The 57,671-nt window shown below is 65.2% G+C and carries 47 protein-coding genes (2 of these 47 running past the window's edge); 26 read left to right on the top strand and 21 right to left on the bottom strand.

Annotation, left to right across the window (positions count from 1 at the left end; all coding sequences use genetic code 11):
- Positions 1-1,338: the 3' portion of a BCCT family transporter gene (locus ACFZAI_RS03855; RefSeq protein WP_391565667.1), read on the top strand. 249 nt of this gene lie to the left of the window's left edge; the window shows 1,338 of its 1,587 coding nt (coding positions 250-1,587); the start codon falls outside the window, past its left edge; the stop codon is at positions 1,336-1,338.
- A gap of 27 nt (positions 1,339-1,365) precedes the next feature.
- Here ACFZAI_RS03855 and lolB read toward each other — a convergent pair whose 3' ends face one another.
- Positions 1,366-1,947: a lipoprotein insertase outer membrane protein LolB gene (lolB, locus tag ACFZAI_RS03850; protein WP_391565666.1), complete on the bottom strand. Its 582-nt coding sequence runs from the start codon at positions 1,945-1,947 to the stop codon at positions 1,366-1,368.
- A 17-nt stretch (positions 1,948-1,964) separates the two neighbouring features.
- Positions 1,965-3,851 (bottom strand): tetratricopeptide repeat protein, encoded by a 1,887-nt coding sequence (locus ACFZAI_RS03845; protein ID WP_391565665.1) that lies wholly within the window; start codon positions 3,849-3,851, stop codon positions 1,965-1,967.
- Between ACFZAI_RS03845 and mutM the strand changes: the two genes are divergently transcribed.
- The 4 genes from mutM (at position 3,850) to ACFZAI_RS03825 (ending at position 7,789) form a co-directional block, all read left to right on the top strand.
- Entirely contained in the window at positions 3,850-4,677 is an 828-nt protein-coding gene (gene mutM / locus ACFZAI_RS03840; RefSeq protein WP_391565664.1) for a bifunctional DNA-formamidopyrimidine glycosylase/DNA-(apurinic or apyrimidinic site) lyase, read from the top strand. The two genes, ACFZAI_RS03845 and mutM, sit on opposite strands and share 2 nt — an antisense overlap.
- A gap of 138 nt (positions 4,678-4,815) precedes the next feature.
- A complete protein-coding gene (locus tag ACFZAI_RS03835; RefSeq protein WP_391565663.1) occupies positions 4,816-5,769 on the top strand; it encodes an MBL fold metallo-hydrolase in 954 nt (317 codons plus the stop codon).
- Between the two features lie 123 nt (positions 5,770-5,892).
- Entirely contained in the window at positions 5,893-7,572 is a 1,680-nt protein-coding gene (locus tag ACFZAI_RS03830) for an FAD-dependent oxidoreductase (RefSeq protein ID WP_391565662.1), read from the top strand.
- Between the two features lie 19 nt (positions 7,573-7,591).
- Complete coding sequence (locus ACFZAI_RS03825; RefSeq protein WP_391565661.1) at positions 7,592-7,789, top strand: DUF2783 domain-containing protein; 198 nt, start codon at positions 7,592-7,594, stop codon at positions 7,787-7,789.
- Between the two features lies 1 nt (position 7,790).
- On the opposite strand, the gene ACFZAI_RS03820 is transcribed toward ACFZAI_RS03825, so the two are convergent.
- A complete protein-coding gene (locus tag ACFZAI_RS03820) occupies positions 7,791-8,699 on the bottom strand; it encodes a LysR family transcriptional regulator (protein WP_391565660.1) in 909 nt (302 codons plus the stop codon).
- A gap of 164 nt (positions 8,700-8,863) precedes the next feature.
- Between ACFZAI_RS03820 and hmgA the strand changes: the two genes are divergently transcribed.
- Entirely contained in the window at positions 8,864-10,162 is a 1,299-nt protein-coding gene (gene hmgA, locus ACFZAI_RS03815; protein WP_391565659.1) for a homogentisate 1,2-dioxygenase, read from the top strand.
- A gap of 119 nt (positions 10,163-10,281) precedes the next feature.
- The gene (gene fahA / locus ACFZAI_RS03810) at positions 10,282-11,601 is read left to right on the top strand and encodes a fumarylacetoacetase (RefSeq protein WP_391565658.1); all 1,320 of its coding nucleotides are present in this window, start codon (positions 10,282-10,284) and stop codon (positions 11,599-11,601) included.
- Between the two features lie 432 nt (positions 11,602-12,033).
- On the opposite strand, the gene ACFZAI_RS03805 is transcribed toward fahA, so the two are convergent.
- Positions 12,034-13,938 (bottom strand): LTA synthase family protein, encoded by a 1,905-nt coding sequence (locus ACFZAI_RS03805; protein ID WP_391565657.1) that lies wholly within the window; start codon positions 13,936-13,938, stop codon positions 12,034-12,036.
- A gap of 304 nt (positions 13,939-14,242) precedes the next feature.
- On the bottom strand, positions 14,243-14,971 hold the full coding sequence (locus ACFZAI_RS03800; RefSeq protein WP_391565656.1) for a FadR/GntR family transcriptional regulator: 729 nt from the start codon (positions 14,969-14,971) through the stop codon (positions 14,243-14,245).
- A gap of 175 nt (positions 14,972-15,146) precedes the next feature.
- Here ACFZAI_RS03800 and ACFZAI_RS03795 point away from each other — a divergent pair, with 175 nt between their 5' ends.
- From ACFZAI_RS03795 to ACFZAI_RS03775, 5 genes are all read left to right on the top strand, one after another.
- Complete coding sequence (locus tag ACFZAI_RS03795) at positions 15,147-15,992, top strand: NAD-dependent epimerase/dehydratase family protein (RefSeq protein WP_391565655.1); 846 nt, start codon at positions 15,147-15,149, stop codon at positions 15,990-15,992.
- Positions 15,993-16,000: 8 nt separating this feature from the next.
- Entirely contained in the window at positions 16,001-16,879 is an 879-nt protein-coding gene (locus ACFZAI_RS03790) for an SMP-30/gluconolactonase/LRE family protein (RefSeq protein ID WP_391565654.1), read from the top strand.
- Between the two features lie 116 nt (positions 16,880-16,995).
- Complete coding sequence (locus ACFZAI_RS03785; protein WP_391565653.1) at positions 16,996-17,973, top strand: TRAP transporter substrate-binding protein; 978 nt, start codon at positions 16,996-16,998, stop codon at positions 17,971-17,973.
- A 7-nt stretch (positions 17,974-17,980) separates the two neighbouring features.
- The gene (locus ACFZAI_RS03780; RefSeq protein ID WP_391565652.1) at positions 17,981-18,544 is read left to right on the top strand and encodes a TRAP transporter small permease; all 564 of its coding nucleotides are present in this window, start codon (positions 17,981-17,983) and stop codon (positions 18,542-18,544) included.
- Positions 18,535-19,818 (top strand): TRAP transporter large permease, encoded by a 1,284-nt coding sequence (locus ACFZAI_RS03775; protein ID WP_391565651.1) that lies wholly within the window; start codon positions 18,535-18,537, stop codon positions 19,816-19,818. The genes ACFZAI_RS03780 and ACFZAI_RS03775 overlap by 10 nt, the downstream gene beginning before the upstream one ends.
- Here ACFZAI_RS03775 and ACFZAI_RS03770 read toward each other — a convergent pair.
- The 5 genes from ACFZAI_RS03770 to ACFZAI_RS03750 form a co-directional block, all read right to left on the bottom strand.
- Positions 19,770-20,561 (bottom strand): phosphatase PAP2 family protein, encoded by a 792-nt coding sequence (locus tag ACFZAI_RS03770; RefSeq protein ID WP_391565650.1) that lies wholly within the window; start codon positions 20,559-20,561, stop codon positions 19,770-19,772. The genes ACFZAI_RS03775 and ACFZAI_RS03770 overlap by 49 nt on opposite strands.
- Before the next feature lie 65 nt (positions 20,562-20,626).
- Positions 20,627-21,973: an ATP-binding protein gene (locus ACFZAI_RS03765; RefSeq protein ID WP_391565649.1), complete on the bottom strand. Its 1,347-nt coding sequence runs from the start codon at positions 21,971-21,973 to the stop codon at positions 20,627-20,629.
- On the bottom strand, positions 21,970-22,683 hold the full coding sequence (locus ACFZAI_RS03760; RefSeq protein WP_391566262.1) for a response regulator transcription factor: 714 nt from the start codon (positions 22,681-22,683) through the stop codon (positions 21,970-21,972). The genes ACFZAI_RS03765 and ACFZAI_RS03760 overlap by 4 nt, the downstream gene beginning before the upstream one ends.
- Positions 22,684-22,735: 52 nt before the next feature.
- On the bottom strand, positions 22,736-24,151 hold the full coding sequence (locus tag ACFZAI_RS03755; protein WP_391565648.1) for an FAD-binding oxidoreductase: 1,416 nt from the start codon (positions 24,149-24,151) through the stop codon (positions 22,736-22,738).
- Between the two features lie 96 nt (positions 24,152-24,247).
- Complete coding sequence (locus tag ACFZAI_RS03750) at positions 24,248-24,877, bottom strand: BPTD_3102 family carboxylase-like protein (RefSeq protein WP_391565647.1); 630 nt, start codon at positions 24,875-24,877, stop codon at positions 24,248-24,250.
- 323 nt (positions 24,878-25,200) lie between these two features.
- Between ACFZAI_RS03750 and ACFZAI_RS03745 the strand changes: the two genes are divergently transcribed.
- Both ACFZAI_RS03745 and pgi read left to right on the top strand, forming a co-directional pair.
- On the top strand, positions 25,201-26,595 hold the full coding sequence (locus ACFZAI_RS03745) for a phosphomannomutase/phosphoglucomutase (protein WP_391565646.1): 1,395 nt from the start codon (positions 25,201-25,203) through the stop codon (positions 26,593-26,595).
- A gap of 7 nt (positions 26,596-26,602) precedes the next feature.
- A complete protein-coding gene (gene pgi / locus ACFZAI_RS03740; protein ID WP_391565645.1) occupies positions 26,603-28,156 on the top strand; it encodes a glucose-6-phosphate isomerase in 1,554 nt (517 codons plus the stop codon).
- A gap of 66 nt (positions 28,157-28,222) precedes the next feature.
- Here the strand turns inward: pgi and ACFZAI_RS03735 are convergent, their stop codons facing one another.
- The 10 genes from ACFZAI_RS03735 to coq7 form a co-directional block, all read right to left on the bottom strand.
- Complete coding sequence (locus ACFZAI_RS03735; protein WP_391565644.1) at positions 28,223-29,353, bottom strand: glycosyltransferase family 4 protein; 1,131 nt, start codon at positions 29,351-29,353, stop codon at positions 28,223-28,225.
- Positions 29,350-30,507 (bottom strand): glycosyltransferase family 4 protein, encoded by a 1,158-nt coding sequence (locus tag ACFZAI_RS03730; RefSeq protein WP_391565643.1) that lies wholly within the window; start codon positions 30,505-30,507, stop codon positions 29,350-29,352. The genes ACFZAI_RS03735 and ACFZAI_RS03730 overlap by 4 nt, the downstream gene beginning before the upstream one ends.
- Entirely contained in the window at positions 30,504-31,619 is a 1,116-nt protein-coding gene (locus tag ACFZAI_RS03725) for a glycosyltransferase family 4 protein (protein WP_391565642.1), read from the bottom strand. Before ACFZAI_RS03725 ends, ACFZAI_RS03730 begins: the two co-directional genes overlap by 4 nt.
- Positions 31,620-31,622: 3 nt before the next feature.
- A complete protein-coding gene (asnB, locus tag ACFZAI_RS03720) occupies positions 31,623-33,554 on the bottom strand; it encodes an asparagine synthase (glutamine-hydrolyzing) (RefSeq protein ID WP_391565641.1) in 1,932 nt (643 codons plus the stop codon).
- A gap of 45 nt (positions 33,555-33,599) precedes the next feature.
- A complete protein-coding gene (locus ACFZAI_RS03715; RefSeq protein WP_391565640.1) occupies positions 33,600-34,742 on the bottom strand; it encodes a glycosyltransferase family 4 protein in 1,143 nt (380 codons plus the stop codon).
- The gene (murJ, locus tag ACFZAI_RS03710) at positions 34,743-36,092 is read right to left on the bottom strand and encodes a murein biosynthesis integral membrane protein MurJ (RefSeq protein WP_391565639.1); all 1,350 of its coding nucleotides are present in this window, start codon (positions 36,090-36,092) and stop codon (positions 34,743-34,745) included.
- A gap of 1 nt (position 36,093) precedes the next feature.
- Positions 36,094-37,119: an SDR family oxidoreductase gene (locus tag ACFZAI_RS03705; protein WP_391565638.1), complete on the bottom strand. Its 1,026-nt coding sequence runs from the start codon at positions 37,117-37,119 to the stop codon at positions 36,094-36,096.
- 10 nt (positions 37,120-37,129) lie between these two features.
- Positions 37,130-38,407 carry a Vi polysaccharide biosynthesis UDP-N-acetylglucosamine C-6 dehydrogenase TviB gene (gene tviB, locus ACFZAI_RS03700; protein ID WP_391565637.1) on the bottom strand — a complete coding sequence of 426 codons (1,278 nt, stop codon included), beginning with the start codon at positions 38,405-38,407 and terminating at the stop codon, positions 37,130-37,132.
- Between the two features lie 95 nt (positions 38,408-38,502).
- Positions 38,503-39,609 (bottom strand): glycosyltransferase, encoded by a 1,107-nt coding sequence (locus tag ACFZAI_RS03695; RefSeq protein ID WP_054423174.1) that lies wholly within the window; start codon positions 39,607-39,609, stop codon positions 38,503-38,505.
- 780 nt (positions 39,610-40,389) lie between these two features.
- The gene (gene coq7, locus ACFZAI_RS03690; RefSeq protein WP_391565636.1) at positions 40,390-41,067 is read right to left on the bottom strand and encodes a 2-polyprenyl-3-methyl-6-methoxy-1,4-benzoquinone monooxygenase; all 678 of its coding nucleotides are present in this window, start codon (positions 41,065-41,067) and stop codon (positions 40,390-40,392) included.
- A 123-nt stretch (positions 41,068-41,190) separates the two neighbouring features.
- Between coq7 and ACFZAI_RS03685 the strand changes: the two genes are divergently transcribed.
- The 4 genes from ACFZAI_RS03685 (at position 41,191) to ACFZAI_RS03670 (ending at position 45,710) form a co-directional block, all read left to right on the top strand.
- Positions 41,191-41,634: an OsmC family protein gene (locus ACFZAI_RS03685; protein ID WP_054423176.1), complete on the top strand. Its 444-nt coding sequence runs from the start codon at positions 41,191-41,193 to the stop codon at positions 41,632-41,634.
- An 8-nt stretch (positions 41,635-41,642) separates the two neighbouring features.
- Positions 41,643-42,614 (top strand): thymidylate synthase, encoded by a 972-nt coding sequence (locus tag ACFZAI_RS03680; protein WP_391565635.1) that lies wholly within the window; start codon positions 41,643-41,645, stop codon positions 42,612-42,614.
- A 421-nt stretch (positions 42,615-43,035) separates the two neighbouring features.
- Entirely contained in the window at positions 43,036-45,099 is a 2,064-nt protein-coding gene (locus ACFZAI_RS03675; RefSeq protein WP_391565634.1) for a putative bifunctional diguanylate cyclase/phosphodiesterase, read from the top strand.
- A 119-nt stretch (positions 45,100-45,218) separates the two neighbouring features.
- Positions 45,219-45,710, top strand: a complete 492-nt coding sequence (locus ACFZAI_RS03670; RefSeq protein WP_391565633.1) for a dihydrofolate reductase — start codon at positions 45,219-45,221, stop codon at positions 45,708-45,710.
- A 66-nt stretch (positions 45,711-45,776) separates the two neighbouring features.
- Here the strand turns inward: ACFZAI_RS03670 and ACFZAI_RS03665 are convergent, their stop codons facing one another.
- A complete protein-coding gene (locus tag ACFZAI_RS03665; protein ID WP_391565632.1) occupies positions 45,777-47,195 on the bottom strand; it encodes a PLP-dependent aminotransferase family protein in 1,419 nt (472 codons plus the stop codon).
- A 161-nt stretch (positions 47,196-47,356) separates the two neighbouring features.
- Between ACFZAI_RS03665 and ACFZAI_RS03660 the strand changes: the two genes are divergently transcribed.
- The 8 genes from ACFZAI_RS03660 to ACFZAI_RS03625 all read left to right on the top strand — a co-directional run.
- Positions 47,357-48,682: an aspartate aminotransferase family protein gene (locus ACFZAI_RS03660; RefSeq protein WP_391565631.1), complete on the top strand. Its 1,326-nt coding sequence runs from the start codon at positions 47,357-47,359 to the stop codon at positions 48,680-48,682.
- Positions 48,683-48,810: 128 nt separating this feature from the next.
- A complete protein-coding gene (locus ACFZAI_RS03655; RefSeq protein WP_391565630.1) occupies positions 48,811-50,304 on the top strand; it encodes a CoA-acylating methylmalonate-semialdehyde dehydrogenase in 1,494 nt (497 codons plus the stop codon).
- A gap of 137 nt (positions 50,305-50,441) precedes the next feature.
- Complete coding sequence (locus ACFZAI_RS03650; RefSeq protein WP_391565629.1) at positions 50,442-51,950, top strand: M81 family metallopeptidase; 1,509 nt, start codon at positions 50,442-50,444, stop codon at positions 51,948-51,950.
- 81 nt (positions 51,951-52,031) lie between these two features.
- Positions 52,032-53,597, top strand: coding sequence for an ABC transporter substrate-binding protein (locus ACFZAI_RS03645; protein ID WP_391565628.1), 1,566 nt, complete (start codon positions 52,032-52,034; stop codon positions 53,595-53,597).
- A gap of 27 nt (positions 53,598-53,624) precedes the next feature.
- On the top strand, positions 53,625-54,566 hold the full coding sequence (locus ACFZAI_RS03640) for an ABC transporter permease (protein ID WP_054423185.1): 942 nt from the start codon (positions 53,625-53,627) through the stop codon (positions 54,564-54,566).
- A gap of 9 nt (positions 54,567-54,575) precedes the next feature.
- Positions 54,576-55,481 (top strand): ABC transporter permease, encoded by a 906-nt coding sequence (locus tag ACFZAI_RS03635; protein ID WP_391565627.1) that lies wholly within the window; start codon positions 54,576-54,578, stop codon positions 55,479-55,481.
- Between the two features lie 5 nt (positions 55,482-55,486).
- A complete protein-coding gene (locus tag ACFZAI_RS03630; protein ID WP_391565626.1) occupies positions 55,487-57,184 on the top strand; it encodes an ABC transporter ATP-binding protein in 1,698 nt (565 codons plus the stop codon).
- A 46-nt stretch (positions 57,185-57,230) separates the two neighbouring features.
- Positions 57,231-57,671, top strand: partial view of an amidase gene (locus ACFZAI_RS03625; protein WP_391565625.1) — the start only. The gene runs 966 nt beyond the window's last position; 441 of the gene's 1,407 nt are visible here — the first part of the coding sequence; it begins with the start codon at positions 57,231-57,233; the stop codon falls past the right edge of the window.

The following is a 57,671-nucleotide window of genomic DNA, read 5'->3' as shown; positions in this document are numbered from 1 at the left end:
CTCGCGCTATCGCGCCACGGCGCGCTGCGCTTGGGCGATGACGACGAGTCCCCGGAATTCAGTTATCTATCTTGGGTGTCGATGCTGTTTTCTTCCGGCATCGGCATCGCGCTGGTGTACTACGGCGTGTACGAACCGCTGGACCATTTCCTGCTGCCGCCCACCGGCGCAGGCGGCACCACGCAAGCCGCACGCAACTCGCTGACGTTGACGTTTCTGCACTGGGGCATTCATGGCTGGACGCTGTACGCGCTGACCGCAACGGCACTGGCGTACTTCGCGTATCGGCGCCACCTGCCGCTTGCGCTGCGCTCGCCGTTGCAGGGCTTGTTGAACCGGCCGCTGCCCAGAAGCGTGGGGCATGCCGTGGACGGCTTTGGCGTGCTGGCCACCATCGTGTCCATGGTGACGAACCTGGGGCTGGGCGCACTGCTGCTGCACGCGGGGCTGACGTATCTGCTGGGCGTGCCCAATACGGCGGTCGTGCAGGCGCCCATCGTGATCATCATGATGGCCGTGGCCACGGGCGCGGCGGCGCTCGGCATCAAGCGCGGCATTGCCGTGCTGTCCAACATCAACACCTATCTGATGTGCCTGCTGCTGCTGTTCATCTTTCTGGCAGGCCCCACCCGCTTGCTGCTGGACGGGCTGGTGCAAAACCTGGGCGACTACCTGAACGCATTCCTGGGCAAAAGCTTCGACCTGTATCTGTATGACCTCAAGGCCGTGCGCTGGACCAGTTCCTGGACGATCTTCTACTGGGCGTGGTGGATCGGCTGGGCGCCGTTCGTGGGCATGTTCATCGCGCGCATCTCACGCGGGCGGCGCATTCGCGAATTGATCTTCGGCGTGATGCTGGTGCCGCTGGGCTTCACCTTGGCGTGGCTGTCCATCTTCGGCAACACCGCCATTGATCTGGTGATGAACCACGGCGCAGCCGCCCTGGGCGACGCCGCCATGACCAATCCGCCAATGGCGTTCTACACGCTGATGGAATATTTGCCGATGACGACACTCGTCGCCGCCGTGGGCGTCGTGATGTCGTTCATGCTGTTCCTGACGCCGGTGGACTCGGGCACGTTGATGATCGCCAACCTGTCGGCGCGCGACGCCGACGCCGGGCGCGACGCGCCCATCTGGCTGCGCATCTTCTGGGCGGCGCTGACGACAATGCTGGGAATTGGCCTGCTGCTGGCGGGAAACTTCAATGCCATGCAGACTGCGGTGGTGCTCTGCGGCTTGCCGTTTTCAGTGGTGCTGCTGTGCTACATGGCAAGCCTGTACCGGACGCTTGCGCGCGACAACCCCGAACCCCGCAGCCAGCCCGCCGTGCGCTGACGGCGGCCGGTCAGGGTTGATTCACGATCAGGGCTGGTTCACGACCAACCGCACCATGATGCGGCGGCCCGGTTCCTGGCGTTGCAGCACCAGCAGCTGCGGGCCTTTCGTGTCATAGCGCGACAGGTTGGCTTGCCAGCCTCCCTGTTCGAAGGCCGTGGGGCGGCCCAGATCATCACGCTTGATCTCGGTGGCTTCCGGGTCAGCCGGCAGCTTGCCGCGCAACCAGTCGCGCAAGCCCGATACCGGCATGCTGCTGCCCAGCGCGTCTTCCGCCAGCGCGTCAGGGTTATCGGCCGTCAGACGCGTGCCGTCGGCCTTGGTCAGGCTGGCCGAACCGGGCTGGCCTTCGACGCGAGCTTCGGTAGAACCCAAGGGGTTGGTCAGGTCCAGCACATAGCGCCGGCCATCGTCTGACCACGAAAACCCGCCCTGCACGGCGTTCTGCTTGCCGCTTTCTTCATTCACGGTAATCGCGAAGCGGCCGATGCGCGAAAACGCATCGGCGCTGGCGCCTTCAATCGGCTTGGGCGTGGTGGTGCAAGCGGCCAGGGCCATGGCCAACATCGCCATCAGCGCCCAGCGCAGCCAGGACGCCGCCCTCGTCATACGTTGCACCGCTGCCGTCACAGATTGACTCCCAGACGCTTGACGACGTCCCGGACGGTCTTGTTCTTGGGATCTTTCATGAGCGCGGCGCGCAGCAGTTCAGTGGCCTGATCGCGCTTGCCCTGGGACCACAGCACTTCGGCCAAGTGGGCGGCGATGTCGGCTTCCGGACGCACGCTGTAGGCGCGGCGCAGGTATTCCGCCGCGGACTCCGATTCGCCCATGCGGTACTTGACCCAGCCCATGCTGTCCAGAATGAACGGGTCATTGGGCGACAGTTCCAGCGCCTGGGTGATCAAGTCCAGCGCTTCGGGCAGGCGCTGGTTGTGGTCGGCCAGCGTGTAGCCCAGCGCGTTATAGGCATGCGCATGGTCCGGGTCCAGCGCGATGACCTGACGCAGCATGCGTTCAAGATCGGCCAGACGGTTCTGGCGTTCGTACAGCATCGCCAGTTCGTATTTGATTTCGACGGTGTCCGGCAGCGCCTGGTCGGCGGCTTCCAGCGTGGTCACGGCTTGCCCCACGCGGTCGGCGTCGCGCAGGATCTGCGCCTTGGTCAGCACGCCCAGCGTGCGTTCTTCTTCATCCTGCGGGCCTGCGGAGTCGATCATGGCCAGCGCGTCGTCGACGCGGCCGCTCTTGGCGCGCAGCGCCGCCTGACGCATGCGCACGGAATAGCGCAGGGTCGGGTCGTCGATACGGCCCAGCTCATTGATGGCTTCGTCGTACTGGCCCTGGTCTTCGGCAATACGCGACAACAGCACATGCGCGTCGGCGGCGGCGGCGCCGGCGTCGGTTGCGCCCGGCACGGTGGCGCGCTGGCGTTGCTGCTGCACATCCAGATATTGCTGAAGCAGCGTCTTCGCCTGCGGCAACTGGCCCGCCTTGTAGGCCAGTTGGGCCTGCATGAAGAGCAGGTCGAAATCTTCCGGCGAGCGGCGGGACATGGCCTGCAATTCGGCCAGTGCGCCGTTGTAGTCGCCGCTGTCGGCCAATTGGCCGGCCAGCATCAGGCGAACCTTGCGGGCGCTGGGGTTGCGGTTGATATAGGCGCGGGCTTCAGTTTGCGCGCGTTGCGGGTCGACCTTCGAGCCGTACTCCAGCACGCGCTGGGCGGCGGCTTCGGATTTCGGGTCTGCCGCCAGCGCCGCGCGGGATTCCTGCGCCGCGCGCTCGTAGTCGCCCGCGGCCGAGGCCACGTCGGCCAGGGCCAGATGGGCGGCCGGCAGCTTGCGCACGCTGTCGCTCAGGGATTCGTCCAGGATGCGCAGCGCCAGACGGCGGTCGTTCAGGCGGCTCAGCACAGCCAAGGCCTGGCCGATGGCGGCCGGCTTGTCGCGCGAAGCGTCGATACGGTTGCGCAACGCTTGAGCCAGGCCTTTGGTCTGCCCGTTGGCGGCGGCCAGCGCCAGCTCGGTGGAGCTGGCCTCGACGTCGTTGGGAGACAGGCGCGCCCAGACCCGGGCCGCGTCCAGCGCGCCGGGCAGGTTGCCGCCCGCAAGCTGGAATTCCAGGCCGCGACGGGCCAGGCGGGGGTCGCCCGTGTCCCGGGCGAGGCCGACCATGGTGGTGGCGGCCGTGCCGTACATGCCGCGCTGGGCGGCGATCTCCGACGCGAGGACGCGATAGAAGATGTCGGCGGTCAGTGATACGTAGGGCAATTGGCCCGGACGCAGGCGGATCACCTCGGTTTCAGGCTGGCGGTTCTGCGGGGCCATACGTGGCCCGGTCGCATCACGCGTCCGGCTGTCGGCCGCCTGGGCTGGCAGCGCAAAACCTGTTGCCAGCGCAAGCGCCAGCGCGGCGATCCCGATATTCATTTGTTTGAAAGACGACTTCACGCGGCCCGTCCGGTTGATGGCACAATCTTCGTACACGCAATTGATGATCTTACACTGGCTCATGCCGGAACTGCCTGAAGTCGAAACTACGCGTCGCGGAATCGACGCCGTCATCACCGGCCGGACGTTGAATCGTCTGGTTGTCCATGAACCCCGCATGCGTTGGCCCATCCCCCCGGATCTGCCTGCGCTGATCGGCGGCCGCGCCGTTCTGGAGTGCGCCCGCCGGGGCAAATACCTGCTGCTGCGCTTTGAACATGGCACCCAGATCGTGCATCTGGGCATGTCCGGGTCGTTGCGCAGCGTGGCGCCCGGTGAATTCCTGCGCAAGCACGACCACGTCGAATGGATATTTGATGACGCCGTGCTGCGCCTGCATGACCCCCGCCGCTTTGGCGCGGTGTTGTGGCACCCCGAGGCCGACGGCCCTATCGACGCCCACCCGCTGCTGGCCAAGCTGGGCATCGAACCCTTCGACCCGCGCTTTGACGGCGCGTGGCTGCATCGCCACTTCAAGAACCACAGTGCCGCCATCAAACAGGTGCTGCTGGCCGGGATGGCGGTGGTGGGCGTGGGCAATATCTACGCATCGGAGTCCCTGTTCCGCGCGCGCATCAACCCGAAGACGCCGGCCAACAAGCTGTCGCTTGCGCGCTGCGAGCGGCTGGCCGACATGGTGCGCGCCACCCTGGCCGACGCCCTGACCTCTGGCGGCAGCACCCTGCGCGACTACGTTGGCGCCACCGGTGAACCGGGGGCCTACTTCGAGATCCATGCCGCCGTCTATGAACGCGAAGGCCTGCCCTGCCGGGTGTGTTCCACCCCGATCCGCCGTTTCGTCCAGGGCCAGCGCGCCACGTATTACTGCCCGAAATGCCAAAGGAACTGAATCATAAGTCCCCGAAAACCCTCGGGAAATCCCTGTAAAAACAGGGCCGTTTGTTTATAGCGAACGTATTGCACAAACACTAACGCCACGCTATATTCCTTCCACACACCTATTCCTATAACAGTGGAAGGAGCCTCCATGAGCAAGCAATTCGCCTCGCACGCCGATATGGACGACAAGGTCGTCTCGTTCGAAAAACTGTCCGACAACGCCTATGCCTACACGGCCGAAGGCGACCCCAACACGGGCGTGATCATCGGCGACGAGGCCGTCATGGTGATCGACACCCAGGCCACCCCGGTCATGGCGCAAGACGTCATCCGCCGTATCCGTGAAGTCACGGACAAGCCGATCAAATACATCCTGCTGTCGCACTACCATGCCGTGCGCGTGTTCGGCGCTTCCGCCTACAACGCCCAGGAAATCCTGGCCAGCCGCGACACCTACGACCTGATCGTCGAACGCGGCGAACAAGACAAGGCCAGCGAAATCGGCCGCTTCCCCCGCCTGTTCCGCAACGCGGAATCGATTCCGCCGGGCCTGGTCTGGCCGACGATGACGTTCCAGGGCGAAATGACCGTCAACCTGGGCAACCTGGAAGTCAAGCTGCTGCAAGTGGGCCGCGGCCACACCAAGGGCGACACCATCGCCTGGCTGCCCGAACAGAAGATTCTGTTCGCGGGCGACCTGGTCGAATACCAGTCCACCCCGTACTGCGGCGACGCCTACTTCCGCGACTGGCCCACCACGCTGGACGCGCTGTCGGGCTTTGAAGCCGAAAAGATGGTGCCCGGACGCGGCCCCGCCTTGAAGAGCGCCACCGAAGTCCGCCAGGGCCTGGCCGGCACCCGCGCCTTCCTGACCGACCTGTACAGCGCGGTTAACCGCGGTGTGGCCGAAGGCAAAGACCTGAAGACGATCTACCGCGAGGTCTACGACTTCATGAAGCCGCGCTACAGCGACTGGGTGATCTTTGACCACTGCATGCCGTTTGACGTGTCGCGCGCCTACGACGAGGCCACCGGCCACACCCACCCGCGCATCTGGACCGACAAGCGCGATCTGGAAATGTGGGCGCAGCTGGAAGGTTAAGGCGCACGGGCCGCTGAAGACGGCCCTGCCCGAACTGGAATTTGGCAAGAACCGAAGACGCGCGTCGCAAGACGGCGCGCGGCTTCGCGCATAAAAACAAAGTGACCCACACAGGAGACAACCGTGGGAGACATCGACTTTCAGGCGATGGAGTTCGCCTATGAAAAGCACGCCGACCAAAGCGCCGGCGCCGCGCCGCGCCATCAAGTGGTGGTGGTGGGCGCCGGCCCGGTCGGCCTGACCACTGCGCTGGACCTCGCCCGCCAGGGCGTGCGCGTGGTGGTGCTGGACGACGATTACCGCTTGTCCACAGGTTCGCGCGCCATCTGCTTTTCCAAGCGCACGCTGGAAATCTGGGACCGCCTGGGCGTCGGCCAGCGCATGATCGACAAAGGCGTGTCGTGGAATGTGGGCAAGGTGTTCTTCCGCGAACAGGAAGTGTGGCGCTTTGACCTGCTGCCCGAACCCGGCCACCGCCGCCCCGCCTTCATCAACCTGCAGCAGTACTACGCCGAAGGCTATCTGTACGAGCAGGCGCGCCAGGAACCGAATATCGACCTGCGCTGGAAGAACAAAGTCGCCGGCGTCACGCAAGCCGATGACGGCGTGGACCTGACGATCGACACCCCCGAAGGCCCGTACACGCTGCACGCCGACTGGCTTGTTGCCTGCGACGGCGCGCGCTCGCCGGTGCGCAAGCTGATCGGCCAGGAAAGCCACGGCCGCATCTTCCGCGACCGCTTCCTGATTGCCGACGTGAAGATGAAAGCCGATTTCCCGACCGAACGCTGGTTCTGGTTCGATCCGCCCTTCCATCCCAACCAATCCGTGCTGCTGCACCGCCAGCCCGATAACGTCTGGCGCATCGACTTCCAGCTGGGCTGGAACGCCGACCCCGTTGAAGCCGTCAAGCCCGAGAACGTGCTGCCGCGCATCCGCGCCCTGCTCGGCCCTGATGCGCAGTTCGATCTGGAATGGGTCAGCGTCTACACGTTTGCGTGCGAACGCATGGACAAATTCCGCCACGGCCGCGTGGTGTTCGCCGGAGACTCGGCGCACCGCGTTTCACCGTTTGGCGCACGCGGCGCCAACAGCGGCGTGCAGGATGCGGAGAACCTGGCGTGGAAATTGAAGCTGGTGTTGGCGGGCCTGGCCCCCGATACGCTGATCGACAGCTATAGCGCCGAACGCGAATTCGCCGCCGACGAAAACATCCTGAATTCGTCGCGCGCCACAGACTTCATCACCCCCAAGAGCGACATCAGCCGCAGCTTTCGCAACGCGGTGCTGAACTTGGCGAAGACGCATCCGTTCGCGCGTTCGCTGGTCAACAGCGGCCGCTTGTCATTGCCCGCAACCTACGCCGCGTCACCGCTGAACACGCCGGATGCCGACGCGTTCACGGGCCGCATGGTGCCCGGTGCGGTGGCGCTGGACGCGCCTGTCGCCACGCAAGGCGATGACGGCTGGTGGCTGTCGCAACTGGACGGCGGCTTTGTGCTGGCCGTGTTCTGTGACAGCGCACTGCCCAGCCGCGAGGTGCAATCCGCTTTGCACGCGCTGCGCATGGCGCCGGTGCCCGTCAAGGCCGTGCTGGTAGCAGGCGCGCAGTGCGACGTGTCGGGCTTGTCCGCCGACCTGCCCGTGGTGACGGACGTGCAAGGGTGCCTGGCCAAGCGCTATGACGCCGCACCCGGCACCGCTTACCTGATCCGCCCCGACCAGCACATCGCCGCGCGCTGGCGCGCGTTCAACGCAGAAGCCGTCGCCGCCGCCGTAAAACGCGCGACGGGCCACGCGTGAATCCAGAGGTCATCCCATCATGCTGATTACTGAAACCAATCTGAGCTCGCCGGACGACTTCTACGAAGCGCTGATCGAAACGCACCGCGACCTGACCAACGAGCAAAGCCAGGAACTGAACGCGGCGCTGATTCTGCTGCTGGCGAATCATCTGGGCGATGTCGCGCTGCTACGCGAAGCGTTGCAGCAGGCGCGGGCATCGGTGACGACCACCTAGCCTACGCCCCCACCGCGAACGTATTGACGATCAACGCGCGCAGCCATTGGTTGCCGCTGTCGCGGTCCACCCTGCGCTGCCAGTACAGGTTCGTCTGTAGCGCAGGCACTTTTACGGGCGGGGTCATGAACCGCAGGCCGAACGGCGGCGCGGCGCTGGCGGCCAGCTTTTCAGGCACCGTCGCCAACAAATCCGTGGCGCTCACGATGTACGGCACGGCCGAAAAATGCGGCACGCTGAAGTGCTCGGCCAGCACGATGCCCGCGCGCTCCATCGACTGATTGACCTGCCCGTAAGGCGCGGCGCGCGACACGATCAGATGGCGTTCCGCCCGGAACGCCTTGATGCCCATGCCTGCATGCGCCGTCGGATGCGCCTGCCGGAACAAGGTTGCGTAACCCTGGCGAAACAGCATGCGTTGCAGCGTGCCCGCGCCCATTTCGTCGAACGCGCCGATCGCCAGATCGACGCGGCCCGACTCCATTTCACGCGGCAGGTCCGGCCCTTGTACTCGTACGGAATCGATGCGCACGTGCGGCGCAACCTGCACGCACACTTCCATCAGGCGCGGCATGAAGTGGATTTCGCCTACGTCCGTCATGGCCACGCGAAAGCGCCGCGTGCTGGTGGCGGCGTCGAACACATCCTGATCTTGCAAGGCCTGCGTCAGCACGGTTAACGCTTCGCTGACGGGGCCGGCCAGCCGCTGCGCGCGCGGCGTGGGCAACATGCCTTGTGCGGTGCGCACGAACAGTTCATCGCCAAACGCGTCGCGCAAACGGCGCAAGCCGTTGCTGACCGCAGGCTGCGTCAAATCCATGCGGCGCGCCACGGCCGACAGGTTGCGGTCTTCCAGCAGGTGCTGAAACAAGATCAACAGGTTCAGATCGACATCGCGCAGTTCGGCCATCACGCCTCCTACTATTCACAAAATTTATAGTCTGTATTTTTGCATTCCCGTAGCCGTAGCGGGCGTTTTTTCCGACAATGGCGAATCGGCCCTGGGTACGCCCAGCACAGCCCCCCCATACCGATCGCGCGGCCAAGCACCGCGCCGCCACCCAGGAGGATTCCATGGAACTGCAATATCTGACCGGTTTCGGCAACGACTGCGCCACCGAGGCCTTGCCCGGCGCGCTGCCCGTGGGCCGCAATTCGCCGCAGCAATGCCCTTATGGCCTGTACGCCGAACAGCTGTCCGGCACGGCCTTCACGGCCCCCCGCAACGAAAACCGCCGCTCGTGGCTCTACCGCATTCGCCCGGGCGCGCAGCACAAGCCGTTCGAAGCGTTCGGCGGCGCGGCGGGCTGGGAAAGCACGTTCGGCCACGGCCCGGTGACGCCGAATCAGTTGCGCTGGAGCCCGATGCCCATCCCGGATGCGCCCACCGACTTCCTGGAAGGCGTGAAGACGTGGGGCGGCAACGGCAGCCCCGACGAGCAAAGCGGCGTGGCCATCCACATGTACGCGGCCAACCGTTCGATGCAGGGCCGTTTCTTCTACAACGCGGATGGCGAGCTGCTGCTGGTGCCGCAAGAAGGCCGTCTGCGTCTGGCCACCGAGCTGGGCCTGATTGATCTGGAGCCGTTGGAAATTGCCGTGATCCCGCGCGGCGTGCGCTTCCGCGTCGAGCTGTTGGACAGCACGGCGCGCGGCTACATGCTGGAGAACTTTGGCGCCGCGTTGCGCTTGCCGGAACTCGGCCCCATCGGTTCGAACTGCCTGGCCAATGCGCGCGACTTCAAGACGCCGGTGGCCTGGTATGAAGACGTGGAAGGCGATTTCGAATTGATCGCCAAATTCACGGGCGGCTTCTGGCGCGCGTCCATCGACCATTCGCCGTTGGACGTGGTGGCCTGGCACGGCACGCACGCGCCGTACAAATATGATCTGCGCCACTTCAACACCATCGGCTCGATCAGCTTCGATCACCCGGACCCGTCGATCTTCACGGTGCTGACCGCGCCGTCCGACACCCCGGGCACGGCCAACATGGATTTCGCAATTTTCCCGCCGCGCATTCTGGCGATGGAAAACACGTTCCGTCCGCCCTGGTTCCACCGGAATGTGGCCAGCGAATTCATGGGCCTGATCCAAGGTGTCTATGACGCCAAGGCCGATGGTTTCGCCCCCGGCGGCGCCAGCCTGCACAACTGCATGAGCGGCCACGGCCCCGACGCCGAGACCTTTGAAAAGGCCTCGCACGCCGACACGCACGCCGCGCATTACATCCGTGACACGATGGCGTTCATGTTCGAAACGCGCCGCGTCATCCGCCCGACGGAGCAAGCGCTGGCATCAGTAGAATTGCAGGGCGACTACTACCGGTGCTGGCAGGGTATCGTGAAGCACTTCGACCCGACGAAGGCGTGACGGCAGCCCCGCGCTGATCCCTCCACGGCGGTGCGCAACAGCGCATCGCCGTTTTGGCATTTCAGCGATACCGTATTTCGGCATTCCCATTCCCACCATTACAGAAGAGACACGCAGCCATGACCACCACGATCAACGAAACCCACGATCCGTCCTTGAAGAGCTGGATCGCCAGCGCCAATACCGGCACGTCGGATTTTCCGGTGCAAAACCTGCCGTATGGCGCGTTCCGCCGCAAGGGCACGCAAGAGTCATTCCGCCCGGGCGTTGCAATCGGGGACCAGATTCTGGACCTGGCCGCACTGGCCGCGAAAGCCCCGTTCGAGGGTCTGGCCGCTGAAGCGCTGGCCGCCTGCTCGGCAGACAGCCTGAACGCGCTGATGGCGTTGGGCCAGCCGCACTGGAGCGCGCTGCGTCTGGCGTTGTCGCGCGCTTTGCGTGAAGGCGCAGCACTACGCGCCACGGTCGAGCCGTTGCTGGTGGCGCAGGCTGACGCCGAATACACGACGCCTGCCCGCATTGGCGACTACACCGACTTCTATATTTCGGTGCACCACGCCACGGCAATCGGCAAGCAATTCCGTCCTGATAACCCGCTGCTGCCGAACTACAAGTGGGTGCCGATCGGCTATCACGGCCGTGCATCGAGCATTGGCGTGGACCAGAAGTTCCCGCGCCCGGTTGGCCAGACGCGCCCCGCTGCCGAAGGCGAAACGCCGCAATTCGGCCCGTGCGCGCGGTTGGATTACGAACTGGAGCTGGGCATTTTTGTGGGCACGGGCAATGCGCAAGGCGAGCGCATCGAACTGGGCGATGCTGACGCGCATGTGTTCGGGCTTTGCATTCTGAACGACTGGTCGGCGCGCGATATTCAGGCGTGGGAATACCAGCCGCTGGGGCCTTTCCTGTCGAAGAATTTCGCGTCGACGATTTCGCCGTGGATTGTCACGATGGAAGCGCTGGAGCCGTTCCGTACGCAGTGGAATCGAGGCCCCTCGGAACCGCAGCCGATGCCGTATCTGGCATCCGATGCAAACCGCGCGAAGGGTGCGTATGACGTGCAGTTGGAAGTGCTGATGACGACCGCGCAATCGCGTGAGGCGAAGCTGCCGCCGGTGTCGCTGTCACGCAGCAATTTCCGGGATGCTTACTGGAACGTGGCGCAGCTGATTGCGCATCACACGGTGAACGGCTGCAATCTGCAACCGGGCGACATGTTGGGTACGGGCACGCTGTCGGGTCCGCAGCCGTCGGAAGCCGGGTCGTTGCTGGAGCTGAGCAACGGCGGGAAGACGGCGATTGATCTGCCGTGGGGGGAGAAGCGGACGTTCCTGCAGGATGGGGATCAGGTGATCATGCGGGCGGCTTGCGAGAAGGCGGGGTATCCGAGGGTTGGATTTGGTGAAGCGTCTGGGGTGGTGTTGCCGGCGCGGGGTTGAGGTTGGTTTTTTTTGGCGGCTTAGGTTGATGTAGGCCGCCCATCGGCGCGGTGGCGCTGGCGGCGTGCGCCCACGATTGCGGTCCGGAGCCTTCGCTCCGGACTGCCCCGTTGTCATCTTCGTCACCCGCCGTTGGCGGGCTCCTTCAGATTCCCTCGGGCGCATCGAGGTTGCACGCCGCCAGGGCCACCGCGCCGACGTGCTGCCGCCGTCTTGGGTCGTTGCGCTGCTAGGGTGTGCCTTAGTGACGAGTGCTGCGGGGCCCGCCGAATTGCGGCCGCGCGGGCGGCCACAATCGGCATACGCGATGGTGGCCGCTCGCTTGGTGTTCGCTTCGCGTATGCGGTGCGTGGTTTGCTAGTGCCCCCGCGTTTTACTGTGGGGAAACGGTGGCGCGTGGTGGGCACTACCTTGCGCGTGCCAGCCTTCACTTCAAGGCAGGCGGTATTTTTCTTCTCGGTAGACCCAGCTTGCCCACAACGCGTGGGCGAGCGCTTCTTCGGTCAATTTGGGGTCGGCGGGCACGATGGGGTCGTACACCTCGTCCTTGCCAACGGGAGCGGCCTCGTATTTGAACTCTCTGGGTTCTTTGGCGGGTTCCAGCACCAGCAGCTTGTCGCCCTGCAAATAGCCGAAGTTGTCTGCGTATTGCATCATCGCGCGGTTGGGGTCGCGTTGGGTCAGGTCGGCGCCCAGCATCGGGTTCACGTTGTCCAGGCCGATCAGCGACAACAGCGTGGGCGCCATGTCGATCTGGCTGACCAGGCGTTCGTCCTGGCGCGGCGTGATGCCTGCGCCCAGGAACATTGCCGGGATCTGGAAGTGGCGGACGGGGACGGGGATGGAACCGTACACGCGGGAGTCGTGGTCAGCAATGACCAGGAACACCGTGTTGTTCCAGTACGGCGCCTGCTTGGCTTTCTCGAAGAACTGGCCCAGCGCCCAATCCGCGTAGCGCACCGTGTTGTCCACCGTGGCGGGGTCGCCGACCGGTTTGATGCGGCCTTCGGGGTATTCCCACGGCGAATGGTTGCTGACCGAGAACGCCAGGGTGAAAACGGGCTTGTCGCCGTCGGCGCGCAACAGGCGGTCAACCTGGTTGAACATGTCTTCGTCGGATGCGCCCCATGACCCCTCGAACACCGGGTTCACGAATTTGGGGCGGTCGATCACTTCGTCAAAGCCGTTGCCCAGGAAGAACGCGCGCATGTTGTCGAAGTGCGATTCGCCGCCGTACACGAAGCGTGAGTGGTAGCCGTGTTTTCCCAGCACCTGCGCCAGCGTGAAGAAGCCGGTTTGCGAGCGGGGCAGTTTGACGACGGCGTCGGCCACGCTGGGCAGGAAGCCGGCGGTGACGGCTTCGATGCCGCGTACCGAGCGCGTGCCGGTGGCGTAGGCGCGGTGGAACATCCAGCCTTCTTTCGACAGGCGGTCGATGTTGGGCGTGAGGTCGCGGCCGCCCAGGCTGCCGACGTATTGCGCGCCCAGGCTTTCCTGCAAGATGATGACCACGTTCAACGGCTTGTCGCGGCGCACCGTGGCAATCTGTTCGTGCAGGCTGGGGTAGCGCGGGTCCAGCGGCGCGCCGGTCAGGCCGGCTTTTTCGCGGACGATGGCGTTCATCTGGTCGACCGGCATCTTCGGATACATGGCGGCGGATGAGCGTTCGTCGCGCATGCGATAGGCCGCATCGAACACGCTGTACAGCGAGTTCAGCGCCAAGGAATTGACCATGGCGTCCGAGCTGAAGGCCACCTTGGCCGGGTTGATCGGGCGATGTTCCAGCGTGCCGCGCGCGCCCAGGAACACCAGCGCCAGAATCACGAACGATGCAATCGGGCGCTTCCACCACGCCATGAACGGGTCCCGCGGTGCACGCGCACGTGTCGGGAACAATTTCACGGCGAGCCATGCCGCCACCACCAGCACCACGAACGCGGCCAGCAGCACGCCCTTATAGCCCTGCCACAGCATTGAACCCACTTCCTTCGGATTCAGCAGGTAGATGAAGTACAGCCGGTTGGGGCGCGTGTCGTATTCAGCGATGAACTGCGGCGTGGACACTTCCAGCAGCACATACAGCATCCACCAGATGCGGAACCACCATGCGGTGATGCGGGCGGCCAAAGGACGGTGCCCGAACCAGGGCGAGAACACCGCCGGCAGCGCAATCACCATCGACAGCAGGCAGACGTCGATCCGCAATCCGCCCAGCAGCACGGGCCACAGGCCGCCAGCGGCTTGCACGCGGTCCCACATCCAGAACGACAGCCCCAGACGCGACAGCGTCAGCAGCGCCAGAACGGCAAGGATGAATCGAAGTGTCAGGCGGCGCATGCGGCGGCCCTCCCAAAATAGCGAGCGCTCGCCGTTTCAGATGAAAGAATGCCGCGGGGGGTGCCTAGCAAAGCCATGCTGCGTCAACGTCCGGAATGAAAACGGGCAAAGATTAACGCGGTTTTGCGCCCATCAGCGGCGGATGGCATGACGTGAGCGTGGCGGGAGCGTGACGTCGGGCTTGACGGAAGCGTGGCGCCCGCGTCCGGTGAACGTGGGGCGTGACGCCATGCCCGACCTCAAACGTTGTACGACATCGTATTTCACAAACAGGGCCGCATCTGACGCGGGCCCATTCATCGCCCTATTGCGCGCGGCGCAAGCGTTCGCGACTGTTGCTCAGGTGCGTGCGCATGGCGGCGCGGGCGCTCTCGGCGTCTTGCCGCATGATCGCGCTGTAGATGTCTTCGTGTTCGAGATTCACGCGCGCCAGATAGGCGGCGCGGTCTTCTTGCGCGAACTTGGCGGAGTTGATGCGCGTGCGCGGAATGATGGCCGAGCCCAGGTGCGACATCAGGTCCGCAAAATAACGGTTGTCGGTGGATTGCGCGATCAGCAGATGGAATTGAAAGTCGGGCGTGATGGTGTCGCCGCCGCTTTCCAACGCGCTGCGAAAGAGGTCCAGCGCGCGGCGCATCTCTTGCAGCTGCGTGTCGCTGCGGCGTATGGCGGCCAGGCCCGCGGCCTCGCTTTCCAGGCAGATACGCAGCTCTAGCAGCACCAGCACATCGCGCACGGTGGCGATGTCGGCGGGGTCGACGCGGAAGTCGCCACTGCCGTTGGGCTCCAGCGCATACGTGCCGACACCGTGATGCGTTTCAACCAGACCCGACGCTTGCAAGCGCGACAGCGCCTCGCGCACGACGGTGCGGCTGACACCAAACTGACGCATGATTTCGGATTCGGTGGGCAGCTTGTCGCCCGGGCGGATGTTGCCGCTGCGGATGCGTTCCGAGATGCTTTCCACCAGGCCTTGGGCCAGATTTCGGGGACGACGCTGCGGCAGAACAGAGGTATCGACTGGAGCGTTCACGGGATGTAGTCCGAAATTGATTGCACAAAGCTTGACGCTGAAATTTGGGGCTAATTATACTTTGCGCAGGTTGTACGACAACGTACCAGATCGCCCCGCCTCTGCACAGGCTTCTGGACGTTCATCCGCATGAGTATCTGCCTGGATATCCGTCTCTTTCACCGAGCGTTGCGACATGAACCGAACCGTCAACACCCCGCCTGCCCAATTTCGCTGCCATCGTTTGCTATTGACCGGCGCCGCCGGCAACCTGGGCAAGGTGTTGCGTCCCCGCTTGAAAGCCCACGCGGATCTGCTGCGCGTGTCGGACTTATCGGACGTAGGCCCCGCCGCCCCCGGCGAAGAAACCCTGCCCTGCGATCTGGCCGACGCCACCGCCGTGTCCAAACTGGTGGAAGGAGTCGACGCCATTGTGCATCTGGGCGGCGTCTCGGTAGAACAGCCTTTCGATGTCATCCTGCCCGCGAACATCCAGGGCATCTACAACCTGTACGAGGCGGCTCGCCTGCACGGTGTTCCACGCGTGGTGTTCGCCAGTTCGAACCACGTCATCGGCTTCTACGAACAAGGGCAGCAGCTGGACGCCGACGTCCCCTTGCGCCCGGACGGCTATTACGGCTTGAGCAAAGCCTACGGCGAACACCTGTCGCGCTTCTACTTCGACCGCTATGGCATCGAAACCGTGTGCCTGCGCATCGGCTCATCGTTTCCCGAACCCAAAGACCGCCGCATGATGGTCACGTGGCTCAGCTACGACGACCTGACCGACCTGGTCACCCGCGCGCTGTTCACCCCCGGCGTGGGCCATCTGATCGTCTACGGCGCGTCCGCCAACCGCGACCGCTGGTGGAGCGACAACGCCGCGAAAGTACTGGGGTTCGTCCCCAAAGATTCTTCCGAGCGCTTCCGCGCGCAAGTGGAAGCGCAGCCGCCGCTTGCAGCCGATGACCCCGCCGCCCGCTATCAAGGCGGCGCGTTCGTCAAGGCCGGCCCGTTTCCCTTTCCCCCCGCCTCCAAGTAAACGCCACCATGTCCACCCTGGCCGAACGTATCGGGGATCTGGTTTGCGGTGTGGGCGAAAGCCCGGTCTGGCGCGCCGCCGACCAGGCCTACACCTGGACCGACATCCCCGGCAAAACGCTGCACCGCTGGTCGCCATCCCGCGGCACGTTTGAAGCATGGGCGTTGCCGCAGATGGCGGGCTGCATCGCGCCGCGTGGCGCGGGCTGGCTGTTGGCGATGGAAGACGGGCTATACGCCTGCGGCCCCCTGCAAGCGGGCGCGCCCTGCCAACCTGAACGGATCGCTGCGGTGGACCACGCGGCCGGCGGCATGCGCTTTAACGATGGGCGTTGCGACCGGCAAGGCCGGTTCCTGGCCGGCACGATGGTCATGGACATGAGCTTGGCGCAAGCAGCCGGCAAGCTCTACCGCTATGACGCCCACGGCGTGGCGGTGCTGCTGTCTGACCTGATCGTGCCTAACGGCCTGGCGTTCAGCCCGGACGGCAAGACGATGTACCTGTCGGACTCGCATCCGTCGCGCGCCAGGGTTTGGGCGTTTGACTACGACACCGACACCGGCACACCGCACAACCGCCGCCCCTTCATCGACGCCCTGCCCGCAGGCCGGCCCGACGGCGCGGCGGTGGACACCGATGGCGGCTACTGGATCTGCGGCAACGACGCCGGCCGCGTCTACCGCTACACACCCGACGGCAAGCTCGACCGCACCTATACCGTGCCCGCCGCCAAGGTCGCGATGTGCGCCTTCGGCGGCGCGGCCATGGACACCCTCTTCATCACATCGATACGCCCCGCGAACGCCGCCCCTGGCGCGCCCGATGGCGGCGTGTTCGCGCTGCGCCCCGGCGCGCAGGGCCTGGAGGAAACCGCAAGCACCGGTTAGCACCCGACCGGAGCGCCCGCATCGTCCCGCGCCCCACGCAAAGTAGGTCTGTACACATAGAGCTTCGAGGCCAACCCGGCCCTTAACGAAACGCCGTACTCCAACCGGAGGTAGACATGCTGCGCCCCACCCTGACCCGCGCCATCCTGGCGGCGGCTGCCTTGCTGACGCTGATTCCCGCCACTCACGCCGCCGAACTGCGATCCGCCGACATCCATCCCGACGACTATCCCACCGTGCAGGCCGTGCGCCAGTTCGGTGAACTCGTCAAGCAACGCACCAATGGCCGCATCACCGTCAAGGTGTATGCCGGCGGCGCATTGGGCAACGAAGACGATTCGATCGAACAGGTGAAGATGGGCGCGCTCGCCATGGCGCGCGTGTCCAGCGCCGCCATGCACAACATCTGCCAGACCACGCGCGTGCCGTCGCTTCCCTTCCTGTTCCGCTCTAAGGAGCATCTGCACAAAGTGCTGGACAGCGAAATCGGCGACCAGATCCTGCGCTCGTGCGAAGCCGCCGGTTTTGTCGGGCTGGCCTGGTACGACAGCGGTTCGCGGTCGATGTACACACGCAACAAGCCAATCAAAACGCTGGCCGACGCCAAGGGCTTGAAGATACGCGTGCAGCAATCGGACCTGTCTGTGGCCATGGTTGAAGCGATGGGCGGCAACGCCACGCCGATGCCGATGGGCGAGGTCTACACATCGTTGAAGACCGGGCTGGTGGACGCTGCGGAAAACAATTTCCCCAGCTACGAAAGCGCGCATCACTACGAGGTCGCCAAGTTTTATTCGATGACCGAGCACACGATGACGCCCGAAATTCTGATCTATTCCAAGCGGCAGTGGGACAAGCTCACGCCCGAAGACCAGAAGATCGTGCGTGAGGCCGCGCGCGAATCCGTGCCCTATATGCGCAAGCTGTGGGACGAGCGCGAGCAGAAATCCCGCGCGGTGGTGGAAAAGGCCGGGTCGCAGATCGTGGAAGTGGATAAGGCGTCGTTCCAGGGCGCGATGAAGCCGGTGTATGACCGCTTCGTCACCACGCCCGAGATGAAAGACCTGGTCGCGAAGATCCAGGCTGTCCAGTGAGGACATCATGTTGGCCACTCCTACGAATGAACCTGATCTGACCCAGGGAGGCGGGGCGCAAGCCCTTGCCGCTCCGCTGGACGTCTACACGCGCGTCTGCGCGTGGATTGCCCGGGCCTGCATGTGGACCAGCGTGTTCGGGCTCGTCTGCCTGATCATCGCCGTCAGCCTGCAAATCTTTGGCCGCCACGTGCTCAACAGCACACCCACCTGGGCCGAAAGCCTGGCGCTGCTGCTGGTGCTGTACGTCACCATGCTGGGCGCGGCGGTGGGCGTGCGCGATGCGGGCCACATCGGCTTTGAATCGCTGCTGGACGCCTTGCCGCTAGCGGGCCAGCGGCGGCTGCGGATCTTCATCCATCTGCTGGTGCTGCTGTTTGGCGTGCTGATGGCCTGGAACTGCGGCATGCTGGCGGAATCCGTGTCGGCCTACAAGATCCCCAACCTGGGCATTTCCAACGCCTGGAAATACATTCCCGCGACGCTGTCTGGCGCCCTGATCGCGCTCTTTTCGCTTGAGCACATCATCGCCATCCTGCGCAACCATAAGGTGGTACCGGCATGGCGCTGACACTGCTTTCCTTTACGTTCATGGGGTTTCTGGTGATCGGCGTGCCGGTGGCGTTCGCCATTGGCTTGTCGTCCATCACCGCCATCATGGTCGAAGACCTGCCCTTGCAGGTGGCGTTCCAGCAGATGACCTCGGGCATGAACGCGTTTTCGTTCCTGGCCATTCCCTTCTTCATCTTCACGGGCGAACTGATGCTTTACGGCGGCATCGCCGACCGCATCGTGACGTTTGCGAAGTCGCTGGTGGGGCATGTGCGCGGCGGGCTCGGCATGTCCAACGTGGTGGCGTGCACGCTGTTCGGCGGCGTGTCGGGGTCACCCGTGGCGGACGTGTCGGCGATGGGGTCGGTGATGATCCCGATGATGAAGCGCGAGGGCTATCACGCCGACTACGCGGTGAACGTCACAACGCATGCGGCGCTGGTCGGCGCGTTGATGCCCACCAGCCACAACATCATCATCTACACGCTGGCGGCGGGCGGCAAGGTGTCGATCGCAGCGCTGATCGCGGCAGGGGTGGTGCCCGCGCTGATCCTGACCTTGTGCAATCTGGCGGCCGCCTACTTCGTGGCGCGCAGCCGCGGGTATCCGGCGGGCACGTTTCCGGGATGGCACATCGTGCTGCGCTCGCTGATCGCTGCAACGCCCGGACTGTTCGTTGTGGTGCTGATCATCACCGGCATCCTGAGCGGCGTGTTCACCGCAACGGAATCCGCGGCGGTGGCGGTGTTGTATGCCCTGGCGCTGACGATCTTCGTGTACCGCTCGCTGACGTGGGACCAGTTCGTGCGGGCCGCCAGCAAGGCCGTCAAGACAACCGGCGTCGTGCTGCTGCTGATTGGCATCTCGGCCACCTTCGGCTATCTGATCAGCTTTTATGGCGTGGCGGAAAAGACAGGCGAATTGATGGCGTCGGTATCGACCAGCCCGTGGGCCATCTTCTTGATGGTCAACATCATCCTGTTCGTGCTGGGCACGTTTCTGGACATGGCCGCCACCATCCTGATCTGCACGCCGATTTTCCTGCCGATCTGCATGCAGTACGGCATGGGGCCGGTGCAGTTCGGCATCGTGATGCTGCTGAATTGCGCGCTGGGTTTGAATACCCCGCCGGTTGGGACCACGCAGTTCGTGGGGTGCGCCATCGGCGGCGTGTCGGTAGGCACCGTGATGCGTACGATCTGGCCCTTTTACGGCGCGCTGCTGGCCGCGCTGGCGCTGGTGACCTACGTGCCTGCGTTTTCGCTATGGCTGCCGGGGGTGTTGCTCAACTGAACCCGTGTTCCCCTGGCCGGGCCGCGCGCAGCGGCTCGGCCCACGATCACCGGGTAGAAGAACAGCGCCGCCAGGAACCACAGCAAGGTGGCGGACCACAGCGTCTGGCTCAGGAAATGCGCGCCTTGCAGAATGCGCACCGCAGAAAACGCAACGCCTGCGGACACGCCAATGGCCAGCCCCCACCAGCGCCACGCCGGGCGGTTCAACGCCCAGCCTGCGAAGTACAGCGTCAGCATCGAAAAGCCCGCACCCGCGTGGCCGCTGGGCAACGCGCCGCCGGACCGCGCACGCGCCCACGTCCACCAATGCAGGGGGTAAGGCGTATAGCCGCCCAGCGTTTCCAGGTCATAGGGACGCGGCAGAGTCGTGTGGTGTTTGAGCTGGTTCACCGCCAGTTGCCCGACCAGGCACGTCGCCGCCAGCGCCAGCGCCGCGCCGCGCCAGGGACGCAGGGCGGGGATGCGAAAACTTGCCACGGCCGCCGCCACCGCCGCCAACGCCACGCCAATGGGCAGCGCAAGCACCATGCGATGTCCGAACAGATCGAACCAGCGATTCAGGTGCAACGGGAAATCATCCAGGGCGGGGTCAAACAGCGCGCGGGCGATGCGCAGATCCATGCCCGAGGCGTTGGCCCACCACGCCAGGCACGCCAGCATCAGCGTGACGCCGGCGAGCTGCGTGCTCAGGTACCACGCAGGCGACGGCGCACGCGCCGCGGACAGCAAGGGGGACGACATGGATCAATGGACTGGGGACGCGTCGGACAAGCGGAAAGCTTAGAGCGCGGACAGTCGAAAAATCGTCAAATTCGCTCTTGTGTCTTGGGCGCAACGCCTGCCTCCGCCGCGAAGCGCAACGAGAATCGCGTGCCACGCGTTGCGGGTTCGCGCGACGACTCCACCGTCAGCGACCAGCCCTGCATGTCGCACACGCGCTTGGCGATGGCCAGGCCCAAACCGCGCGCGGTCTCGTCATGCGCGCCGACGCTGGAGTCCCGCATCCGGCCGCTGTAGTAGCGGCGGAACAGGAAGGGCAGATCAGCTTCGGCGATGCCTTTGCCATCGTCGCTCAGTTCCAGCACGCCGTGGTCGGTGAACCGGGTGGTGAGCGTGGCCGGGGCGGCATGCTCGACCGCGTTGCGCACCAGGTTGCGCAGCACCGTCAGCAAGGCGTAGCGGTCCAGCGTAAGGATGTGGCCGGGTGCGATCTGGTTGTCGAAACGAAGGCCCGCGTTTTGCGCCTGAACCTCGTAACCGCGCCAGGCGTCTTCCATGCAGTCGGCGATATCGACCGGGGCGGGCGGCAGCAATTGGTCGCGCGCCACGGCCCGCGCGCTTTCCAGGCACACGATCACGTCGTCCACGTTTTCCATGACACGCGTCAGCCGCGTGCGCTGGTCGGGCGTCAGCGCCTGCGTCAGCAACATCAGTTCACTGTCGGAGCGAATGGCGGCAAGCGGCGTGCGCACCTCGTGGCTCAGGTTGCCCGCAAACTCGCGTTCGCGGGCGATGGATCGGTCAACCTGGTTCTGTACCCGATTGAAGGCTTCGATCAGCCGGCCGGCCTCGTCGTCGCGGGTGACGGCCATGTCGGGCGACCCGGGCGCCCAGGTCGATAAACGGTCAGTCAAGTCCAACAGCGGCCCCACCGCCACCGTGGCCACGCGCCGCGACAATGCGTAGGCGCCGACCACGCAAATGGCGCCGACGCCCAACACGATCAGGCCGAAATCGTGGACGCGCTCTTCGTTGTCGGTCGCGTCGTACAGCAGATACACCTTGCCGCGTCCGGTCTCGGCAACCATCACGTGCCAGGTGTAGGCGCCAGGTTCGATCAGGTGCAGCCCGCTATCCAGGCCCAGCACTTCGTCGGGAATGCCGGCCGGACGCTGTCCGTCCACGCTCATCCAGGCGCGCATCGATCCGCCCAATTCGCGCGCGCCCTGGCGCGGCAGGAATTCGTCGCTGGCGCGCGCGTGCTGCACCAGCCGGTCCATTTCGGTATTGAGGATGTCGTTGACCAGATCGTCTTCCATCTGGTCGAAAGTCAGGTAGGCCAAGAGCGCCAGCGCCGTTACGAACAAGGCAACCGTGCCCGTCAGCGCCCACACCACGCGCTGCGTCAAGGTACCCGTGGCGGCGCGCGTCATGCCGACGCCCCGCCCAGCGTCAGGCGCCAGCCGGTGCCGTGCATGGTCTCGATGCCGTCAAAGCCGGCATCCGCCAGTGCGCGGCGCAGCAGATGGACCTGACTGCGCAGCGCGTCGGAGGACGGCGGCTCATTGCCCCACAGCATGGACTCCAGCTCTTCACGCGCCACGACCCGGCCGGGGTCGCGCATCAGCGCTTCCATGATCAGGCCCGCCTTGCGCGTCAGATGCACGGGCGTGCCATTGACCGATACGGCGCGGCTGCGCGTGTCGTACTGCACCGGGCCGAACACGCGCACTGAATCCACCGTCGAGCCCTTGGCGCGCTGGATCAACGCCAGCAGACGCGCTTCGACTTCAAGCAACGCAAAGGGTTTGGTCAGGTAGTCGTCGGCGCCATGGGAAAAACCCGCCAGCTTGTCTTCCAGGCTGTCGCGCGCGGTGAGGATCAGCACGGGCACATCCACGCGCCGTTCGTTGCGCAAGGCGTGCAGCACCGCGTTGCCGTCCATGCCCGGCAAGCCGATGTCCAGGATCAGCGCGTCAAAGCGCTGTTCCTTCAGCCGAGCCAGCGCCGCGTGCCCGGTGTAGGCCACATCCGGCAAGAAGCCTCGCACCTCCAGAAACGAGAACAGGTTGCCGGCGATGGTGTGATCGTCTTCAACGATCAGCACCCGATGATTCGCGCCTGCTGCGGGACTGACTGCCATCATTGAGGCTCCGTGTGGAATAGGAAAAGCAGGGGGTAGCGGACCACGCCGCCTAGCCTTGCAGCACCTTGCCCGGGTTCATGAGCCCTTGCGGGTCCAGCGCACGCTTGATCCGGTGCATCAGCGCAAGTTCGACGGGGCTCTTGTAGCGCGGCAGTTCGTCGCGCTTGAGCTGGCCCACGCCGTGCTCGGCGCTGATCGAGCCGCTGTACGCATGCACGCTGTCATGCACCACGCCGTAGATCTCGCTTTGCAGGGCCAGCAACTCGGCTTCGGTCTGGCCTGCGGCGTTCGCCACGTTGTAATGCAGATTGCCGTCGCCCAGATGGCCGAAGATCACATGGCGCACGCCCGGAAAGCGGGCTTGCAGCAAGGCATTGGTCTTGTGCACGAAGCCGGCGATGGACGAAATGGGAATGGACACGTCGTGCTTGACCGACTTGCCCAGCTCGGCTTCGGCCAGCGGAATGCTTTCGCGCAAGTGCCACAGCGCCTTGCTCTGGGCCACGTTGGCGGCGATGACGGCGTCGTCGACCAGGCCGGCATCAATGGCCTGGCCCAGCACGGCTTCGAAGCGTTCACGCGCATGGGCTTCGCTTTCGCTGTCGGACAACTCAAGCAACGCAAACCACGGCGACTCGGCGGATGCGCCTTCGAAGGGCAGGCGCTGCTGCGGGAACAGCCGCACCACGGCTTGCAGGCACGCGCCGCTCATCAATTCGAAGCCCGTCAACGCGGCGCCGAAACCGGTGCGTGCGCGCGACAGCAATTCCACGGCATGGTCGATCGTGTCGATCGTGAGCAGCGCGGTGCACGACGCCACGGGCCGGGGAAACAGTTTCAGCGTGGCGGCGGTGATGATGCCCAGCGTGCCTTCGCTGCCGATATACAGGTCGCGCAGGTCGTAGCCGGTGTTGTCTTTGCGCAGGCCGCGCAGCCCGTTCCAGATTTCGCCATCGGCCGTCACGACTTCCAGGCCCAGCGCCAGGTCACGCGTATTGCCGTAGCGCAGCACCTGCGTGCCGCCCGCGTTGGTGGCCAGGTTGCCGCCGATGGTGCAGCTGCCTTCGGCCGCCAGGCTGAGCGGGAACAGACGGTTGGCCGCGGCGGCGGCCTCTTGCACGGCTTGCAGGATGCAGCCCGCTTCCACGGTGATGGTGTCGTTGTCGGTATCCAGGTTGCGGATGGCGGTCAGGCGGGCGGTGGACAACACCACGGCGCGGCCGGAATCGTCGGGCGTGGCGCCTCCGCACAGGCCCGTGTTGCCGCCTTGCGGCACCACCGGCACGCCGTGGTGCAGGCACAGTTTCACGGCGTCGGCCACTTCCTGAGTGGACCCGGGGCGTATAACCGCCAGCGCGGAACCCCGATAACGGCGGCGCCAATCCTGCACATAGGACTCGGCATCCACACCGGTCAACACATGGGTGAAACCCAGGAGGGACTGAAGATCGCTCAGCAATGTCATAGCAGCCGCACAAGAATGGCCTGGTCTCGCCCAGGCGCGGGTCTAGGGATGTGCGGACTATTGTAGGGGCGGAATTGCGCGGGCCGAAGCGCCGCGCTAGCCGACAGCCTGGTCCAGGCGCGTGCCGGTCAGGCCCGAGCAGTAGGCGCGGGACGCGATGCGGTTCATCAGGAATGCCCGGTCAACGCCGGCGGGGCCGGGCATTTCCGACAGCGCCCGGTACGCGCGGCGCAGCGCCTCGCCACGGGTGGCCCCGCAGACCAGCAGGCGCGTGCACGGAAGGCGGCGGTCCACGCAGCCGTCGATGCGCATTTCCAGCGCATGCGCGTTGTCGGGATCGTGGCTGACCACGGCCGAGCCGCTGTGCGGCTGCGCATCGGCGCCGATCACTCTGAACACGCCGCTGCGGTCATCCAGCGCGAACGCCACGGTGCCCATGCCCTGCCAGCCGCGATCGCGCGCGACATCGGCGGCCACGGCGCGCAGCGCGGCCTCGATGGAAGCGGGCAGTTGCGGCGCGGGGCATTCGGCGATCAGCACGCGCGCGTCGCGCCAGACAGAACGCTCCCAGGCGCGGCCGGACGACAATTCGCCGGCGTCTGAGTGGAATACATGGATATCAAGCCGGCGTTCGCGGCCAGCGGCTGGCCCGGCGAAATCCGTGGGGGGGCCTCGCCGGCTGGTGGCGCCTCCCGATGACATGACAGTAGATACTTTGGCACCCATGGCCCCTCCCGGTCTTTCTACTTGCAGCGCAAGCGTATCACCTTCGGATGACGAGCAAGTTCCATGCCACGGCCGCGCCCCTGGGACAGGGCCTTTGCGCCCGCCGCACGCTGCACCGGATCAAGGCGATCCGGCCGCGCCACGCACCAAACCAGGGCGCGCGCCACCGTTAAGACGCCCTACTCCGCCCGAGGGATGAAGGCGCATGCGCCGATGGAGGATAATTCACACCTTGACCCTCTTTTCAGGCGGGTGTCGGCATTCGGGTTTTCCATTAGTCCCGGCCGAATCCCCCGTTGCAACTCCCTTATCAAGGAATCGTCGTGGGCAATAACAAGTCGCAGTTTCCCGCCTCGGTCTTCAAGGCCTATGACATCCGCGGCACCGTGCCGGACCTGATCGACGCATCGTTCGCGCGCGCTTTGGGCGTGGCCCTGGCCGGCCGCGCGCGCGAAGCAGGCGTGCAGACGCTGGTGGTGGGCCGGGATGGCCGCCTGAGCAGCGACATGCTGTCCATGGCGTTGCAGGAAGGCATGCTCGAAGGCGGCGTGGACACCGTGGACATCGGCATGGTGCCGACGCCGCTGGTCTATTTCGCCACGCACATCATGCAGTGCGGCTCGGGGGTGGCCATCACGGGCAGCCACAATCCGCCCAAGTACAACGGCTTCAAGATGATGATGGGCGGACGCGCCCTGTACGGCGATGACGTGCAGGCGCTGGGCGCCGCCATGAACGGCGCAAGCCCCGCGCCCGCCGAGCGCGCAGGCGTGCGCCGCCAGCTGGATCTGGTGGCCGCCTACATCGCGCGCGTGGCCTCCGGCGTGAAGCTGGCCCGCCCCATGAAAATCGCGATCGACTGCGGCAACGGCGTGGCCGGTGCGGTCGCGCCCCAGCTGTTCCGCGAGCTGGGCTGCGAAGTGACCGAACTCTTCTGCGAGGTGGACGGCACGTTCCCCAACCACCACCCCGATCCCGCTGAACCCAAGAACCTGCAAGACCTGATCAAGTGCGTGGCCGAGACCGATTGCGAACTCGGTCTGGCATTCGACGGCGACGGTGACCGCCTGGGCGTCGTCACGAAGTCGGGCCAGATCATCTGGCCGGATCGCCAGCTGGTGCTGTTCGCGCGCGACGTGCTGGACCGCAACCCCGGCGCCACGATCATCTATGACGTGAAGTGCAGCCGCCATGTGGGCTTGTCGGTCGAAGCCGCAGGCGGCGCGCCGCTGATGTGGAAGACGGGCCATTCGCTGGTCAAGGCCAAGCTGGCTGAAACCGGCGCCCCGCTGGCGGGCGAAATGAGCGGCCACATCTTCTTCAAGGAACGCTGGTACGGCTTTGATGACGGCCTCTACACGGGCGCGCGCCTCTTGGAAATCGTGTCGCGCTTTGCCGACCCGTGCGCGCCGCTGGAAGCCTTGCCGCAAGACGTGTCCACGCCCGAACTGAAGCTGGAGATGGAAGAAGGCCAGCCCTTCACGCTGGTGAAAGCCTTGCAGGACCAGGGGCAATTCCCCGACGCCCGCCGCGTGATCACCATCGATGGCGTGCGTGCCGAGTACGCCGACGGCTTCGGCCTGGCGCGTCCGTCGAACACCACGCCGGTAGTCGTGCTGCGCTTCGAGGCCGAAAACGCCGAGGCGCTGGCGCGCATCCAGGCCGACTTCCGCCGCGAACTGGGCAAGCTGGCGCCAGACGCCAAACTGCCGTTCTGAGCCGTCCATGTCACTGCCCAACAGCCCCGCCTGGCAACGCTTCACCGCAGCGGCGCACGCCGCATCGCGGCGCGGCGAGCACTTGCGGCTGATCCCGGCGCCCGGTTTGCGCCTGGACCTGAGCACCCAGGCCCACTCAACCGACTTGCAAGCGGCGGGCGGCGAACTGCTGGCGCAGCAAGGCTTCGATGCCGCGCGCGCCTTGCTGTTCGACGGCGGCCACGCCAACTGGACGGAAGGCCGCGCCGCCTGGCACACCGCCTTGCGCGCGGCGGAGCCGCCCGCGGCAGTCGCCAGCGCCGTGCAGGCCGAACGCGACCGGCTGCGCGAATTCGTGCGCGAGGCCGATGCCGCCGACCGCTACGGCTACGTGCTGCATCTGGGTATCGGCGGCAGCGACTGGGGGCCGCGCCTGGTCACCCGCGCGCTGCGCCATGGCGGCGCGCGCCGCGAAGTCCGCTTCGCGTCGAATGTCGATTCGCATTCGGTGGCCGACGCGATGAGCCGGCTGGACCCGCACGACACGCTGGTCATCGTCGCATCAAAATCGTTCACCACGACCGAACCGTTGGCCAACGCCGAAGTGGCGATGAACTGGCTGCGCGACGCGGGCGTGGCTGACCCGATCAAACAAGTTGTGGCGATTACCGCCAACGTGGAAGCCGCGCTGAACCTGGGCATTCTGCCCGACCACATCTTCCAGATCTGGGATTGGGTGGGCGGGCGCTATTCGCTCTGGTCGGCCATTGGCCTGCCCATCGCCTTGGCGCTGGGCAATGAGGCGTTCGACCAGCTGCTGGCCGGCGCCGCCGCCATGGACGAACACTTCCGCACCGCGCCGCTGGCCGACAACGCGCCGGTGCAAATGGCGCTTGCGGGCGTCGTGAACCGCAGCGTGCTGGGGTATGACTCGCTCGTCATCGCGCCCTATGATTCGCGGCTGTATCACCTGGTGCCTTGGGCGCAGCAGCTGGAAATGGAATCGCTGGGCAAGGTCGCCACTGCCGATGGCAGCCCCGTGGGCGTGCCGACGGGCGCTGCAATCTGGGGCATGTCAGGCACCGACTGCCAGCACACCTTCTTCCAATGGCTGCATCAGGACACGACGGGCGCGCCCGTGGATTTCATCCTGTGCGAACAGCCGGACCACGATTACGCGCGCCACCACGAGCTGCTGATCGCCAATTGCCTGGCGCAGCGCTCGGCGCTGTTGCGCGGAAAATCGTTCGAGGAAGCGTTGGCGGAAACCTCCGCCACGGAACGCGACCCGGCGCGCGCGCGGCTGCTGGCGCAGCATCGCGTGCACCCGGGCGGCCGCCCGTCGTCACTGATCGTATTGCCGCGCCTGGAGCCCTACACGCTGGGCGCGCTGCTGGCCTTGTACGAACACAAGGTGTTCACGCAAGGCGTGATCTGGGGCATCAACCCGTTCGATCAATGGGGCGTGGAATTCGGCAAGGTGCTGGCCAAGAGCATCATGCGCGAACTGGATGCGCCTCAACCCGGCCAGCAAGACCCGTCGACGCGTTTCTGGATCGACGCGATGGCGCGTCGCCACTAGGACCACCCCGCTCGGCGTGCGCCATGCGGCGTGCTGCACGCAGCACGCCCTACGCGTTCAGCCGGATCACCCGCTGAGCGCGTCGTACAGCTCCACATGGATGCGGGCGACGCGCTCGATATTGAATTCGCGTTCCGCCAGCACGCGGCCCGCTGCGCCCATGGACTGACGCAGCGCCGCGTCTTCCGCCAAGCGTTCGATGGCGTCAGCCAGTGCGCGCGCATCGCGCACCGGCACCAGCAAGCCGGTCTCGTCCGGCTCGATGGCGTCGCGGCAGCCTGGCACGTCGGTCGTCACGACCGCCCGCCCGCAGGCTGCGGCTTCGATCAGTGACTTCGGCAGCCCTTCACGGTACGAGGGCAGTACGGCGATGTGGCACGCCGCGTACAGCTCGGCGATGTCCGATCGCTCGCCCAGCGCCTGCACCGCCCCCTCACGTTGCCAGGCCTCGACCTCGGCCTGCGTGGCGGATGCCGGATTGCCGGCGTCCACGCCGCCCACCAATTGCATCGTCACGGGCACGCCGCGTTCGCGCAGCAGCGATGCGGCCTGCACGAATTCCTGCACGCCCTTGTCGCGCAGCAAGCGCGCCACCATCGTCACCACCACAGGCGGCGCGGGCGGCTCGGGCAAGGCGCGGTACGCATTCAGGTCCACGCCTGCGCCGCGGATGATGACGACTTGCTCATCGCGCACGGCGCCCAGCGACTTGAGCTTGTCGCGGTCGCTGGTGTTCTGAAAAATCACCCGGCTGTTGGGATGGCCCAGCGCCACGCGATACAGCCGCGCCACCACCGAGCGCACCATCCGCATCTTCAGCGATTGGGACAGAAACACGAAGCCCAGCCCGGAAATCGCGGCCACCATGCCCGGCACGCGCGCCAGACGCGCGGCGATGCCGCCATACAGCACGGGCTTGATCGTGACCAGGTGCACCACGTGAGGACGCACGCGGCGAAACAGCCGCAACAACGCCAGCAAGGTGCCCAGCTCCTGCAAGGGGTGCTTGCCGCTGCGCGTCATCGGAATGGCGTGGTGCGTCATGCCCAGCGCCTGGATGTCGGCCACGGCGGGCCCGTCCATCGTCGCCACATGCACGTCATACCCCGCGCGTTGCGCGGCCAGCGCCACCGGCACGCGATGCGACATGAAGAACGCGGGGTTATTGACGACAAACATCAGGCGGCGACTGCTCATGCCTGGACTCCAGAAATGCGGCGCCATACGGCGATGTAACGTTGCACCATGCGGGCAAGGTCAAAATTTTCCAGCACGCGGGCGCGGCCGGCTTCGCCTGCACGGCCATGGCCGCGCGCAGCCACGTCGCACAAGGCGGTCTCGATGCCGCGCGCAAGCGCCTCGGCTTGTTCAGGCGGCACGACCACGCCGGTGTCGCCGACGATATAGGCGGCGTCGCCCACGTCGGTCACCACGCAGTACACGCCACAGGCCATGGCTTCCGCCACGACGTTGGGAAAGCCTTCGGCGCAGCTGGACAACACGTGCAGGTCCAGGCCGTTCATCACGGCGGGAACGTCGTCGCTGGGGCCGGCAAGTATCAGGCGGTCGCGCAGGTTCAGCTTGTCGATCAGCGCGGCAAGCTCGGGGTTGTCGGCGCTCATGCCGCGTCCGACCAGCACGCAACGCAGGCCGCCGTCACGGCCATCGCGCACCAGTGCAGCCACGGCGCGCAGCAGATTGGCGTGGTCTTTAAGCGGGTCCCAGCGCGCCACGCAGCCGATCACCGGCGCGTCTTCCGACAAGCCCCATTGCGCCCGCACGCGTGAACGCGCCTGCGCATCGGGGGCATAGCGCGACAGGTCATAGCCGTTGGAAATCACGACCATGCGGTCGCGCCGATAGCCCTTTTCGGCATGGCGCTCGGCGGCGTTCTGCGCGGCGCAGACAATGGCGCGAGGCACGCTGCCTGACAAGGCCGCGCACGCACGCAATACGATGCGCGCCGACCGGCTGCTGCGTTCCAGATGCGCGCCCGAATTGCGGATGCCCCACGCAATGGCGCGCACGCCCGCCAGCCGCGCGGCCAGCCCGCCAATCAAGTCGGCGTGGTACATCCACGTCTGCACCGCATCAGGGCGCGCGTCGGCGATCAGCCGGCGCAGCGCCAGAAAGCCGCCCAGGCTGACGCGTCCGCGCTTCATGCCTAGCGCATGCACCGCGACGCCGGCCGCGCGCAGACGCTCGCCGTAGATCCCTTCATCGGTCAGCGACACGACGGTGTGTTCCACCCCCGCATCGGGATAGGTCGCCAGGCGCAGCAATACGGATTCCGCGCCGCCCTGCCCCAGACCGGTGATGACGTGCAGCACGCGCAGCGCGGGGGTGCTCATCGCCCCTCCCGCACCGCTTCGAACAGTTCGTCCCATTCCGACAGCACCGCTTCCAGCGCGTAACGATGGCGCACGGCCGAGGCGCCACGCTCGCCCAATTGACGGCGCAACGACACGTCGCTCAGCACGCGCTGCAACGCATCGCGCAGCGCATTGCTGTCGCCGGCAGGCACCAGCAATGCATCCTGGCCATCACGCGTCATTTCGCGCGGGCCGCTGGGGCAGTCAAACGCCACGCACGGCAGGCCCAGCGACATGGCTTCCAGCAACACGTTCGGAAAGCCTTCCACCAGCGAACTCAGCACGAACGCCTGCCCGCGCGCCAATTCTTCCCAGGGCGTTTCGGTGCGGCCGGGCAGACTGACCCGCGATTGCAGGCCCAGGCGCTCGATCTGCGCTTCCAGCGCCGCGCGCTCGGGGCCTTCGCCCCAGATGCGCAGGTTCCAATCGGGATGCAAGGGCGCCAATTGCGCAAACACGTCGATCAGCAAATTGAATTGTTTGTCTGGCACCAGACGCCCCATGGCCAGCAGTTCACGCGGGCCGCCGTCCTCGCGCTGTTGCACGCGCGGCGCGTCCAGCAAGGGCGCGGGCAAGGGGTTGGGAATGACGGCCAGGCGTTTGATGCCCGGCACCTGACGCGAGAACGGGCCGGCGGTGTCTTCCGCCTGCACCGTCACCATGTCGGCGCGCGGATACAGCAGGCGGCGCAGCTTGCGCCACACGGAACCCGTGGTCGTTTCGGCGACGGGATTGGTGCGCTCGCAAACGATGAGCGGCACGCCCAGCCCCCGTGTGGCGAGGATGGCGGCCACATTGACGTTGGTCAGGAAAGACACCACCACATCAGGCTTGGTGTCGCGGATGTGCTTGCGCAACGCCATCAGGCGCTTGAACGCCGCCAGCCCGCCCGAGGCCCGCGTGCCGGCGATATCGGCCAGCCAGGCAAGTTCAACCTTGTCCGATAAGGGGTAAAAACACGTGCCCTTGGACGAGTAGGTGGGCGTCAAGGTGACGGCATCCCCGCGTTCGGCCCATGCGCTGACGAGTGTGGCAGCCACCCGCTCGGCGCCGCCCGCATGCATGGAACTGACCAGCATCAATATTCTCATTCGTCAAAAACTCCCAATAGATCCCCCTTGATCTGGTGCGGCACGATAACGATCCAGCCAGGCCTGCATCATCAGCACGCCCCACAAATGGCTGTCCCAGTTGCGATGGCCCGACGTGTGTTCGCGCCACTTGCGCAGAATGGGTTCGGGTTCGAACCAGCCTTCCTGGCGCAAGCGCGCCGGGTCCAGCAGCGCGTCCGCCCATTCCCGCAAGGGGCCGCGCAGCCATGCGGCCAGCGGCACGGCGAAGCCGCGCTTGGGGCGGTCCACCAGCGCTTGCGGCACGTGGCGATGCAGCACCTGGCGCAGCAGCCACTTGCCCGTGTTGCCGCGCACCTTGTATTGATGCGGCAGGCTCCAGGCGAATTCATACACGCGGTGATCGATGAGCGGCACGCGCGTTTCCAGGCTGACGGCCATGGCGGCGCGGTCAACCTTGACCAGGATGTCGTCGGGCAGGTAGGTCACCGTGTCCAACTTCATCATGGCTTCGAAGGTCGTGCCTTGCATGGCCCGCGCAAACTCCGAGACGGGTTCAACGCCGCCTTTGACGACCTTGGACGGGTCCGCCCAGTACGACACGAAGTGGCGATAGAAATCGCCGCGCGAATCGGTGCGCAACAGTTCGCCGAGCTTGCCGACCTTGCCGCGCCACGCGCCACGCCCGGGCAGATGCGTTGATGCGGTGAGCAGTGCGCCGGCGGGTTTGCGCAACAGCGCAGGAACCTGCTCGCATTGCTGCCACCACTTGTTCACGCGGAAATAGCGCGAGTAGCCGCCAAAGAGTTCGTCGCCGCCGTCGCCCGACAAGGCCACGGTGACGTGCTGGCGCGCCATCTTCGTGACGAGCGACGTCGGAATCTGCGACGAATCTGCGAACGGTTCGTCATACATGTCCGCCAGCGACGGCACAACTGCCAGCGCATCCGCGGCGGTCACGTAGAGTTCGGTGTGATCCGTGCCCAGATGGTTGGCGACGGCCTTGGCGTGCTGCGCCTCGTCGTAGCCCTTCTCGTGGAAACCGATCGCGAAGGTGCGCACGGGCTGGGCGCTTTGCGCCTGCATCAACGCGACAATGGTCGACGAATCAATGCCGCCCGACAGGAAGGCGCCCAAGCTCACGTCAGACAGCATCTGCCCGCCGACCGCCTTGGACAACACGGCTTCCAGCGCTTCGGTGGCTTGCGCGTCAGACTCAAACGTCAGCCGCGATTTCGCGGCGGCGTCAGCGGCGTCGCGCGCCGACCAGTACACGCGGGGCTCGGGCATGCGGCGGCTGCGGGTGTCATCGGCGGTGAATTCCACCCACGTGCCCGGCGGCAGCTTGGCGATGCCTTGATAGATGGATTGCGGCGCGGGGATGTAGTTGTGCCGCATGAACGACGCAAGCGCGTTGCGGTTCAGGTCGCGGCCAAATCCGGGGATGGGCATCAAGCCCTTCAGCTCGGAAGCGAACACCAGTTCGGCGCCCGAGTAGCCGTAATACAGCGGCTTTTCGCCCATGCGGTCGCGCGCCAGCATCAGCTTGCGCGAGGCGCGGTCCCACAAGGCGATGGCGAACATGCCCACCGCGGCCTGCAACGTGGCCTCGATGCCCAGCGCGGTAAACCCGGCCAGCAGGGTTTCGGTGTCGGAATGCCCGCGCCACGACGGCGCCAGCGCCGATTGTTCGAGCTGCTTGCGGATGTCCAGGTGGTTATAGACCTCGCCGTTGAACACCATCACATAGCGGCCGCACGCGGACGTCATGGGCTGGTGGCCGGCTTCGGTCAGGTCCAGGATCGCCAGGCGCACGTGCGCAAGCGCCAGCTCGGCTTCGGGGTCTTCCCAGAAACCGTTGCTGTCCGGCCCGCGGTGGCGGATGCGGCGGCAGCTTTCCGCCAGCACGCGTTCCTTGTTCCCGATGGGGCCCCAAATTCCGACTATTCCACACATGATGAAGTTCTCGTGGTCACCGTAGCAACGGCATGCCGGGCGGGCCTACCGGCCCGACGCGCGCACGCCGTCAAAAAGTTCTTGCCATTGTTGCAGCACGCGCGCGGCCGAAAAACGGTCGCGCACATCGGTTGCTGCTTGCGCCATCCGCTGGCGCCCTGCGTCGTTATCCATCACATCCGCCAGCGCCTTGCACAGCGCCGGCACGTCGCCGTTGGGGCGCACCAAGACGCCATCGATGCCCTCGCGCACAATCTCGCGCGGGCCGGTATCGCAATCGAACGAGACCGCGGCCAAGCCGCTGGCCATCGATTCAAGCAAGGTGTTCGACAAGCCTTCGAAGCGCGACGTCAGCACATAAAGGTCTGCGCTGTTGTACCAGTCGCCTACGTTGCCGGCGCGCCCAGGCATCGAAATGCGCGAGTCCAATCCGGCGTTGGCGACCTGCGCTTGCAGCGCGCGGCGTTCATCGCCTTCGCCCAGAATAACCAGATCCCAGTCCGGATGCGATGGCGCCAGCGTGGCGAAAGCCTGGATCAACAGATCAAAGCCCTTGTCCGCATGCAGGCGGCCCACCGCCAAGAGGCGCTTGCGGCCGTCGCCCGATACCGGCGTCAACACGGGTTCGGCCCGCGGCAACGGCCAGTGCACGGGGTTGGGAATAACGGCCAGTTGCGAGCCCGGCACGTGTTGTTCGATCCAGTCTGCGGTGCCGCGCGTTAACGCCACCACGCGCGCGGCGCGCGGATACGTCATGCGGCGCAGGCGCTGCCACAAGCCGGACAGGGTTTGCGACGGCGGATGGGTGTGTTCGGTTGCGATCACGCGGCACCCGAGGCCGCTTGCGGCCAGCACGGACAGCACGGACGCGGTTGTCATCATGCCCAGCACGATGTCCGGGCGGAACGCCTTGATCACGCGGCGCAAGGCGCGCACGCGCTGCACATTGCTCCAGATGCCGCGCAGGCCGCCGCCCTCGCCCGCCGTGTGCAGCACTTCGCGGCGCACGTTCGGATGCAGCGTATAGACGTCGCCATCGGCGCTGGCCTGGGTCACCACCATGACCTCGCGGCCCATCTCGGCCCAATGCGCGCTCAGGTCGGCGGCAACCCGCTCAGCGCCGCCACCATGCAGCGAATGGATGAACAGCAGCACGCGCAGCGCGCGGCCGGAGTCGGCGTCGGACATTCAATCGGCCTCCTTGGGTTCGGCCTTGCGCAACGCCACCACCAGGTAGCACGCGTAAGACAGCACATACATGAGGCTGGTCGCCAGCATGATGCCGGCCGCGCCCATCTTGGGCGCCAGCACAGTGTTCAACACGGCCTTCAACGCAAAATTGGCCACGGCGATGGCGGCCATGATGCGGTAACGGTTCTGGCTGGCCAGCAATTGCACCAGGATCAGCACGCCGAAGTAGAACGGCAATTGCAGCAGGCCCCAGCGCAACACATGCGCAACAGCCTCGGTATTTTCGGCGGTGAATGCGCCGCGCTGAAACAGCACGGACACGCCCCACGGCGCCAGCACCCAGCCGATCGCCACGACGGCCGCGCCCGCGCCCACCATCAGCACTGACCATTTCAGCGCCATGCTGCGCGCCCGCGCGGTATCGCCGCGCGCTTGCACGTCGGCCAGCACCGGCAGCGCAGCGCGTCCCACCGACACGGCGCCTATGCCCAGCAACAACGACAGCAGGCGGCTGGCGTAACCCAGCGTGGCGTTGGCGTTGGCGCCCAGGTTGGCCGCGGCGTATTGGTCCAGGGGGCCGACAAAGCTCATTGCGACTTGCCCGATCAGCATCACGCCCGCCGCGCCCATCAGTTCGGGCCAGTGCGGCGACCGCAAGGTCAGACTGGGTGCGCCCCAAAACCCCTTGTCGGCGCGGGCAGCCAGCCAGGCCAGCCACACGGTTTGAATCGCATAGCCGACGAGCGTGCCCCACAGCAGCGGCCCCACGCCATCGGCGCTTACGGCCAGCATCACCCACGCCAGCGTCGCCACGGCGGGCACGCTATCCAGCAAGGTGTTGACGTGGCGCTCATGCGCACGCAGGCGCGCGGCGCTGATGCCGGCGATCAGCAGCAGGGCTGACACCGGGGCAAAGGCCACAAGCAGGTCGCCCGTCATGCCGCGCACGCGGTCGGGCAAGCCCTTGCCCAGCGCGTCGACCACGTAGGGCCACGCGAACCACGTGCCAATGGCCAGCGCAATGCCGGCAGCAGCGACCCAGCCTTGCAGCTCTTTGATGAATTGGTTGCGTTCGGCGTCCTCGGCGCGGTTCAGGCGCACCAGCACCGGAATCAACACCACCGACAGCACGCCCACGATCGTGACCGGCAGCCAGGTGGCCATGGTCATCGTGAACTGGTAGGCGTCCACGGCGTCGCTGACGCCGTAGCGATACGCCACCGCCATCTCTTTGATGGCGCCGGCGGCCTTGCCCAACAAGAGGAACACCGCCACCCGGAACGCGCCTTTGAAGATGCGCTGATGGTCCGGGTGGATGTTTCCGAGTTTGCGGAGAAGTGCTTTCAAATCAACGCAGGAATTGCGTGTACCAGGGCATGGCCACTTCCAGGCCTTGCAGCACGGTGTGCGACGGCGCATAGCCCAGCAGACGGCCGGCCTTGCTGACGTCGGCCTGCGAGTGGCGCACATCCCCCGCGCGGAAGTCGGCGTACACCGGCTTCTTGGCGTAGTTCACGCTTTGATTGCCCAGCGCCTTGACCAGGAATCCGAACAGGTCGTTCAACGTGCTGCGGCCGCTGACGGCCACGTTGTAGACCTGGTTGCGGGCTTCCGGCGGGGCCATCGCCGCCAGCAGGTTGGCTTGCACCGCGTTATCCACAAAGCAGAAGTCGCGGCTGGTTTCGCCGTCGCCATTGATGGTGACGTCGTCGCCCTTGATCATCGCGGCGGTCCACTTCGGGATCACGGCGGCGTAGGCGCCATCCGGGTCCTGGCGTTTGCCGAACACGTTGAAATAGCGCAGGCCCACGGTTTCGAAGCCGTACGAGCGGGCGAACACGTCCGCATACAGTTCGTTCACGTACTTGGTCACGGCGTAAGGGGACAACGGCTTGCCGATGTTCTCTTCCACCTTCGGCAAGGCCGGGTGGTCGCCGTACGTGGAGCTGGACGCGGCGTACACGAACGACTTCACACCGGCGTCGCGCGCGGCGACCAGCATGTTCAGAAAGCCGCCGATGTTGACCTCGTTCGTGGTGATCGGGTCTTTCAGCGAACGCGGCACGGAACCCAGCGCGGCTTGGTGCAGCACGAAGTCCACGCCTTCCACGGCGCGCTGGCAAGCGGCCAGGTCACGGATATCGCCTTCAACAAAGTTGAAGCGCGCCCATTGCTCGGGCGACACCGAGGTGCGCACTTCGTCCAGATTGCGCTGGTGGCCGGTGGCGAAGTTATCCAGGCCGGTGACGGTCTGGTTCAGCTTCAGCAGCGTTTCCAAGAGGTTGGAGCCGATAAAGCCGGCGCAGCCGGTGACGAGCCACTTGCGCGGCGCGGCCGACAGTTCCTGCTTGAGGGTCTCAAAACGTGTGGTCATGGCGCAATCCTTACAGACGCAGATCGGATTCGGCGGGCGACAGCACGTATTTCAAGTCGTACAGAATATGTTGCGCCTTGCCCAGCTTGCGGATGCCTTCGGCGCCCAGGGCCTTGAATTGGTTGTGCGCCACCGCGAGGATCACGGCGTCGTACTTGCCTTCTTCGGGCTTGGCGACCGGGGTCAGGCCATATTCATGCACGGCTTCTTCCGGGTCGACCCACGGGTCGTACACGTCGACGTCCACGTTGTAGTCGCCCAGTTCACGCACGATGTCCACGATGCGCGTGTTGCGCAGGTCGGGGCAGTTTTCCTTGAAAGCCAGGCCCATGACCAGCACGCGCGCGCCTTGGACATGGATGCGTTGCTTGGTCATGGCCTTGACCAGCTGCGACACCACGTAGCCGCCCATCGAGTCATTCAGGCGGCGGCCCGCCAGGATGATCTCGGGGTGGTAGCCGATGGATTGCGCCTTGTGGGTCAGGTAGTACGGGTCCACGCCAATGCAGTGGCCGCCGACCAGGCCCGGACGGAACGGCAAGAAGTTCCACTTGGTGCCGGCAGCTTGCAGCACGGCTTCGGTGTCGATGCCCATCTTGTTGAAGATCAGGGCCAGTTCGTTGATCAGCGCAATGTTCACGTCGCGCTGCGTGTTCTCGATCACCTTGGCGGCTTCGGCCACGCGGATGCTGGACGCCTTGTGCGTGCCGGCGGTGATGATTTCCTTGTACAGCTGGTCGACCAGTTCGGCGACTTCGGGCGTGGAGCCGGAAGTGACTTTCTTGATCGTGCTGACGCGGTGTTCTTTGTCGCCCGGGTTGATGCGCTCGGGGCTGTAGCCGGCGTAGAAGTCCACGTTGAACTTCAGGCCCGACACGCGTTCCAGCACCGGTACGCAATCTTCTTCGGTAGCGCCCGGATACACGGTCGATTCATAAATGACGATGTCGCCGCGCTTGAGCACGGCGCCGATCGTTTCGCTGGCCTTGACCAGCGGGGTCAGGTCGGGCTGCTTGTATTCGTCGATCGGCGTGGGCACGGTCACGATGAACACGTTGGCCTGGCCCAGTTCGGCGCGGTCGGCGGTAAAGCTCAGCTGAGCGGCTTGGGCCAGCTCTTCATCGCTGACTTCCAGCGTGTGGTCGTGACCCGCTTTCAATGCGTCGATACGGCGCGTATTGATATCGAACCCGATGACCGAGCGCTTTTTGCCGAACTCCACCGCCAGCGGCAGACCGACGTAGCCAAGGCCAACGACAGCGAGTTTCACATCCTGAATTCGCAACATAACTCTCCCTTCACCGTAGACCGACTACGGCATTTTAAATATGGTCGGGTGATTGATAACCGAGCCCCCGGCGGCAACCACCGGGGCGCTCAAAACTAATCCGAGGTCTTCAAAACGGACGGCAAGAGCAGCCATCCCGGACGGCGCCAGGACACCAGGCGCGCATACAGCCAGATGTAGACGCTGGCGAACACCACCAGACTGGCGCAGAGCGCCCAGGCGTTGTCCCACCAGATGGTGGCCGGCACCAAACCGATCAACGCCAGCACCCACATGTAGGGCGACGCCATCGCGTTGCACAGCGCCGGCACGGCATGACGGCGGCCGCGGCTGAACGTCACACGCACCAGGCGGCGGAACACCAGCTGGTGCAAGTGCAGCGCATCCGGCTGATCGACCGGCACGCCGCGCTTGAAGCGGCGGCGCCAGATCGAAAAGCCCGTTTCGAATACCGGGTAGAACAGCACGGCCAGTGCGTAGAACGGCGACACCGACGGGTTGCGCACCACCAGCAACACGGCCAGCTCCGCCAGCATGAAGCCGAGGAAGTACGCGCCGCCATCGCCCAGGAATACGCGGCCAAATGGGAAGTTCCAAACCAGGAAGCCCAACGTGGCCGAGGCCAAGGCCGCGGAAATCAGGAAGATCGGCACGTCGCCCACTTGCAGCGCCACCAGGCTGATCGACACCGCCATCAACGTGGCGACCATGCCGGCCAGGCCGTTCATGCCGTCAACAATGTTTAGCGCATGCGTACAGCCGCCCACCGCAAACATGGTGAACAGCAGCGACACGGGCCAATAGGACAGCACGTAATCCACCGGCGCCATGCCGACACGGCTGACGCCGCCCAGCAGCCACCACGCAATTGCGGCCGACAAAAAGGCCGCCAGCAAACGCTTGCTGGCGCCGATATCTTTGGTGATGTCTTCGAGCAAGCCCGCGACGAACACCGGCAAGGCGGCAACGAACAGCGCCGGCCAGAGCCAGGTCAAGGTCATGTTTGCGGGACCCAGCACAAGCAGGCCCAGCAGCGTGCCGGCAAGCACGGCCAAACCGCCGACGCGAGGCGTGGCGCGAGAATGGTTGGCTTGCGGTTTATTGAGGTCGCTGTCGCCGGTAAAACGGCCATGCCAGCGTTCCGACCAGACGATCGCCCCGCCAACAAGGAACGCGACCACGCATATGTACAGCCAGGTCACAAGATCACCTCTGGTTGGTCTATCGAGACAGGCCCGCCATTATCGGGGGCAGGTGTAACGCCCATATATGGGAGCGATAAGGAAGTGCAATTCACAGGCACGAAACGTAACACCCGAATTTGGGCCGTTCGAACGCCAACCCGCCGTGGCCGGGAAGGGGCGGATGCAACAACACCGCGAACGCGCGGAAGGTCAGGTTTCATGCGAAGGATTGTAGATCTTTCCGCCCGCGAACACGCGAAATATCCCAGGGAAAACGCGGATGCCGCCATAGGGAGGAGATGTGGATTGGCCGCGCTGGCTGTGTCGCGCCCCGAATAAATAGGGACGGATTATTTCGGCTTAAAAAAAAGCCCGAGATCGTGAGATCTCGGGCTAAATCCACCAAAGGAGGAGGGTGGAGGAGACAACCGTGGCATGTTGGGAGCTGAACTTCCGCTCGCTGCGCTGTCGGGGTTTTGCACCGCGCCGACTGCGTTTCAACATCCGATGAGTGAATAGTACCGAGGTTTTTTGTGCGTTGCAAGAATTTTTTTAATCTCTTTAGCAGGCCGGATTTCACGTTGCGTTTTTGCCGCAAATTTCAATCCGACCCTCTGAAGACCCGCACAAACAGTAGGTCTAGCCAAAAAAAGGGTTTTTGCCGAATGGGTAAACCCCTTGGGGATTTACCCTGAATGGCACCGGGTAATCCCACCCTGTTTTTTGCACCAGATCAGTGCGCCGCGCACCACAACGTTGCGGATTTTGCGCACTGCAACATTTTGGCAACGGCCAATTTCAGATCCAGTATGCGGTCGTCGTCATGACCTTCGACATGGCGCGCATAGCCGTCTTTACTGGGCCCGGCAGCGGCACGCCCCCTGCCCGCTCGGCGCTGGCGCGGTGCTCGGCCTCGTCATCCTTCATCTTTCGGACGATCTCGCGCGAGCGTTCGTCTTGCACCGGCAAGGTGCGTAAATGTTCTTCCAGATGGGCCTCGACCTGCCGCTCGGTTTCGGCCATGAAGCCCAAATTTTTTGGCACGCCGGCAACACTGGCCAGCACGCCCATGGCGAAAGACCCCGCATACCAGACCGGATTCAGCAGGCTGGGCCGGCTGTTCAGCTCGGTCAACCGTTCGTTGCACCAGACCAGGTGGTCGACTTCTTCCGACGCCGCATTCAGCAGCAGCGCGCGCGGCGCGGGGTCCCGGCACACCGACGCCTGCCCCCGATACAACGCCTGCGCGCAGACTTCGCCCACATGGTTCACCCGCATCAAGCCGGCCGCGTGACGCTTTTCCTGCGCGGACAGGGTATCCGGCGCTTCGGGGGCTTTGGCGGGATAGGGCCTGCCGGCGGTGGCGCTGTTGGACAGCACGCGCAGCGCGCGGTCGGCTTCGGCCAGCAAGGCATCCAGGGGGCTCGTCCGGCGCAGGAAGGAAACAGGGCCGGATCGGGGCAAGGCGGTGGACATGGACTACTCCTCGAGAAGACTGGCGCGCACACCCCTGATGCGGGGCGGGGCTCTCGTGCCTGGAATTGTACGCAACAGGTATCATCAGCCATTGACTGCGCTCAAAGCTCAAGGACACTCGAAATGGAATGCACGATCGACTGGGGCGGCCCCAATGGCATGCTCTTTACCGCCAGCACCGGCAGCGGCCATGTGGCCGTGATGGATGGCGCTGTAGATGGCGGCGGACACAATCTGGCCCCCCGCCCGATGGAAATGCTGCTGGCCGGCACCGGCGGCTGCACGGCCTATGACGTCGTGCTGATCCTGAAGCGTGGCCGCCATGCGGTCACGGGTTGCAGTGTCAAGCTCCAGGCTGATCGCGCCGATACCGACCCGAAGGTCTTCACCCGCATCCATTTCGCCTTCACCGTTACCGGCCGCAATCTGCCGCAAGCCGCCGTTGAACGCGCGGTGCAGTTGTCGCACGAGAAGTACTGCTCGGCCTCGGCCATGCTGGAAAAGACCGCGGCGATGACGTTCTCGGTTGAAATCGTCGACACGCAGGAAGCGCCCGCCGCTGCCTGAGGACCGCCATGAAACAATATCTAGACCTCGTTCAATCCATCCTGGACACCGGCTCGTGGCAGGAAAACCGAACGGGCATCCGCACGATCAGCATGCCGGGCGCGTCGCTGCGCTTCGACCTGCAAAAAGGCTTCCCCGCCGTCACCACCAAGAAGCTGGCCTTCAAGTCGGCCATCGGCGAAATGGTGGGTTTCATGCGGGCCTCGCGCAGCGCCGCGGAATTCCGTGAACTGGGCTGCAAGGTCTGGGACCAGAACGCCAACGAGAACAGCCAGTGGCTGGCCAACCCGTATCGCGAAGGCCCGGACGACCTGGGCCCCGTGTACGGCGTGCAATGGCGCCAGTGGCCTGCCTATAAAGTATTGGACGCCAGCCGCCCGGCCCAGATCGAAGACGCCTTGTCCCGCGGCTACGCCAAAGTCGCCGACCTGAACGAAGGCGGCGTGCCGAAGGTGCTGATGTACAAGGCGGTGGACCAGTTGCGTCAATGCCTGGACACCATCCACGAACGCCCGGGCGACCGCCGCATCCTGTTCCACGGCTGGAACTGGGCGCAGATCGAAGAAATGGCGCTGCCGCCCTGCCATCTGCTCTATCAATTCCTGCCCAACGCGAGCACGCGCGAAATCTCGCTCTGCCTGTACATCCGCTCCAACGATGTCGGGCTGGGCACGCCGTTCAATCTGACGGAAGGCGCTGCGCTGCTGCACCTGGTGGGCCGCCTGACGGGCTACACCCCGCGCTGGTTCACCTACTTCATTGGCGACGCGCACATCTACGAAAACCACCTGCCGATGCTGCGCGAACAGCTCACCCGCGAGCCGTACGAATCGCCCAAGCTGGTGCTGTCTGATCGCATCCCCGATTTCGCCGTCACGGGCCGCTACGAACCCGAATGGCTGGAAAAGGTGGAACCGGGCGATTTCTCGTTGTCCGGCTACACGCATCACGCCCCCCTCACCGCGCCCATGGCCGTGTAAGATCGCGCCCGGCTTGCCGACTCCGGCAACCCGGTACGCGCCCCCCAACCGCCGCTGGCGCAGGCGCGGCGGTTTTGCCGCGCTCGTCGGCCTTAAGTGAAGATTGGTGAGCTTCTGGAAGCGCGATTTCGGTATAACCCATCCCTTAGCCACGGACGCGCGTCTGGTTTTTCGTTCGCGCTCTGGCTTCCGACCGGCCCATGCCGCGCCGCGCCTGTCGCTTGCCGCGATGCTGCGCGGCACTTCCGGCAGCGCCGACCGCAGGCATTGCTTGCCGCATCCCCCTTCCCGACAAGAGAGTACGTAAATCGCCAGCGTCGACTGCAGCAGTGTCTTGCGACCCAATTGCAACGGTTGACTACTAATTGATTTGATTTGAGGCCGGCGCGACGCAGTAAGCGCTCAGGACAGGACCCCACACATGCTCGTTGGAACTTATAACCCTTCGCTCGTCCTCGTATCCTTAGGGGTCGCCATCCTGGCGTCGTATACGGCGTTGGGCATGGCCAATCGCGTAAGGGCCTCGAACGGGCTGCCCGCTGCGCGCTACTGGCTGGCGGGCGGTGCGTTCGCCATGGGCATCGGCATCTGGTCCATGCACTTTGTCGGCATGCTGGCTTTCAATCTGCCCATCCCCATGGGCTACGACCTGCCGCTGACCGCCTTGTCGCTGGCCATCGCCATCGGCTGCTCCGCCTTCGCGCTCTGGATAGTCTGCAAGGATGAACTGCCCTGGCCCAGATTGGCGGCCGGAGCCTTGCTGATGGGCGCGGGCATCGCGGCGATGCACTACCTGGGCATGGCCGCCATGCGGATGGCGCCCGGCATCATCTACGATGCCAAGTGGTTCGTGCTGTCGATCGTGATCGCCGTGGCCGCCTCGGGCGCCGCGCTGTGGATTACGTACCGGCTGCGCCATGACGGCCCGCGCGTGGCCTTGTCCCGCCCGCTGGCATCGGTCGTCATGGGCATCGCGATCGTGGGCATGCATTATTCGGGCATGGAAGCCGCGGGCTTTCCGGCGGGCAGCATCTGCATGGCTGCGGATGGCGGCATCTCGGCCGGCTGGCTGGCCATTGCCGTGACCGCCGTCACGCTGAGCGTGCTGGCCATTGCCCTGGTCGTGGCCGTGCTGGACAACCGGCTGGAGGCGCGCACGTCGGCGCTGGCCTCGTCATTGGCCGAAGCCAACGAAGAGCTGGTGCAACTGGCGCTGCACGACACGCTGACCAAGCTGCCCAACCGCATCCTGCTTGAAGACCGCATGGAGCAGGCGATTGAAAGCGCGAGCCGCCGCAAAGGCTATTTCGCCGTGCTCTTCTTTGACCTGGACGGGTTCAAGGCGGTCAATGACGCGTATGGCCACCACACCGGCGACGCCCTGCTGATCGACCTGGCCCAACGCATTCGCCAGACGCTGCGCACGCAGGACACCGTTGCCCGCCTGGGCGGTGACGAATTCATCGTATTAAGCGAAGTCATCGAACCCACCGACGCCGCCAACGTGGCCGACCGCCTGATCGAAGCCATCGCCCGCCCCGTCATGGTCTATGGCCACGAAGTGCTGGTGACCTCAAGCGTGGGCATCGCCATCTACCCCAACGATGGCGAAGACACCCATACACTGCTGACCAACGCCGACGCCGCGATGTATCACGCCAAGCGCCTGGGCGGCACCGGCTACAGCTTCTTCGAGCCGTCCATGAACGCGGACGCGCATGAACAGATCGAATTGCTGCACGACCTGCGGCTGGCGCAGGAACGCGGCCAGTTCGTGCTGCACTATCAGCCCAAGTACGAAGCGCCCGCCGGCCCCATCATGGGCGCCGAAGCGCTGCTGCGCTGGAACCATCCCACGCGCGGCCTGGTTGGGCCGGATCAGTTCATTCCCACCGCTGAGAAGACCGGCCTGATCCTGTCGATTGGGGAATGGGTCATCAACGAAGCCTGCCGCCAGATGCGCGAATGGATCAACGCCGGCCAAGGCCACTGGACCATCGCCGTCAACATTTCGGCCTTGCAGTTCGCCCACGCGAGCCTGGTGGAAACCGTGCGCTCGGCGCTGGCGCGCCACGATGTGCCGCCCGCCTGCCTGACCCTGGAAGTGACCGAATCCACCGCCATGCGCGACGCCGAAGCCAGCCTGGCCGTGCTCAAGCGCCTGTCGGGGCTGGGCGTGACCATTTCCATCGACGACTTCGGCACCGGCTATTCCAGCCTGCTGTATCTGAAGCGCCTGCCCGCCACCGAATTGAAGATCGACCGCGGCTTTGTGAACCAGCTGGAAAACGACAACGAAGACGCGGCTATTGTGTCCGCCATCGTCGCGCTGGCGCAGCAATTGAACCTGCGGATCGTGGCCGAGGGCGTGGAAACCGCCGCACAACAGAAATTCCTGACGGGCCTGGGCTGCGATTCGCTGCAAGGCTTCCTGCTGGGCCGCCCGATGCCGGCCACGGAATTCCTGGAACACGCGGTGGGTTGAAGCGGGGGGGATAAGGCCGGCCTGACCGGGGGCCGGCCCTGACCGGGCGGCGGAATTTGCTACGCTTACGCCGTTGCGCTGGCCGACTCCCGGCCCGCCCCCAACCGTAGCAAGCCCGCATGCCCGCCAGCCTTACCCTGATCGTCGCCTACTCCACCAATCGCGCCATCGGCCGCGACAACGCCCTGCCCTGGAAACTGCCGGGCGATCTGGCGCATTTCAAACGCAGCACGCTGGGCCACCCCATCATCATGGGCCGCAAGACCTGGGAGTCACTGGGCCGCCCGCTGCCGGGCCGCGCCAACATCGTCATTAGCCGCAACCCGGACTTCGCCGCTACGGGCGCCACCGTCGTGCCTACCCTGCAAGCCGCCATTGCCGCCTGCGGCGATGTGGCTCAAGCCTTCGTGATTGGCGGTGCGCAGATCTACACGCACGCGCTGCCGCTGGCCGCGCGGGTGCTGGCAACCGAAGTGCATGCCGACGTGGAAGGCGATGCGTTTTTCCCGTTGCTGCCCGCCTTCCAATGGAAGGAAACCGCACGCGAAAAGCAGCCGGCGGAAAACGGGTATGACTACGATTTTGTGACCTACGAGCGGGCGGGCGCCTGACGGGGCTTGCGGGTCAAAAAGCAGCGCAGCGCGGGCGAACGACGCACGCCGGCGCTGCGTCGCCCATCAAACCGCCCCCGCATTCCTCATGAACCGCCACAATGCCGGCGCCTCTGAATACGCCACATTGAACCGCACCCAGGGCGTATCGGCTTCATCCACTTCAAAGTAAGACCCCGGCGCCAGCCAGATACCGTCCTTCAGCGCCAATTCGGCCAGGCCGTTCGCGCCGCGCGTCCGCCATTCTCCCGCCACCTTGGCCCACAGGAACAGGCCGCCTTGGGGCCGCCCATACACGTCGAATCCGTGCTGCCGCATCTGCTCGGCCACCACGGTGTGCGCCCCGGCCAGCCGTTCCCGCGTGCGCGCGATGTGCGCCCGGTAGCGCCCTTCGCGAATGACTTGGTGCACGATGCGCTCCATGATTTCGGGCGAGGTCAGCCCCACCGCCATCTTCGTGCGCGCAATGTCACGCACCAGATCACGATGCGCCACCACATACCCCACCCGCACCGACGGGCTGATGACCTTGGAGTAGCCGCCCAGATACACCACTCGCCGCGCGCCATCCAGCGCCGCCAGCATCGGCGTCACGCCCGGCGCCAGCTCGCGCGAGATATCGTCTTCAATCACCCACAAGCCATGCCGCTCGGCCGCTTGCAGAATCTGGAACGCGTTGGCCATGCCGATGCTGGCGCCCGACGGGTTCTGCAACGCGGTGTTGATGAACAGCGCGCGCGGCCGGTGTTGGGCCGCCACGCGCTCCAGCGCGTCGCAATCCAGTCCGTCCACGGTGCGCGGCACCGGCACCACGCGCAGCCCCGCCAGCCGCAGCATCTGCAACAGGTTCGCGTAGGCGGGCTGTTCGACCACCACCGTGTCGCCCGGCCGCAGCAGCGTGCGGATCACCATGTCCAGCCCATGCGTGACGCCCTGGGTCAGCAGCACCTGCGACACCTCCACGTCCATGCCCTGCGCGCTTAACGTGGCCGCGATGGTCTCGCGCAACGGCGCGTAGCCATACGGATGCCCGTAATTGGCGATACGCATGGCCGGCACGCGCCCCATATGCCGCAGCGCCACGTGCATGCCTTCTTCATTCAGCCATTCACCGGGCAGCCAGCCGCAACCCGATTTGATCGGGATGGAATGGTCCGCAAAGATGTCCGACAGCAGCCAGCCGGCATTCAGCCGCGGCGGCTCCCATGACAGCGGCTCGCCCCGGCGCGCGGGCGCGTCGGGCGTGGCCACCCGGTAGCCCGCGCCGGGCCGCGCCGCCAGCCAGCCCAGCGACACCAGCCGGCTGTAGGCGCTGGCCACCGTGAAGGTGCTGACACCGTACTGCCGGGCAAACTCGCGCACCGAGGGTAGGGACATACCCGGACGCAGGGTCTGTTCCTCGATGGCGCGCAGAATGGCCGCGACCAGCTGCTCGACGAGCGTCGGCGCGAGTCCACGGGCACGGTTGGGCTGGAAATCAATCACGGGGATAACTGTACAGTTGGGCCACTCGTGACTATACAGTTAGCGGCCTTTGCGCAGATCGTATATTTTCATTCCCCGTAGGACGTACCAGAATCATTCGAATCGCGGCGGCTGCGCCCTATACATGCAGACCCGCCGCTTGTCCTTACCCTGGAGCCGCCATGAACGCCCCCGCCGAGTTGCCCGATCTGTCTCATCTCTGGATGCCCTTCACTGCCAACAAGCAGTTCAAGGCGCACCCGCGCATGCTGGCAACGGCCAAAGGCATGCATTACACGTCGGCCGATGGCCGCCAGATTCTGGACGGCACCGCCGGCCTGTGGTGCGTTAACGCCGGCCACGGCCGCCAGGAAATCGTCGACGCGATCTCCCGCCAGGCCGGCATCATGGATTACGCGCCAGGCTTCCAGCTGGGCCACCCGCTGGCCTTCGAAGCCGCCACCGCCGTCGCCGGCCTGATGCCGCAAGGGCTGGACCGCGTCTTCTTCACGAACTCGGGTTCCGAATCCGTCGACACCTCGCTGAAAATTGCCCTGGCCTACCACCGCGCCCGCGGCGAAGGCCAGCGCACCCGCCTGATCGGCCGTGAACGCGGCTACCACGGCGTGGGCTTTGGCGGCATCTCGGTCGGCGGCATTTCGACCAACCGCAAAACGTTCTCGGGCGCGCTGCTGCCCGCCGTCGACCACCTGCCCCACACGCACAACCTGGAGCAGAACGCCTACTCCCAGGGTCAGCCTGCCTGGGGCGCGCACCTGGCCGAAGAACTGGAACGCATCGTCGCCCTGCACGACGCGTCCACCATCGCGGCGGTCATCGTCGAACCCATGGCGGGCTCGACCGGCGTGCTGATTCCGCCCAAGGGCTATCTGGAAAAGCTGCGCGAGATCACGTCCAAGCACGGCATCCTGCTGATTTTTGACGAAGTCATCACCGCCTACGGCCGCCTGGGCGCCGCCACTGCCTCGGAATTCTTCGGCGTCACGCCGGACATCATCGCCATGGCCAAGGGCGTCAGCAACGCCGCCGTGCCGGCGGGCGCGGTGGCCGTCAAACGCGAAGTCCACGACGCCATCGTCAACGGCCCCGCGGGCGGCATCGAATTCTTCCACGGCTATACCTATTCGGCGCACCCGCTGGCCGCGGCCGCCATTCTGGCCACGCTGGATATCTACCGCCGCGATGGGCTTTTCGCCCGCGCCCGTGAATTGTCTGGCGCCTTCCAGCAAGCCGCGCACAGCCTGAAGGGCGCGCCGCACGTCATCGACGTGCGCAATCTGGGCCTGGTCGCCGGCATTGAACTGTCTCCGCGTGCCGGTGCGCCGGGCGCACGTGCAGGCGAAGTGTTCCAGAAGTGCTTCGACAACGGCCTGATGGTGCGTTATACCGGCGACATCATCGCCGTCTCGCCGCCGCTGATCATCGACGAGGCACAGATCGGCCAGATCTTCGAGCAGATCGGCAAGGTGCTGAAAGAGGTCGCTTGAGCCTGACCACAAGCCCAAGATGGTGACCCAATCCACGCGGCCCTGCCGCGCATCCTGACCCAATCCCGCGGGCGGCCGATGGCCGCCCTCGGGCGTTTTTAAAGAACTCCGCTTCGAGCCTCCGCACCATGAAGAAGATTCCTCATTTCATCAACGGCCAACACTACGAAGGCCGCAGCAGCCGCTACGCTGATGGCTTCAACCCCGCCACCGGCGAGATCTGCTCGTCGATTCCGCTGGCCTCCAACGAAGACGTGTCGCTGGCCGTCGCCGCCGCCAAGGCGGCGTTCCCGGCCTGGTCGGAAACCCCGGCGCTCAAGCGCGCGCGCATCCTGTTCAACTTCAAGGCGCTCCTGGATCAGCACCAGGACGAACTGGCTGAACTCATCACCCGCGAACATGGCAAGGTCTTCTCCGACGCCAAGGGCGAAGTGATGCGCGGCATCGAAATCGTGGAATTCGCCTGCGGCATTCCGCAACTGCTCAAGGGCCAGTACTCCGACCAGATCGGCGGCGGCATCGACAACTGGAGCATGCGCCAGGCCCTGGGCGTGGTGGCCGGCGTAACGCCGTTCAACTTTCCGATGATGGTGCCGTGCTGGATGTTCCCCGTCGCCATCGCCTGCGGCAACACCTTCGTGCTCAAGCCCTCTGAACGCGACCCGTCAGCGTCCCTGCGCCTGGCCGAACTGCTGACCGAAGCCGGCCTGCCGCCGGGCGTCTTCAACGTCGTGCATGGCGACAAGCAATCCGTTGACGCGCTGATCGCGCATCCGGACGTTGAAGCGCTGTCGTTCGTGGGGTCGACCCCCATCGCCGAATACATCTACGCCGAAGGCACCAAGCGCGGCAAGCGCGTGCAAGCCTTGGGCGGCGCGAAGAACCACCTGGTGGTGATGCCCGATGCCGACCTCGACCAAGTCACCGACGCGCTGATGGGCGCGGCCTACGGCTCGGCCGGCGAACGCTGCATGGCAATTTCCGTGGCCGTGGCGGTGGGCGACGTGGCCGACAAGGTGGTCGAACGCCTGACCCCGCGCGTGAAGGCGCTGGTCGTCAAAGACGGCATGCAGCCGGATGCCGAAATGGGCCCGCTCGTCACCGCGCAGCATCGCAACAAGGTCGTGGGCTACATCGAAGACGGCATCGCATCCGGCGCCGATCTGGTGGTGGACGGCCGCGGCCTGAAGGTGCCGGGCAACGAAAAGGGCTACTTCCTGGGCGGCACGCTGTTTGACAACGTCAAGCCCACGATGAACATCTATCGCGAAGAAATCTTCGGCCCCGTGCTGTGCATCGTGCGCGTGCCCGACTTTGCCAGCGCGGTCGAACTCATCAACGCGCATGAGTTCGGCAACGGCGTGGCGTGCTTCACGTCCGACGGCGGCGTAGCGCGCGCATTCGCCCGCCAGATCAAGGTGGGCATGGTCGGCATCAACGTGCCGATTCCCGTGCCGATGGCCTGGCATTCGTTTGGCGGCTGGAAGCGTTCGCTGTTTGGCGACCACCACGCGTACGGCGAAGAAGGCATCCGCTTCTACTCGCGCTACAAGAGCGTGATGCAGCGCTGGCCGGACAGCATCGCCAAGGGCGCGGAATTCACCATGCCCGTGGCGAAGTAATCCCCGGCTACGCTCCACACCGTTTCAACCAGACAGTCAGAAGGACGCATTACCCAGCTTGAGCACAGGGCGCGGCCACGGCCGCGCCCGCCCAGCAATACGACACAGCAACAACACACAACACAAGGGGATGCCTGATGCGCATCGGGATAGGCGGCTTTCAGCATGAAACCAATACGTTCGCGCCTTCGCGCGCCACGTGGGAAGACTTTGCAGAAAAAGGCGGAGGCTGGCCCAAGCTAGTCAGCGGCCCCGCGATGTTTCAGGCGGTAGCAGGTGCGAACATCCCTGTTGCCGGCTTCATCGAAGCCATGGCGCAGCACACGCTCGTGCCCACCACTTGGGCGGCGGCCAGCCCGTCCGGCCTGGTCACCAAAGACGCGTTCGAACGCATCAGCGCCATGATCCTGCAAGGCCTGTCGGTGGCGTTGCCGCTGGACGGCGTGTACCTGGATCTGCACGGCGCGATGGTCACCGAGCATCTGGATGACGGCGAAGGTGAGCTGCTCAAGCGCGTGCGCGAATTGGTAGGCCCGGATGTGCCTGTTGTGGCCAGCCTGGACTTGCACGCGAACGTCACGCGCAAGATGGTGGCCCACGCCGACGCGCTGGTTTGCTATCGCACGTATCCCCACATCGACATGGCCGAGACCGGGCAACGCGCCGCCGCGCTGCTGTCCCTGCGTCTGGCCGGCGTGCCGCGCCCGTATGCGGCGTTGCGCGCCCTGCCCTATCTGATTTCGCTGTGCTGGCAATCCACCGACATCGAGCCGTCGCGCAGCCTGTATGCGCTGGTGGGCGAGATCGAAACGCGCGGCGCAACAAGCCTGTCTTTCGCCACCGGTTTTCCGGCGGCAGACTTCCCCGAATGCGCGCCCACCGTGTGGGCCTACGGCGCCACGCAAGCCGATGCCGATGCCGCCGCCGATGAAATGACGCGCGCCGTGTTGAACGCGGAACGCGACTTTGGCGGCAAGCTCTACACGCCCGACGAAGCCGTGCAGGAAGCCATGCGGCTGGCCCGCGACGCCACGAAACCCGTCGTCATCGCCGACGCGCAAGACAACCCCGGCGCAGGCGGCAGTTCCGACACCACCGGCATGCTGCGCGCCCTGATCCGGCACGATGCGCGCGACACGGCGATTGGTCTGATTGTTGACCCTGCCGCAGCGCTGGCCGCGCATCGTGCAGGCGTGGGAAACAAGGTTCGGATTGCACTAGGTGGACACTCGGGTATTCCCGACGACGAACCGCTGGACACCGAATTCATTGTCGAGAAAACTTCAGACGGACGCTTCGATACGCACGGCGCGTTCTACCGCGGATTTCACATGGACCTGGGCCCCAGCGCCTGCCTGCGCATCGGCGGCGTACGCATCATCGTCGCCTCTAACAAGGTGCAGATGGCCGACCAGGAAATGTTCCGATTCGCGGGGGTTGAACCCACGCGCGCCGCGATTCTGGTGGTGAAGAGTTCCGCGCATTTCCGCGCGGATTTCACGTCCATCTCGCACACGATCCTGGTGTGCGCCGCCCCTGGCTCCATGCTGATGGATGCGGCAAAACAACCATGGACACGGTTGCGTCCCGGCATCAGAATGGCGCCTTGCGGGCCGGTCTTTTCCGGCCTGCCCGCAACAGCCTGACCCTCGCACGCCGCCATCGAGCGGCGCGTTAACGACGTAGCGGCCGACCGCGCCGCTCACACCGCTTCAAGGGGAACCTTCATGCTCAAGTTTGTTCGAGCGGCCGCGCTGGCCGGTGCAACGCTGATGATGGCTCACGGCGCTTACGCCGAAACCGTCATCAAGTCTGTGATGCACTCGCCGTTGCGCTTGACCGACCCGCACGCCACCACCGCGTACATCACGACGTGGCACGGCTACATGATCTACGACACGTTGCTGGCCACCGATGCCGACAACAAGATCCAGCCCCAGATGCTTGAGAAGTGGGACGTCTCGCCGGATGGCAAGACCTACACGATGACGTTGCGCGCCGGCCAGAAATGGCACGACGGCAAGCCCGTCACGTCCGAAGATTGCGTGGCGTCGATCAAGCGCTGGGCCGCAGGCGACGGCATGGGCCGCACCTTGCTGAAGTTCACCGACAAGATCGAAGTCATCGACGACAACAGCTTTCGCATCGTCATGAAGGAACCCACGGACCTGGCGTTGCGCGCCCTGTCCAAGCCCACCGGCACTGCGCCGTTCATGATGCCCAAGCGCATCGCCGAACAGGCCATCGGCCAGCCCATCACCGACATGACGGGCTCCGGTCCGTTCAAGGTGATCGAGTTCAAGCCGGGCGTGAAGACGGTGTACGCCAAGAATGCCGACTACGTGCCGCGCAAGGAACCCGCAAGCGGCCTGGCCGGCGGCAAGGTCGTGAACGTGGACAAGGTGGAATGGGACGTCATGCCTGATGCGCTCACCACCGCCAACGCGCTCTTGGGCGGCGAGATCGATTTCGTCGAACAGTTCCCGTATGACCTGCTGCCGATGATTGAAGGCAACCCGGACCTGAAGGAAGAATCGCTCAGCCCGGTCGGTTACTTCACGATGTACCGCTTCAACTTCAAGCACCCGCCGTTCAACAACAAGAAGATCCGTCAGGCCGCGATGTACGCGATCGGCCAGGAAGACGTGATGAAGGCCCTGGTCGGCAATCCGAAGTACTGGAAGACCTGCGCCTCGTTGTGGGGCTGCGGCACGCCGATGGAAAGCGATATTGGCAAGGACGTCGTCGTTCCGTCGAACATCGAAAAGGCCAAGGCGCTGCTGAAGGAAGCGGGTTACGACAACACGCCCATCCTCGTCATGCACGCGACCGACGTGGGCACGCTGTCCGCGCAACCCGTCGTGATGGCGCAAGCGCTGCGCAAGGCGGGCTTTAACGTCAACCTGGCTGCGATGGATTGGCAAAGCGTGGCGACCCGCCGCGCCTCCAAGGCCGCACCGGCCGAAGGCGGCTGGAACATCCACAACACCAACTGGTACGCCACTGACGTGATGGACCCGGTGCGTTCCGCGCCCGCCGCCGCCAACGGCGACAACGCCTGGTTCGGCTGGCCCGACATGCCGCAAGTGGAAGAACTGCGCACGAAGTTCGCGCTGACTTCCGACCCCGCCGAGCAAAAGAAGATCGCCGACGAATTGCAGCGCATCGGCATCGACGAAGGCCTGTACGTGCCGCTGGGCCAGATGTCCGTGCCCACCGTCTATTCGACCAAGCTCTCCGGCCTGGTGCATGCACCGGTCTTTGCGTTCTGGAACGTCAAGAAAGCTCCGTAAAGGGGCAAGCAGTTCAGGGGGAAATACATGCTGGCATTTGTCTCACGCCGGCTCCTCGCGACCATCCCCGTTCTGGTGATGGTCGCGGTGGTGGTCTTCGCGATATTGCGTTTCAGCCCGGGCGACCCGGCCATCATCATGGCGGGCGACGGCGCCACGCCTGAACGTATCGTCCAGATACGGCAGACGATGGGCCTGGATCAACCGGTCATCAAACAGTTCTTCATCTGGGGCGGCAAGCTCCTGCAAGGCGACCTGGGCACCTCGCTCATGTCGGGCGTGCCGGTCACCAAACTGATCGCACAACGCCTTGAGCCGTCGCTGAGCCTGGCGGTGCTGACCTTGGTCTTTACGCTGCTGGTGGCCATTCCGCTGGGCATTCTGGCGGCGTGGCGGCAGGGCAAGCTGCTGGACCGCGCCGTGATGGGCTTTTCAGTGCTGGGCTTTTCCGTGCCGGTGTTCGTCACCGGGTATTTGCTGATCTGGCTGTTCGCGATCAAGCTGGGCTGGTTCAACGTGCAGGGCTATGCGCCGCTGGACAAGGGCTTCTGGCTCTATCTGCACCGGCTCATCCTGCCGTCGCTGGCCTTGTCCACGGTCTATGTGGCGTTGATTGCGCGCATCACGCGCACCAGCGTCATCGAGGTCATGGGCGAAGACTTCATCCGCACCGCCCGCTCCAAGGGCCTGGGTGAAACCGGCGTGCTGCTGGGCCACGCGCTGCGCAACGCGGCCGTGCCCATCGCCACCGTCGTGGGCCTGGGCATCGCGCTGCTGATCAGCGGCGTGGTCGTGACCGAATCGGTGTTCAACATCCCCGGCCTGGGCCGTCTGGTGGTGGAAGCCGTGCTGGCGCGTGACTACCCCGTGATTCAGGGCCTGACCCTGTTCTTCGCGTTCGTCTACGTGTTCATCAATCTGGTTGTCGATTGCGCCTACACGGTGTTCGACCCGCGCATCCGATACTAGGGAAGAGCCATGCACACGCCAACCGATGCCGCTGCGCAAGCGGCTGCCGACCTCCCCGGAGGCGGCAACCCTCACACTACCGCCTGGCGGCAAGTCCGCCAGGGCCTGAAAAGCTGGCCGGTCATGCTGGCGCTCGTGGTGCTCGCCACCATCGTCGCCATCGCCGTGTTCGCGCCGCTGCTGGGCACGGTCGACCCCACTTACATCAACCCGGGCGCACGCCTGAAGCAACCCTTCACCGACTACCTGTTCGGCACCGACGCCTTCGGCCGCGACGTCTGGTCGCGCGTGGCCTATGGCGCGCGCATCTCGCTGATTGCGGGCCTGGGCGCCGCCGTCGTCAGCGTGGTGATTGGTCTGGTCATCGGCGTCATCGCCGGCTGGTTCCGTTCGCTGGACGGGCTGATCATGCGCACGATGGACGCCATCATGGCCATTCCCGGCATCCTGCTGGCGATTGCCCTGGTGTCCGTAACCGGCGCCAGCATCACGACCGTGCTGGTCGCCATCACCATCCCCGAAATTCCGCGGGTGGTGCGGCTGGTGCGCGGGCAGATCCTGACGGTGCGCGGCGAGCCTTATGTGGAAGCCGCGCTGGCGCTGGGCACGCCGCTGCCGCTGCTGCTGTGGCGCCACATGGTGCCCAGCACCATCGCGCCGCTGACGGTGCAAGGCACGTACGTGTTCGCGTCCGCCATGCTGACCGAGGCCATCTTGAGCTTCCTGGGCGCGGGCATCCCGCCCGAGATCGCATCCTGGGGCAACATCATGTCCGAAGGCCGCATGTACTTCCGCATGCTGCCCGGCCTGATTCTCTTTCCCGGCCTGTTCCTGTCGCTGACGGTGCTCAGCGTGAACATCCTGGGCGACGCCCTGCGCGATGCGCTGGACCCGAAAATGGTGCGCAGGATCTGATGCCGATGACCTACTCCCCTACTCCCCCTGCGGGCGATACGTCGTCCGCCATCCTGGCCATCCGCAACCTGTCCGTGGAAGTCGCCGGCGCGGGCAACCGCGTGGTGCGCAACCTGAGCCTGGACGTGCACGCCGGCGAAACGGTGTGCGTGGTTGGCGAATCCGGCTCCGGCAAATCGGTCACGTCGCTGGCCGTGATGGGCTTGCTGCCGCCGGGCGTCCTTTCCATCAGCGCGGGTTCCATCCGCGTCGAAGGCGAAGATGTCGCCACCGCATCGCAGCGCCGCCTGCGCGAAATGCGCGCGACCCGCATGGCCATGGTGTTCCAGGAACCCATGACCGCGCTGAACCCCGTGCATACCGTGGGCAAGCAGGTTGACGAAGTGCTGCGCCTGCATCGCAAGAGCATGAGCGGCGCCGAACGCCGCGCCAAGGTGCTGGACATGTTCCGCTCGGTGCATCTGCCGGATGTCGAGCGCATCTTCGATGCGTATCCGCATCAGTTGTCGGGCGGCCAGCGCCAGCGCATCGTGATCGCGATGGCGCTGATTCTTGAACCCAAGCTGCTCATCGCCGACGAACCCACCACCGCGCTGGACGTGACCACGCAAAAGCAGATTCTGGCGCTGATCAAGGAACTGCAAGTCAAGCACAAGACGGCCGTGCTGTTCATCACGCACGACTTCGGCGTGGTGGCGGAAATTTCGGATCGCATCGTGGTGATGAATCGGGGCGACCTGATCGAAAGCGGCACCCGCCATGAAATCCTGGCCGAACCCAAGCAGTCGTACACGCGGCGTCTGGTGTCGTCCGTGCCGAGCCTGGTGCCGCTGCGGCGCGACGCGCCTGACGGCCAGCCGGTGCTGCATGTGAAGGGGCTGGGCCGCACCTATGGCGGCAAAAGCTCGCTGTTTTCACGCAAGGCCGCGCAGAACGTCATCGCCGCCACCGACGTCAACCTGACGCTGCGCAAAGGCGAAATCCTGGGCATCGTGGGCGAATCCGGCTCGGGAAAATCGACGGTGGCGCGTTGCATCGTGCGCCTGATCGAACCCACCGCCGGCCACATGATGATGGGCGGCGAAGATCTCAGCACCTTGTCCGGCTCGGCGCTGCGCCCCGTGCGCCGCCGCATCCAGATCGTGTTCCAGGACCCGTACCGGTCGCTGAACCCGCGCCGCACGGTGGGTGAATCCATCATCGAAGGCTTGCTTAACTTCGGCATGCCGCGCGAACAGGCTTTGAAGCGCGCAGGCGAAACGCTAACCGTTGTGGGCCTGAGCCCCGACGCAATGCGGCGTTATCCCCACCAATTTTCGGGCGGCCAGCGCCAGCGCATCTGCATCGCGCGCGCGCTTGTCATGGACCCGGAAATTCTGGTGGCCGACGAAGCCGTGTCCGCGCTGGACGTGTCCGTGCAGGCGCAGGTGCTGGAACTGCTGGAGCAAGTGCGCCAGCGCACGGGCGTAGGCGTGCTGTTCATCACGCACGACTTGCGCGTGGCCGCGCAGATTTGCGACACCATCATGGTCATGCAGCGCGGCAAGGTGGTGGAAACCGGCTCCGCCGAAACGGTGCTGACCGAACCGCGTCACGAATACACCCGCGCCCTGATCGACGCCGCCCCCGGCCGCGATTGGGACTTCCGCAACTTCCGGCCCGTTGCGGCGACGTTGGCGCAGGCTGCCGCGCCGGCGCCATAGCCCTGGCTTTCCCCGATCTGCCCTCATTCGCAACACTGGAACCGAGATGCCACAACCGCATGAATTGTCCGCCCAGGAACTGCTGCAAGCGTATCGCGACAAGACCCTCTCGCCCGTTGAAGCCACGCGCTCCGTGCTGGAACACATCGAGCGCTGGGAACCGCACCTGAAGGCCACCTACGCGCTGGATCCGGAAGGCGCGCTGGAAATGGCGCGCGCATCGGAAGCGCGCTGGATGAAGGGCGAGCCCCAATCGGCCGGCGGCTATTCGCTGGATGGCGTGCCCGCCACCATCAAGGAAAACATCGCCACCCGTGGCACGCCCGTGCCGCTGGGCACGGCCGCCACCGAACTGACACCGGCCGCTGCCGACGCGCCGCCCGCTGCCCGCATGCGCGAAGCGGGCGCGGTGTTGCTGGGCAAGACCACCATGCCCGACTTCGGCATGCTGTCATCCGGCCTGTCCAGCTTCCATGAACTGACGCGC

The organism is Achromobacter sp. NPDC008082 (assembly GCF_042957345.1).
In the GTDB taxonomy this organism is placed as follows: Bacteria; Pseudomonadota; Gammaproteobacteria; order Burkholderiales; family Burkholderiaceae_B; genus Achromobacter; species Achromobacter kerstersii_A.
The sequence above is the reverse complement of the archived record's forward strand: the minus strand, read 5'-3'. Positions and strand labels throughout refer to the sequence as shown.

Bases quoted from the DNA above. Each gene is read 5' to 3' on its own strand.
- ACFZAI_RS03790 (WP_391565654.1), top strand. From the start codon at position 16,001: ATGTCCACCCTGGCCGAACGTATCGGGGATCTGGTTTGCGGTGTGGGC.
- ACFZAI_RS03660 (WP_391565631.1), top strand. From the start codon at position 47,357: ATGAACGCCCCCGCCGAGTTGCCCGATCTGTCTCATCTCTGGATGCCC.
- ACFZAI_RS03805 (WP_391565657.1), bottom strand. From the start codon at position 13,938: ATGCGCCGCCTGACACTTCGATTCATCCTTGCCGTTCTGGCGCTGCTG.
- lolB (WP_391565666.1), bottom strand. From the start codon at position 1,947: ATGACGAGGGCGGCGTCCTGGCTGCGCTGGGCGCTGATGGCGATGTTG.
- ACFZAI_RS03670 (WP_391565633.1), top strand. From the start codon at position 45,219: ATGCCCGCCAGCCTTACCCTGATCGTCGCCTACTCCACCAATCGCGCC.
- mutM (WP_391565664.1), top strand. From the start codon at position 3,850: ATGCCGGAACTGCCTGAAGTCGAAACTACGCGTCGCGGAATCGACGCC.
- ACFZAI_RS03765 (WP_391565649.1), bottom strand. From the start codon at position 21,973: ATGACGCGCGCCGCCACGGGTACCTTGACGCAGCGCGTGGTGTGGGCG.
- ACFZAI_RS03640 (WP_054423185.1), top strand. From the start codon at position 53,625: ATGCTGGCATTTGTCTCACGCCGGCTCCTCGCGACCATCCCCGTTCTG.
- fahA (WP_391565658.1), top strand. From the start codon at position 10,282: ATGACCACCACGATCAACGAAACCCACGATCCGTCCTTGAAGAGCTGG.
- ACFZAI_RS03735 (WP_391565644.1), bottom strand. From the start codon at position 29,353: ATGAGCAGTCGCCGCCTGATGTTTGTCGTCAATAACCCCGCGTTCTTC.
- ACFZAI_RS03755 (WP_391565648.1), bottom strand. From the start codon at position 24,151: ATGACATTGCTGAGCGATCTTCAGTCCCTCCTGGGTTTCACCCATGTG.
- hmgA (WP_391565659.1), top strand. From the start codon at position 8,864: ATGGAACTGCAATATCTGACCGGTTTCGGCAACGACTGCGCCACCGAG.
- coq7 (WP_391565636.1), bottom strand. From the start codon at position 41,067: ATGTCCACCGCCTTGCCCCGATCCGGCCCTGTTTCCTTCCTGCGCCGG.
- ACFZAI_RS03655 (WP_391565630.1), top strand. From the start codon at position 48,811: ATGAAGAAGATTCCTCATTTCATCAACGGCCAACACTACGAAGGCCGC.
- ACFZAI_RS03725 (WP_391565642.1), bottom strand. From the start codon at position 31,619: ATGAGAATATTGATGCTGGTCAGTTCCATGCATGCGGGCGGCGCCGAG.
- ACFZAI_RS03770 (WP_391565650.1), bottom strand. From the start codon at position 20,561: ATGTCGTCCCCCTTGCTGTCCGCGGCGCGTGCGCCGTCGCCTGCGTGG.
- ACFZAI_RS03785 (WP_391565653.1), top strand. From the start codon at position 16,996: ATGCTGCGCCCCACCCTGACCCGCGCCATCCTGGCGGCGGCTGCCTTG.
- asnB (WP_391565641.1), bottom strand. From the start codon at position 33,554: ATGTGTGGAATAGTCGGAATTTGGGGCCCCATCGGGAACAAGGAACGC.
- ACFZAI_RS03645 (WP_391565628.1), top strand. From the start codon at position 52,032: ATGCTCAAGTTTGTTCGAGCGGCCGCGCTGGCCGGTGCAACGCTGATG.
- ACFZAI_RS03835 (WP_391565663.1), top strand. From the start codon at position 4,816: ATGAGCAAGCAATTCGCCTCGCACGCCGATATGGACGACAAGGTCGTC.
- ACFZAI_RS03750 (WP_391565647.1), bottom strand. From the start codon at position 24,877: ATGGGTGCCAAAGTATCTACTGTCATGTCATCGGGAGGCGCCACCAGC.
- ACFZAI_RS03650 (WP_391565629.1), top strand. From the start codon at position 50,442: ATGCGCATCGGGATAGGCGGCTTTCAGCATGAAACCAATACGTTCGCG.
- ACFZAI_RS03630 (WP_391565626.1), top strand. From the start codon at position 55,487: ATGACCTACTCCCCTACTCCCCCTGCGGGCGATACGTCGTCCGCCATC.
- ACFZAI_RS03715 (WP_391565640.1), bottom strand. From the start codon at position 34,742: ATGTCCGACGCCGACTCCGGCCGCGCGCTGCGCGTGCTGCTGTTCATC.
- ACFZAI_RS03635 (WP_391565627.1), top strand. From the start codon at position 54,576: ATGCACACGCCAACCGATGCCGCTGCGCAAGCGGCTGCCGACCTCCCC.
- tviB (WP_391565637.1), bottom strand. From the start codon at position 38,407: ATGTTGCGAATTCAGGATGTGAAACTCGCTGTCGTTGGCCTTGGCTAC.
- ACFZAI_RS03680 (WP_391565635.1), top strand. From the start codon at position 41,643: ATGAAACAATATCTAGACCTCGTTCAATCCATCCTGGACACCGGCTCG.
- ACFZAI_RS03730 (WP_391565643.1), bottom strand. From the start codon at position 30,507: ATGAGCACCCCCGCGCTGCGCGTGCTGCACGTCATCACCGGTCTGGGG.
- ACFZAI_RS03685 (WP_054423176.1), top strand. From the start codon at position 41,191: ATGGAATGCACGATCGACTGGGGCGGCCCCAATGGCATGCTCTTTACC.
- ACFZAI_RS03780 (WP_391565652.1), top strand. From the start codon at position 17,981: ATGTTGGCCACTCCTACGAATGAACCTGATCTGACCCAGGGAGGCGGG.
- pgi (WP_391565645.1), top strand. From the start codon at position 26,603: ATGTCACTGCCCAACAGCCCCGCCTGGCAACGCTTCACCGCAGCGGCG.
- ACFZAI_RS03825 (WP_391565661.1), top strand. From the start codon at position 7,592: ATGCTGATTACTGAAACCAATCTGAGCTCGCCGGACGACTTCTACGAA.
- ACFZAI_RS03845 (WP_391565665.1), bottom strand. From the start codon at position 3,851: ATGAGCCAGTGTAAGATCATCAATTGCGTGTACGAAGATTGTGCCATC.
- ACFZAI_RS03820 (WP_391565660.1), bottom strand. From the start codon at position 8,699: ATGGCCGAACTGCGCGATGTCGATCTGAACCTGTTGATCTTGTTTCAG.
- ACFZAI_RS03705 (WP_391565638.1), bottom strand. From the start codon at position 37,119: ATGACCACACGTTTTGAGACCCTCAAGCAGGAACTGTCGGCCGCGCCG.
- ACFZAI_RS03675 (WP_391565634.1), top strand. From the start codon at position 43,036: ATGCTCGTTGGAACTTATAACCCTTCGCTCGTCCTCGTATCCTTAGGG.
- ACFZAI_RS03760 (WP_391566262.1), bottom strand. From the start codon at position 22,683: ATGGCAGTCAGTCCCGCAGCAGGCGCGAATCATCGGGTGCTGATCGTT.
- ACFZAI_RS03775 (WP_391565651.1), top strand. From the start codon at position 18,535: ATGGCGCTGACACTGCTTTCCTTTACGTTCATGGGGTTTCTGGTGATC.
- ACFZAI_RS03795 (WP_391565655.1), top strand. From the start codon at position 15,147: ATGAACCGAACCGTCAACACCCCGCCTGCCCAATTTCGCTGCCATCGT.